Origin of the sequence: Pseudoalteromonas phenolica, from assembly GCF_001444405.1 — a bacterium.
Classification (GTDB): Bacteria; Pseudomonadota; Gammaproteobacteria; order Enterobacterales; family Alteromonadaceae; genus Pseudoalteromonas; species Pseudoalteromonas phenolica.
This window is the reverse complement of the sequence record NZ_CP013187.1, coordinates 749730-807400: the sequence shown is the minus strand read 5'-3', so window position 1 is coordinate 807400 and position 57671 is coordinate 749730. Positions and strand designations below refer to the sequence as shown.

Here is a 57671-nt window from a genome sequence, read left to right as displayed (position 1 = left end):
AGTATCGCAATGAATTTGGTGAAACATACTTTGCTTATGGCAAAGACTTCCACCCGGCTTTGCCAACCGACGGCAACTTTTTAAATAACGGCTTGATGAACCCAAACCGTAACCCCCACCCGCATGCCTTTGAGGTAAAAAAGGTTTACCAACCGGTTAAATTTACTGTGCACAACCTGCTTAAAGGGCAAATCACTGTACAAAATAAATTCTTATTCACGGACTTAAAAAAGTATGACCTACGTTGGAAAATCGAAGCGGACGGAGAAACCGTTAAACAAGGCCACAGCGCCATGCCAAGCGTGCAACCGAGCAAAACCGCCATATTGAATTTTGATATCCAAGGCCTACCTGCTTACAGCGACAAAGAATACTTTGTCACCCTAAGCATGCATGCCAGAGCACAAGAGCCGCTACTGCCACTTGGTCATGAAATTGCTTTTGAACAATTCAAACTGCCTGTATCACAATTACAATCTACGGCTAAAAGAACTAACAAGCCACTAAAACCAAGTTATGCACATCAAACAGATACACTGATTGCTAAAGCAGCTGGGACTCAACTCTCCTTTGATAAGCGCACAGGCTGGTTGCAACAGCTCACTTTTAACAACAAAGCCATGTTAACCCAGCCACTTAAGCCAAACTTCTGGCGTGCACCAACCGACAATGACTTAGGTAATAACCTGCAAGTGCGTGCGGCCATGTGGCAAAGTGCCACTGATAGACTCAAACTCACCGCCTTACAAGCCAAATCATCGGGCGTAACAGCACGCTATCAATCACCGGATTTTGTTGGGAGTTTAGTGCTGAATTATCAGATCACAGCACAAGGCTTTGTAGAGGTTGATTACCTGCTCAACCTTGATGATAACCAAGCCTTGCCCGATATCCCGCGTATCGGCATGCAGTTAAGTACCTTTGGTGAATATAAAAATATGTCTTGGTTCGGTCGTGGTCCACACGAAAGTTACGCCGACAGAAAAACCTCAGCGCGTATTTCAGTGTTCAATACGCCTGTGAGCGAACAACACCATTACTACATTCGCCCGCAAGAGAACTCAAATCGTACCGAGGTGCGCTGGATGGCACTGCAAAACGCGCAAGGAGAAGGGCTGCTTGCGGTAGGCGACAAGGTATTGAATGCCAGCGCGTGGCCTTACCTGCAAGCCGATATCGATTTTAACTCAGGCGATGCCAGTGCATCGGCATCAGGACTCGTACCTGTGACCACCAAGCACGCCATTGATGTGCCTGTGCGCGATCTTGTCACCTTAAATATTGATCATAAGCAAATGGGCGTAGGCGGTGATACCTCATGGGGTCGCCTTGTTCACAAGCAATACCGCATTGCCGCCGAAAGTCAGCAATATCGATTTGCGCTAGCGCCGCTTTCTGGTGATAAAAATGCGGCTGTATTAGCCCGTGAAATTAAAGCAAGTTACGGTGAATAAACCATGAAGAACCCATTTTTGATAATTGCAAATACGCTAGTTTTAGGCCTGTTAAGCGCTCTTTTTTGCACACAAAGCCAAGCGAGTAATGTGCATTTGCAAAACACCCTAACTAGAATTGGCGAACCAAATATGATGAAGCCCGCCGATAAGTTTGGTCACAGCCCGTTTAGCCCATTGTTTGATGCTGGCGCTTGGCACGGGCATTTGTTGCCTAGTTCCGCCGATGAGCTGGGCGGATTTACCGGTCATGCACTCATTCAAGAAGAGTATTTAACGTATCTCGCCAAACGCTTTGACCGCTTACAGGTGTTTAAAAATGGCAAAAAGCTGACACTTACTGGTGAGGTGTTGAGCGAGCCGGGTAAACTGATCCAGCACCTCAAAGCCGAAGACGTAACCGTCACCCTTACTTTAATGTTTGTTGGCCCGCGTACTTCTCTGGTTGAAACGAAAATAGAAAGCGATAGTCCACTAACTTTAAAGTTTGACGGTGAGCTACTCACACAATTTGATAAAAAGCGCACGCTTGAACAAGCCCACCCACAACTGCAACCAGGCCTAAAAGCAACGCCACAGGGGATCACCGTACATTTTAATCAAGTGCGTTCGCCGTATAGCCTACTGACCTCGGGCAGTTCGGCCTATGTGATGAGTAAATCATTAGCAACTACCACACGCATTCAAGGACGAAGCTACACCAGCCAAGTTGATATCAAGGGCACAACGACGTTTTATACCCTATTCAGCCATGTTCTGAACGCACAAGAGCACACCAAGGTTAAAGAGCGTCATCAAGCAATGCTTAAAGCGCCTCAGCAATTTATGCAGGCAAGTAAAGCCCGCTGGCAGCAGTATCTTAAGCCTTTACAACAACTAGAGCGCCCTGCTCAGCAGCGCTTGATGGCCAAGTCTATTGAGACCTTAATTGGCAATTGGCGCAGCCCCGCTGGTGCTATCACTACCGACACAGTTAGCCCGTCGGTCACTGCGCGCTGGTTTTCGGGTAACTTAACTTGGCCTTGGGATACCTGGAAGCAAGCCTATGCGCTCAGTGACTTTCACCCTCAATTAGCCAAAGCCAATATTGATACGGTATTCAACCAACAAATACAAACTGGCGATACAGTCAGACCGCAAGATACCGGCTTTTTGCCCGACCTAATCGGCTACAACCTAAGCCGAGAGCGCGGCGGTGACAGTGGCAACTGGAATGAACGAAATACCAAACCCAGTCTTGCGGCTTGGGCGGTATTAAAAGCCTATGAAAGCGACCAAGATAAAGCATGGTTGGCAGCGCTTTACCCTAAACTAAAAGCATATCGAACATGGTGGCTGCGCAATCGTGACCACAACCAAAATGGCATTCCTGAATATGGGGCCACCCTAGATAAAGCCCACAACAATGAGCAAGGTGAATTGTTATTTATCCATCAGCAGGGCAAGACAAAAACCACCAAATATGGGCTTGCACACTATCGCAAACTCTTAGCGCAGGGTGAGCAAGTTTTTGCTCCAGCACAAACCGCAGCCTCTTGGGAGTCTGGTCGAGATGATGCAGCTACCTTTGGCTTTATCAGTAAAAACCAGCTTGCAGATTATGTAAAACAAGGCGGTGATGCCGCTGATTGGCAAGTGGATTTTGCCCAAAACCGCGATAACACAGGTAAGCTGCTTGGCTATTCTTTACTGCAAGAGTCAGTAGACCAAACCAGTTACTTTTATACCGATACCCTGTATTTGGCGAAAATTGCACACATCCTCAACTTACCTAACGAAGCCAAACAGTTTGAAGTCGATGCAAAACAAGTAAAAAACTACATTAATCGGTGCATGTTCGATGCCAATGCGGGCTTTTATTACGATATTCGCATTAACAACACACCGCTTAAAAATGGCTGTGCTGGCAAGCCTATCGTCGAGCGCGGTATGGGCCCTGAGGGGTGGGCGCCGCTATTCAATCGAGTGGCAACAGCCTCACAAGCGAAACAAGTTCGTGATGTGATGATGAACCCAGAGACTTTTTACAGCAAAGTACCGCTTGGTACAGCAGCCAAAAATAATCCAGCATATGGCCCCAATATCTATTGGCGAGGACGCGTGTGGGTCGACCAATTTTACTTTGGTGTAAAAGGGTTACAACACTATGGCTATGAGCAAGAAGCAAAACAACTGGTGAAGCACTTTTTAACCCATGCCGATGGTTTAATGGAGAACGCCCCCATTCGTGAAAACTACAACCCAGAAACTGGCGAGCAACAAGGCGCGCCTAACTTTTCTTGGAGTGCAGCGCATATATTCATGCTGCTGAATGAGGGGTTTACTGATAAGTAGAATGAAAATGGCGCTTAATAGCGCCATTTTCTTAGTGAAATCGAGCTAGATTTTTAATTAGCTCAGCTTGAAAATTAGTGTTTTGAGCATCAGGATGAGGGGCTCCAAAAGCGCCTACGTCATTATCAAAGTACCGACCACTTTCTCCGTCGAAATCTTTTGATACCGCTAAATCAGCCAATAACTTTACTGACTTTCGAATGTCTTTACCTTCAATGCCGAACCCAGATTTAACCATACTCGTTGCGAGTAGTGACCCTGGGTTTACGGGTATAAATTGCGTCTGCTTTATTTCTTCAGCCATATATAAAGTCCAAGCCGTAATTGCCAACTTGCTTTGTGCATATGCAGTCATAGCATCACTATATTGAAGCTCACCTGATAACCCTCTAATATCAACAGGACTTTGTGCTGCTGAAGACAAGTTAATCACTCTGCCACCGTCCAACAATGGCAACAGTTTTTGGGTAATTAAATAAGGTGTAATGGTGTTAACGACAAACCGGCTATCTACACCTGATGAAGATATCGGTGTATTGGTTTTAAGCACTCCGGCATTATTAATGATCGCATCTAACTGAGTGTGCTTCTCTTTTACTTGCTCGATAAAATTATTCACTTGGGCTAAATCAGACAAGTCAGCAGCATATATTTCTAGCTGATCACTATATTGAGATAATGCTTGAGCAGCAGTTGCTAAACTTTGCTCACTCCTACCATGTAAAAGTACAACATGCCCGAGGGCTAATAAATGCTCAGCAGTCGCAAACCCTAACCCACCCGTTGCGCCAGTCACCAATATCTTTTTCATCATGCCTCCAAGGTTATCTGATTCCATCTTAGAACATTTAATTTAAACTGATAATGAGCTAATAAGTTGAATCAGTTTTAAAATTTTATTGATAATTGGCTCAACTTAAAAAGCGATGACCACATTCATCGCTTTTTAATGTCTAGCTATAATTCGTAACTTATTTAATCGATAGCGATAAGAAACGTTCGATTTCGCCTAGTTTTTGCGGTTTTTCAATGGCTGGGCTAATGTAACTCGGCGCTTTTAAAATCGATTTATTGATTAAACTCGTCACCACATCTAACTGCTCTAACGACACTTTACCGCTGAGTAAATTTACAAAGTCATCACGGGTTTCATATGCGTGTAGAATTTGGTGGAAACCTTTTAGATATAAATAATCTTTGGTAAAACCGCCGCCGCGATAAACACGTGCTGTAATCGTAAACGCCAACTGTTCACTGACATTATATTGCTCAAGTAACATCTGGTAAGTACGTTTGAAGTCGCGCTCATCCAGCATAGATTTCACCGCCAATACTCTCAACGCCAATATTTTTAAACGCGATACCGTTAAGTTGCCCGATAAGAATTCGCATAAAATCGCGATGCCTTCTTGGCTTGTGGTATTCACTGGGCTCCCCAAAGAGAGTACCTTTAAAGGCTGAGTCTGAGCATTCAGGGTTGTCACTAAATGTACACCTAATTCATGATGTGCAAGGGCTGCAACTTCTTTTTCGCCTAAACTGGCCGCCGCATTAATCTTCACCTTAGTGCCAGATACCAAAGCATTGGCGATCATCGAACCATCAACCACTAACTCATAGCGATAACTATGGGTCTGCGCAAACTCATGCATTTGCGCAACAATCGCATCTGCATTGAGCAAGTTCCCTGATGATTTCGAGAGAGAATCAGGCACATGCAGCACAAACTGAGCGTTGCGAATGTCTTTATCTGATGGCTCACCATAATAACGCAGCGAGTCATACATAAACTGTTCGCTGCCTACAGAGCGAAACTGATCAAGCTTATCGGCATAAGACTCTATGACTTCGCTGTAAAGCTGCGTTAAATCATCATCCTCTAATGTTTCCACCGGCAACTGATAGAGTTCACGTTTTTTAGCAAACACATTGAACTGATTTTCTTTATATAAGAAGTTCGGGTTCTCGGTCGCATTACCTGCAAAGAATCTTGCTCTTTCTTCTTGGTAGTTAATTGGTGCAACGGAATCAAGTATATCTATTCCTTGTACCATGGCATGCAACGCCAGATCTAAGCTTTGCAACTTCGCATTTTGTTCAACAGTTAACATACTTAACTCCAAAGGCGCACTAGCGCGCCTCGCTTTCACCATCAACAATGGCATTTTCTTCATTGTCGATATGTTGAGAAATTTCTGCTTCATCAGCGCTAAAATAGCCTATGTGGTACATAGCCTCTCCCTCCTGTACTAAAGGAATATTTTGCTTACCGATGATGATGCCCTTACGAGGCGCTTTTACTTGCGCTAACACTTCACCAAAGGGGTCAACCACATCGGCCAGAACCGTGCCTTTCTCAACCTGCTCACCCAGTTCAAGCTTATGCGATACAAAGCCGCTGGCTGTCGCTCTGATCCAATCAGAACTATGTGCAATAAACGGTAAGGTGCTACTTTTCTTCTTACGCGATTTTGGCAACATGTTTAAAGCCCGCAGCACATTTAGCACCCCGCGGTAGCCAATATGCACAGAAAACTCATCGGTGCGCAGCGCCTCACCCGCTTCATATACCATGATTTTGGTGCCTGACTTTGCCGCAGCTTCTCGCAAAGAGCCTTTCGGATTTGCGGTATTGATCACCACAGGCGCACCAAACGCATTGGCTAACCCACTTAAATCTGCCTCGTCTAAATTTGCTCTGATCTGTGGCAAATTAGAGCGATGAATCGCACCAGTGTGCAAGTCGATGCCATAGTCACAATGCAACACACATTGATTTAAGAAAATATTCGCCAATCTCGATGCTAATGAGCCTTTTGCAGATCCCGGAAAGCTGCGATTTAAATCGCGTCTATCTGGTAAATAGCGGCTTTGGTTTATTACGCCGTACACGTTTACCATGGGTACTGCAATCACAGTACCGCACGATGGCTTAAGCTTTTTGTCGCGAATTAAGCGATGAATAATTTCAATACCGTTCAGTTCATCACCATGTACCGCTGCGCAAATTAATACCGTTGGCCCCGCTTTTTTAGAGCGACTGATAAAAACAGGAAGAGAAACTTCCGCATCGGTATACAACTTGGCCACTGGCAGCATGACTTTTGCACTCTGCCCCGCTTTAATACGGTGCTCACCAATTACAATGTCTTCAGGTAATGCCATTAATTTAGACTCCTCACCCCACCGCTAATTTTCTTGGCGGTGACACGTCATTCTTTTTCTCAATAAACTCATAGAGTTTAGCTGCTACATCTAAACCCGTTGCTTTTTCGATGCCTTCAAGACCTGGCGATGAATTTACCTCCATCACCATAGGGCCATTGTGCGAGCGAAGTAAGTCAACGCCACAGAAATTCAAACCCATCACTTTCGCGGCACGTACTGCGGTTTCACGCTCTTCTTTGCTGAGCTTTACAATTTCTGCGCAGCCACCACGATGTAAGTTTGAACGAAACTCACCTTCAGCTGCCTGACGCTTCATTGCCGCAACGACTTTACCGCCAACCACTAAACAACGAATGTCTGCACCGCCCGCTTCTTTAATATATTCCTGAACTAAAATATTGGCTTTTAGACCCATAAAAGCTTCGATGATGCTTTCTGCTGCCTTTGACGTATCCGCTAACACAACACCAATGCCTTGCGTACCTTCAAGTAATTTAATCACCAGTGGCGCGCCACCCACATTTTTGATTAGGTCTTTAATGTTGTCAGGCTTACTTGCAAAGCCAGTACGCGGCAAGCCAATACCACGACGCGATAACAATTGTAGTGAACGTAGCTTGTCTCTCGAACGGCTAATTGCCACCGACTCGTTCACGTTAAATGTACCCATCATTTCAAACTGGCGCGCAACTGCTGTGCCGTAAAACGTAATTGATGAACCAATACGTGGAATAATCGCATCGTATTTTGGTAATTCTTCACCGTGGTAACGCACTGTTGGGCGGCTACTGGTGATATCCATGTAGCAATGTAATGTGTCGATAACGTCGACCTCATGCCCACGAGCAAGTCCCGACTCTAATAAACGCTTAGTAGAGTAAAGTTCAGGTCCACAAGAAAGAATGGCAATTTTCATGTTCTTTTCCAAAAAAGTTAAATGTCAGTGTGTGAATACGGGAGCAAATGTAGGACAAACAATTTGAAAAGAAAAACTAAATAAAATAACCTTATTAAATAAAAATTTTTATCAATAAAACCGAGAGAAACCATGCGCACTGAACTGCTAATGACATTTTTAGAAGTGAGCCGAACATTGCACTTTAGAGTGGCAGCTGAAAATTTATTTGTGACTCAGGCTGCAGTCAGTGCACGCATTAAACTATTAGAAGAAGATCTTGGTGTGTTGCTTTTTGATAGGGCAAACAAACGCTTAAAGCTCACTGCCGAAGGCCATAAACTGGTGAAGCACGCCAACGAAATTCTTACTATGTGGCAAAAGGTCAAGCAAGATGTCGGGGTTGGCGATGCCAGTTCAACTCAATTGTTTGTGGGTGCCATGATGTCGATTTGGGATATGGTCTTACATGACTGGCTACAAAAAATTCATCGTAATCTAGACGACGTTAACCTATTCACGCAAACCTATTCACCGCTTGAGTTACGCAAACAAGTGCAAAATCGCATGGTTGATATTGCTTTCTTATTTGAGCCGCCTTTTATTGATGACATCGAAGCCAAAAAAGTGGCTACAATTCCCCTTAAACTAGTATCCACTCAGGCTGCAGACAGCATTGAAGAATTAGAAAATTGGGTCATGGTAGACTACGGCGAATCCATTAATAACCAAGTACTAAAAGACTTTGGTGATGCACTGAATACCCGCCATCATATGAACCAACCGCGTATTGCTATGAATTTTATACTTGAAGCCGGTGGTGCAGCCTATTTGCCTAATCAAATGTGCTTTACAGAGCTCAGAAAACAAAAGCTCTATTTAGTGCCTGAAGCACCCACTTATTACCGCGACGTTTATGCCATTTTCTTAGAGAAGAACCATAAGAAGCAGATCATTGAAGATGCCTTGCAGCTTTTTCCTTTTATTCGAGGATAGCGATAACAATAAATTAAATCTATTAATCAATACAAATTAATAGATTTAACTTATCAAGTTACAGTATTTAAAAATAAATTTTTAAAAAATTGTTGAAAATACCATAGACAGCCTTGGTCCCCACATCATCATAGCTGCTGCGATTACACCAATTAAGGTGATCACGGCTGCAATAGAAGTTGTCATCGCAGCTAGCCATTTTACGTTTTCGGTTTTACTGCGCTTAGCCCAAAAGATAAGTTCAGCAAACAACATAGGCAACAAGTAACAAGCAAAAGATATTGTTAGATCCATAGGGCCATCTAGGTTATTGTTATTGCCGTTTTGGCCTTGGTTAACTAAATACCAGCCCATTAAAAACAAGCGGAACGTCCATACGCCATTCACTAAAATGAAGGCATGCACCGCCCAGCGCTGATGCTGAACAAATTGCTTTTTAACTGCGGTTTTCCAAGCAAAGAATATTGCGACTAATATAAGTACGCCATTTAGTGTGACACCTAACGCACCTATGTCACTAAAGCGAATGCCTGCCCCCCAAGTTAAATACAGTCCCGTAACAGCACCAGACAGGCCTAGAGCAAAAAATACTCGACCATTCCAACGGTGAAACTTAGGGTAGGTTTTGCGTATTTTTGGAATAATTTGTAGCAAACCACTGCTTGCCATAATCGCCGCAGGCAAAATATGGCTAAAAAACATGATGGAATCAAAACCCGCACTGGTATCAAACCCTCTTGCAGGAGAGATTTCATCTGCCTGATGCACGGCCCCTATTAATAAAGGGATGGCATACAAACTGAGAATATAAACGGCAAACGCCCATTGCCCGACTAATACAATACTGACCCAACTAGTCACCGCCTTTTTAAGTGCAGAATCGGCTGACATACCCCAGATATTTTTTTGATTAACGGTTAGCTGTTCCATAACAAGCTCCTTACTCTAATGTTGATGTAAACAGCTTGACATTGGTGTGAAATAGGATCGCACCGAATTTTAAAATCGGCCTATGATTTTAGCAGTTTGCGCTTTTTAAATTTTGATAAACAGAATCTAAAAGCTATGTAACAACATGAAATTAAAGCTAACTTTTTTACTCACCTCATTACCTAATAAAATACGACACGCTTTCTTACAAACACACAATTGAGAGAGAACAAACGATTAGATAAACTCTGCGGTGTTACTTTGGAGCGCCCCTGATGACCTTATCAAACATTTATTCCATTCAGCTTTTCGTGGCATTAACCTGCTTACTCGCTCAATTGTGGGTAAAAAACAAGCATACGACGCATATTTTATTTGCGGTATTTTGTGGCTCGGTTGCCATGGGCGTAATACAAAAATTATCTGCTGACAGTCTGGGAGCTTACCAATACCTAGTCGGGCTAGGAGCTTGTGCGACCTGTAACTGCTATTGGTTGTTTGTGCGAAGTTATTTTAGAGGCAATAATGCCATCTCTATACAACATATTGCACTAGCCATTGGCATTGCTGTTTTGGTGATGATGAGCAAAGGATATTTGTTTGTCACAGAACTGTGGCACATAGAATCAAGTAGCTTCAGTTTTGCTAAATATGCACTCACAGAAATCACTATTTTGCTGTCTTCTGCAATTATTGTTTTATCTATATGGGAAGCATTTAGAGGGTTTAATCAATCCTCTAAGACCCAGCAGAAACAGCGTGTGTTCTATTTGTGTGCCATCATCTCTGCAGTATTCATTAGCAAGGTCGCCAAAGGCTACTTTGTAGACACGCCGTATATTAAAGAAGCCATCATCGCCTGTATCACTATTTTTATGCTGCTTGTTACACAAATACTGATGTTTTGGCGCTTTAAATCTAGCTCTAGTCACAATCCAAAAAAATCAATAAACACAACGCAAGTAAGTGCTTTCAAACCCAAGTTAAATGAAACACAAATGGAAACTCGCTCTTTGGTAATGCAAACCGAAGAGTCACAAGATATTGAGTTGAAAGACACCATTCAACAATTATTGATAGACCAAAAACTATATCTACAAGCAAATCTGAAAGTAGGTGATTTAGCTAAGCAACTCGACTTACCTGAATATAAGGTCAGCCGACTATTCAAAGAGGGGCTCGGTGCTCGAAACTTTAACCAGTACATAAATCAACTCAGAGTCGAGCATGCCAAACAGCTACTCTCTGAGTGTGATAAATCGCATTGGCCGGTGTTAGTGATTGGCCTAGAAAGCGGATTTGCGTCTGTCGGGCCATTTACTCGCGCGTTCAAGCAATTTACGGGGTTTACGCCCAACCAATATCGTCAGCAATTTAGCGGTATTAACAAAGCACAGGTCGCTTAGCGACCTGTAGCAAGTTTTTGGTTAACCCAAAGTGCAAGAAGGATAATGCCGCCCCCAACAGTAAGCCTGATTAAATCAGCATCTCGGTTCCAAATAACCAAATTAACCAGTATACCCGCAGGAATCAGTACATTATTCATCACAGCAAGTGCGCCTACATCTACTAAGGTTGCGCCTTTATTCCACGCAAAATAACCAAAACCCGAGGCCACCAAACCAAGATAAATTAATATGCCCCACTGGGTGCTAGTCGTTGGTAGCTTGTCTGTATTGCCAAACATTAAAAAGAACAGCAAAGACACGACTAATGCACCGACAAAAAACCAACCAAACACGGTTTTGTGATCAAGCTCACAGTCTTGCATTAAACGCTTATACGTCACTTGCCCTGTTGCGAAACAAAGGTTAGCGCCTTGCACCAGCAACAAACCAAATAAGAACTCACCATCAAAATTTTCATAACGAATGGCAACCGCACCTATTACAGCTATCACCGCAACCAGTAGATATTTACCGTTAAACCGCCTATCTAACACATCATTGAGTAAGGTGATATACACCGGCGTCATCACAGTAAACAGCAACACCTCCGGCACACTCAAAAACAAAAACGAGTGATAGTAAAACCCGTACATTAACCCGAGTTGCACACCCCCTATCGCCATTAATTTAAGAATGAGATCTTTAGGAATACGTGAGCGAATTAAAAAAGGGATAAACACGCAAGTTGCGAGCGCCACTCGGCTAAAAGCGCTAAACCAAGCATCAACTTGCCCTGCCAAATACACGCCAATTAAACTAAAAGAAAACGCCCATAAACAGGTTACAAAGGCTAAATACCCCATAAAATTATCTCTTACTATGTTTGCTTCATTGTAAATAACTTTTCATAGTTTCAACACAATTGTTTACAAATCAATGTTTATAACTTGCTGTAAAACAGTTACTTTGTGCGCGAAAATAATAACAAAGGAATATTATGCGCCTGTTTAAAACACTCTTTTATACCTCATCATTACTTGTAATTAGCTTGTCTTTGCTTTCGATGCCACTTGTGGCAAGTGCTCACTCAGTTGACCGTTATATGCAAACAGTGATGCAGGAGAAAAAAATTCTAGGTGCACAAGTTGCTGTAATTAAAGGTGACAAAATCGTCTTTAAAAACAGTTATGGTATTACTGATGTTGAAACAAAAAGTGCTGTAACCGATGCAAATTTATTTCAAATTAACTCGATGACAAAAGCATTTACGGGCGTCGCAATCATGCAACTTGTTGAAGCAGGAATGCTACAACTTGACGACTCTGCAGGACAGCACCTATCTGGATTGCCTGAGCATTGGAAACCGATAAAGATTAAGCATCTGCTTGCACATACATCTGGTTTACCTATGGTACTTACAGGCCATTTGCTCGATTTAATTGTGCTGAATGATTTACAAGCATCTTGGCAAAAAGCGAAAACTTTGCCCATGCGATTTAAAGAGAATACACAATTTAACTATAACCAAACAGGTTATATGCTGCTTGGTCAAATTATTGATAAATATAAGCCTCAAGGGTTTCAAAACTTTATTATTACAGGGCAACTTGCCAAAGCTGGGATGACAAAAACAGCCAGTGCTGCATTCGACAGCACAGTAAAAACAAACGCTCAACTTGTCCCGCAATATTTCTATAATAATCAGCATCACGTTTTTCATGCTGAATACGAAGATATGCTTCAAACTGCTGCGGGCATGAGTAGTAATGCAGAGGAACTTGCGAGTTATCTAATCAGCCTAAAATCTAAGAAGTTGATTCAAAACCTAAGCGCGCTTTGGACACCTGTAACCCTCGCTGATGGCAAAACTCGCTCAATAGGCCCTATTGAAACAGGCTATGCTATGGGCTGGCAAATCATTGAAAGAGAAAATCACCCTGCTGTCAGTTCAAGTGGTGGTAATGCTGTAAGTATGGTTATATACCCAGAAGATGATGTTGCTGTTGTTGTTTTAACAAATTTAATTGGAGCAAACCCAATACTATTCGCAGACAAAATCGCTGCTCAGTACATACCTGATTTCAAACTTTAACCCAACAAAAAAGCCACACTCATCTCGACTGTGGCTTTTAAATTTAGCGATAAAAAAAATTAGATAAACCCGAGTGTGTACTGATTAAAGTTCGCTAAGTTTGGAAAAATATCAACCAACTCAGAATCAGGCACGCCAAACCACCTTGCTAAGGTTGCGAAATACTGCTCATTGGCAACTTCGGGAATAAGTCGACCACCACGTGTATCTCTGGGCCCATTAAGGTGCTGAGTCAACAATTTGCCATACAAATTACCACAGTTCACCGCGCCGCCCATGACAATATGATTTCCTGCCCAACCGTGATCGGTACCATTACCATAGGACGTTAAGATTCGACCAAATTCACTCATGGTAAACGTAGTGACATTATTTTGCTGACTCAAATAAGTCATAGCTTGGTTAAACTCAGACAGTGACTGGGATCTTGGTCGCCACGGATATGATTTAGCAACTTGCAATACTGATCCCGATGGCTCCCGAGGCTGATGAATGATTGATAAAGTTCAATACCGACGTGATTGAAGTGGCCCTTAACTAAACATCAAAAGAACATTACCCACAAATAAATTTAATTTGTATGTAGTATTTGGTTACTACCCAATGTCGCGCAGCTTTATTTATTATTCCACGCCTCAATTAAACAAGTAGCTCTTAAGATTGATGCAGTACTTTGCACACTATAATGGTGTTCAATCACCGTTTGATACAAAGTTGAAATAAATTCGGCAGCCGCTCGGTCTTCATCATTCACTATACGCTCGAATCACTGCCAAACCTGATTTTTAGTGACACCTTTTTGAATGCACACTGAGCATTTCGTTGTTTCAAATAAACCTTGCGGCACAGAAGAGTAGAGTTCACACAACAGATAGGTATTTTAAACGTGGCAAAAATGATCCACAGTATGATCCGAGTTTTGGATGTAAAAAAGTCGACGCAATTTTACCAAGATATACTCAACTTAGAGATAAAGCGTACCTTAAAATTTGACGGCTTTGACCTGCATTATTTGGGTAATAATGAAAGCGATTTTGAACTAGAGCTTACCGTTAATCATGACAAAACCAAGCCATACATTCTAGGTGATGGTTATGGTCATCTGGCGTTTAGCGCGCAAAATATAGAAGCGCTGCATGAGAAAGCGGTAAAGTTAGGTTATCAGCCTCGTCCTGTTAAGTCTTTTTATAATGACGATCAGCTTGTTGCTAAATTCTTTTTTATTGCCGATCCTGATGGTTATGAAATTGAAGTGATAGAGCGCTCAGAGGCTTATCATTAGAGCTTATTTATCTTGTTGGCTATGAGTTTGTGAAATAAAAGTCTTCAACACGCCATAAAGAAAAAACCACCTAGTGAGACAACTTGCTAGGTGGTTCTGGGCAGTTATTTCAAGCACAAATATGCTTCAAATTAAAAGTCACACTTAAGTAATTTCATTGGTTTATCCGCAGCCATAACACATCCTCTGGCTTCATCTGATGCAGCCTTACATTGCTTCAACATATCGGATTTACTCGGTGCATTTTCTTTTAAGACCGATTTAGCATGGGCGACAACTTTATCGCATTCACTCTCTGGCACAGAATCAGCCTGAGAGCATGCAACCAAACTACTCAAAATTAGAATTAATAAAACGCTGTTTAATCTCACTTTATTTTCACTTTCTGAAGGTTATCGTAGAAAGTAATTATAGACACAATTTTATAAAACAACCTGAAACTTGCCACCTTGATAAGGTAGAGATTCTAGCCTAATTTAACTATATATTAACAATGAGGATCGCCTTCATGAATAGTTTTATTGAAAAGCTAGATATAAACCAATACTTACCAACCGCTTTAGATTGGGCAACAAATTTGTTACTCGCGCTTGGCATCTTATTGGTCGGTATATGGATAGCTGGCAAAGCCTATAAAGCAGTCACCGCTGTTGCTAATAAATATGATCAACTGGATGACACTTTATTTAAGTTTTTTGGCAGTGTGGTTCGTTACACAATACTTGCTTTTGTTGCTATCGCTGTCTTGAATCGATTTGGCGTGCAGACCGCTTCTATTATTGCATTACTGGGGGCGGCAGGCTTAGCCGTAGGTCTTGCTTTACAAGGGACGCTCTCTAATTTAGCTGCAGGGGTAATGCTGCTTATATTTAGGCCTTACAAAGTCGGAGATTTTATTGATACAACTGGGCAGTTTGGCAAAGTAACTGAAATAGATATGTTCACCACAATCATGCAAACTTTCGATAATCAGCAAATTGTTATACCGAATAGCCATATTTGGGGGAACAAAATTATCAACCACTCACATTATACAATTAGAGGGGTTGATATGCGGTTTGGTATCGCTTACAGCGAAAATATAGATAAAGCCAAAGCTGTCATTCTTAAAGTACTTTCTGAACACCAATTTGTTTTACAAGACCCCGCGCCTTTTGTTGAAGTCGAATCACTCAACAACAGCTCTGTTGATTTCTTAGTGAGACCTTTCTGTCAAGGAGAGCATTATTTTGATCTTCTATACTCTGTACCTGAACAGATCAAAAAAGCACTTGATGAGGCAGATATAGAAATACCTTTCCCACACAGAAAAGTTATTCTCGTTAATGAGAGCAGCTAATTTCTCTTGCTAGCTCCCCCCCTTTTGGGGGAAGAGCTAGGTCAAACCCTTTCACTTAAATTGTTACCAGATTTGTATTTCGCTAGAAAACAACATCACCACCCTTTATGCTCATTTAACCGTCATTATTTCCAGGGTTGGTTATGTCTAAACTATTTTTCGGGCTGCTGACAAGCAGTTTGGTCATCTTGCTTTTTCATACAAGTGTTGCTTATTCACAAGAAAGAGAGCGGCGAGCACCACCGCGTAAGCTCACGACAGAGCAAGCTCGCGTTGCAGCCAATAACTATCAAAAATACTGCGCGCTGTGTCATGGTGAAAACCGTGAAGGTCATAAAAACGATCACGCCCCATCGCTTCGCAGTAAAAGCCTGATGGAGTCAGGCGTAGCCCATCAAATTTTGAGGCCCATGCAATATGGCCGAGAAGGCACCGCGATGGGTGGTTACCTAGATGAGGTAGGTGGCCCTATGACACTTGCTGAAACCTGGGATTTAACTTATTGGCTTTTTGAGCAAGCAGGTTACGACAGACTTAAGTTTTCAACCAATCCGGTACAGGGCGATATAAAACGTGGTGAGACTGTTTACCAAAAAGAGTGTGCAAGTTGTCATGGTAAACAAGGTGAAGGTATTACGGCACCAGCTCTGATGAATCAGTCTGCCCTTGCCCATAATACCGACGAGTTTATTCGCTATGCCATTCAGGAGGGTCGACAAGGCACCCCTATGCAAGCATTCAAAAATAAACTATCACCCGCTGACATTAACAACATCACCGCATTTTTACGCAGTAAATCAATGGGGCTAGTTGAAGAAAAACCAGTCCTTAGAGCACTGCCAGAGCCTAAAGATTATATAATTAACAAAGCCGGAGAAGACCCTAACTTTGATTTAAAAGATGGCATGTATGTACTTTCAAAAGATCTCAATGAAGCACTCAATGCAAAAAAACGTATGGTATTGCTAGATACGCGCGTAACCTCAGTCTGGCAAACAGCACACATAGAAGGCGCTATTCCCTTTCCCTATTATGCTGATTTAGATGAAACCGTTGCAGGTATTCCCAAAGACGTTCAAATAGTCGCCTATTGCTCTTGCCCTCGCGCCGCAGCAGATCACACCATCAATCGCCTTCGCGCTAGGGGTTACACTCGCACAGCAGTACTGTGGGAAGGTATTTTCGGCTGGATGCACTTGGGCTACCCTGTAAGACGTGGAGATATTTCTGGGGTGAACGACTAACAAGCTATTGTTTATATAGGATAAATTTTAATAATAATTTTTTAAACTGGTTTTATAATTGTTTGATAAGAGACTTTTAAACGCTGAAGTGGGATTGTTACATCACTTTACAAAACGCCATTATATTTGAGTGATTAACTTATTCCAAAGGCGTAAACTAAATATTCAAAACTGAAAAATTTCAAAGGACGACACCTATGAAAAAAGCATTTACGATTAGTGCATTGGCATTGGCACTGGCTGCTTGTTCACAAACATCAAATAACAATACACAAGCAAGTGCAACGAACACGCTTGCACCACTTGATAAGCTTGCGGTTAGCCCGAATGACCAGCGCGGCTACAGGACTTTAAAGTTAGAAAATAACATTGAAGTGATTTTGGTGTCTGACCCTACAACTGAGAAATCTGCAGCGGCATTAAACGTCGGTGTCGGTCTTTTACAAGATCCAATGACACAACAAGGTATGGCGCACTATCTTGAGCACTTACTTTTCTTAGGCACAGACAAGTACCCTGAAACAAACCAGTACAAAGAATTCTTAACCGAAAATGGCGGTGTTTCTAACGCATCGACTTGGTTAACTTACACAAACTATATGTTCAAAGTGAACAATGACGCTTATGACGAAGCACTTGATCGCTTCTCGGATTTCTTTAAGTCACCAAAGCTGTACCCTGAATACACAGAAAAAGAAATCAACGCCGTTAACGCTGAATGGTCAATGCGCCGTGAGATGGACTTTTTCGGTCAGTTCAAATTATCACGCGATATGATGGGTGAGCACCCTGCCAACCGCTTCTTAATCGGTAACCTAGAAACATTAGGCGATAAAGAAAACAGCAACCTTCACAAAGAAACCGTTGAGTTTTACAACAAGTACTACTCTGCGAACATCATGAAAGTGGCGCTGATCAGCAATGCCTCGCTAGATGAAATGGAAAAGTTAGCGAAGAAACACTTTTCACCGATTAAAGACAAAGGCATAGAGAAGCCGCAGGTTAAGCAAGAAATTAACTTTGCAGAGTTAGGCGGTAAGAAAATTTACTACAAGCCTAACCAAGACTTAAAGCAGCTAAAACTTGATTTCACCATTAAAAATAACCAAGACCAGTTTAAGTTTAAACCAAATGCATTTGTGTCTTACTTACTTGGCTCTGAAATGCCTGGCACACCAGCGCAGCAGCTAAAAGCATTGGGCTGGATCAGTTCATTGAATGCCGGCGGTACACCAAACCATTATGGTAACTACGGTGAAATGTCTATTACCCTAAACCTGACTGATTTGGGTATGCAAAACCGTGACGAAATCGTTGCCATCATCATGCAGTACATTGATCTAGTAAAAGAAAAAGGGGTTGATGAAAAGTACTACAAAGAGATCAAAACCTCCCTTGATAACGAGTTCCGATTCTTACAAAAGGTCGACGAATTCAGTTATGCTGCTCAGTTAGTTAACAGCATGCAAGATTACCCGCTGAACTACAGCATCAACGCGCCATACTATTTTGGTCAATTCAATGCCAAAGCGGTTGATGACGTGTTATCACAATTAACCCCTGACACACTGCGTATTTGGTATACCAGCAAAAACGAGAAAGTCGATCAGAAACAACATTTCTATGCGGGTGAATACCGTATCGAAGACATTGCTGAGAGTGAAATTGCAACTTGGAAAAAACCAACTCAGGTGGCATTAACACTACCAAAAGTGAATCGTCTATTACCTGAAAACTTCGACCTAAAAACTGCGGGGATGAAGCAATCGACCGCAGAGCTTAAAGTTGAAAAAGACGGCGTAAAAGTGTGGCACTACCCAAGTCAATTATTTGCAGAACAACCAAAAGGTATTTTGAAAATTGACCTTAATGCCGGCGAAGCAAATGCGGATATCGAAACCCAAGTGTCTCTTGCACTTTGGTCTGATCTATACAACCTACAGCAAAGCTTATTACAAGCTGAAGCAAGTGTTGCGGGTATCAGTACGCGTGCAACAACGAGTAACGGTATGAGTCTGTTATTAAACGGCTTCACTGATAAGCAAAACTTGCTGCTTTCTGAAATGCTATCTGATCTCATTCCTGAGGTGACAGAGACGAACTTTGCCCAAGCCAAAGACCGTCTTATTCGTGGTATCAATAACGCACAAAAACAATTTACCGTTCGTCAGTTATTCCCTGCTCTTCAGAATTTAACTGAAGCGAATAATTTTGAAGATGACGCGTTAATCGCTGCGGCACAAAAGTTAGATGTAGCGACTTTCAAAGCACGCTTAGAAAAGCTGGTAAAGGCAAACCAACCTCGTGTATTTGCATTTGGTAACTACAATCAAGGTGATTTAGAAAACGTTGCTGAGGTTATCAGCAAAACGCTTGGTAGCAACCATACGCAAACAAGCTTTGCAAAAACCAAAACCATTGCACCATTACCGCAACAGGTTTTGAGCTATCAAAAAGATACCGCAGCTGCCGACAATGGCTTATTAGATATTCATGTTCATCGTAAAGCTGGCTTCAAACAAAAAGCCATTGCTAACGTATTGGCTAAGCACTTCAGCCATGAAGCATTTAACCAATTAAGAACTGAAGAACAACTGGCTTACGCCGTAGGTGCGTTCTACTACCCGGTTGATGACTATGCAAGTATTGGTCTATATATCCAATCACCCGTCATGGACCTAGTACAAGCGCAAAAGCGTTTTGATGACTTCAAGGTAGAGTACAAAGCCAAGCTAGATGCACTGACACCTGAGCAATTTGCTGCAATTAAGCAAGGTGTACTTGTAGGCCTGACGCAAGCGCCTAAGAATATGTATGAAGAAGTCTCTCCTATCTTCTCTGATTGGTATAAAGAGAACTGGAATTACGATTCTAAGCAACAAATGATCACAGAAGTTCAGAATGTGAAGCTATCTGATATCAAGCAGTTCTACAATGAAACGTTAGCGAATCCAAAAGCATCTCGTATCAACGTACAACTGCGTGGTGCGAACTACCAAGACAAGCCATTTGCTGAAATTAAAGGTCAAACGAAGATCACTGACATCGCCGAGCTTTCAGGCAAAGTCAGCTACCAACTTTAAAAGTAAAACCGATCCTCTTAATTAAGTGATCTATTTTGAGGCAAGGAAAACTGGTCGATAGTAAGGCGAGAATTTTGCTATTTAGTTGTTCTAAATAAGAAATTTTTAACGAAGCTAGCGTCCGTTTTAGTCCCTCAAAATGATTGAGTATTTTAGAGGATTGGTATAAATGTAAGCCCATCAGGGCTTATTCCTACTCATATGCCCTCAAGGGTTAACCTATCGGTTAACCCTTTTTTATTTCTTGGTAGAAGCACTTCTATTTTTGTGAAAGATTGTAAATATTAACAATAGGTTAAAGGTGAGCTTACAAGCATGGTCTAGGCTGAATATTGAAACAACATGGAGAAACTAAAATGATAAAAACAGCCAAAGCACACTTGCAAGAAAACCTCAGCGTAGACATGAATCCGATGCTAGACATTGTTTTCATCTTATTAATCTTTTTTATTGTAACCGCCAGCTTTAACAAAGAAGCTGTATTAGACATCGAACGAAATAACTCACCGACATTGTCTGTCACACCTAAAGTGACCCCACAGTTCACCATAGATGCCAACAACAAGGTGTATTTAAATAACCGCCAAGTTGAAATTGATGCAATTAATGTAAATATCGCCAAACTTGCTGCCAATGCAGACATTACCGCAATCAGTGTTAGAGCCCATGAAAACAGCCAACACAACACTCTGGTCGCGGTTTTAAATGCGATTAAAGAGCAAACTTCAGCGCCAGTGGCACTGGGTGACGTGTTATCAAACTAGTAAAAAGCTCATAATCAAAACATAGGGGGCTATACTGCCTCCTAACTCAATGCTTTTCTAAAACGCGACTTCGCGCTCTCCCGCTTTTACCGCATCTAAAATTCGAATTACTTGCTTAAGCTTCATCGCTTTGGGCACAGAGTAAGAGTCATTCGCCTCTCGCAGTGCCTGTTTTGCAATCTTGAAAAAGTCTTTTTCTAAAAGACTATCTAGAGACTTGTCTATTTGAAGCTCATCAGACAATTGATCGATACGTTTAATAAAGTTGTTGGCTAATTGCTGCTCTGGAAGCACAGAGTCCTTCCCTAAAATAGCACTTTCTATTTCGGCCAACTGCTTTAAACAATGCGGTTTATTGAATCTTAATACTCTCGGTAACACCACGGCATTGGCTAAACCATGGGGCGTATTGTAGTGGGCACTGAGCTGATGAGAGATGGCATGCACATAGCCTAAGCCTTGTTTACTAAACGCATAGCCCGCCATAAACGAGGCAAGCGCGACCATTTCGCGCGCTTCTAAATCCGTACCGTTTTTAAAAGCACGAGGTAAATACTCGAGCAATAAACGAATTGCAGTTAAGGCATCGCTCTGTGCATCATTAAAATGCACCCGCGCAATATAAGCTTCTATGGCATGAGTCAGCGCATCCATACCGGTATAAGCGGTTATCGCAGGCGGTAATGAAGCGAGTAAATCAGTATCGAGTCCTGCCGCAAGTGGCACAAAATCAGGGTCTAAGAAAAACGCTTTTTGATGTGATTCTGGATCAGAGATCACCGCCGCAACCGTTACTTCAGAGCCAGTACCAGATGTAGTTGGCACCGCAAACAAAGGGAGGGGCTTGTTCCTTACTCGCATCATGCCAATGAGTTTTTTAGGTTTACTGCCATTGGTCAGCGTCGCAGCAACCACTTTGGCAATATCAATCGCAGACCCCCCGCCTACGACAAAGATACCATCAGCCTGAATACTCTGAGCCAGTATCACACTGTTTTCGACTTCGAGCATGGTCGGATTCGGCACAACTTCATCAAAGACGGTAAATTGACAATTGGCATCTTTTAAAAGCTGCGTTAATGCAGACAGTTTACCGCTTTGTGTCATAAAGCCATCGGCAATGATCAAAGGTCGCTGTACACCACTGTTCATCATTAGCTTAGCCAGTTTAAGCATCGCGCCACTGCCCGTTATCAAGGTGGGTTTGTTAGCAGGAAAAGCACCCGCTAAAAACTTAATCCCCCATTTATTAATTGCAGCACGCATAACAAAACTCCCTTGTAAAAAATTTGATATCAAATAGGTTAATTACTCAACAATAAACTAGCTAAGCCTGAGTCTCAAGCCATGCTATACTCTCGCCAATCAATTTTCGTAACTCAAAGAGCCTGACCTTGACGCAACAGCTATTTTCTCAAACATCCCTTTCTCGCGATTTGTTAGACAACCTAGAATCATTGGGTTATCAGCATATGACTGACATTCAAGCGCAAACACTGCCGTTAATTTTAGCAGGCAAAGATGTGATTGGTCAGGGCAAAACAGGCTCAGGTAAAACAGCCGCGTTTTCTTTAGGTTTATTGCATAACTTAAATGTAAAACGTTTTCGTGTGCAGTCACTGGTCGTGTGTCCAACGCGCGAATTAGCCGACCAAGTTGCGGTTGAAATACGCAAACTTGCCCGTGCAATTCACAATATCAAAGTACTTACTTTGTGTGGCGGTGCGCCGATGGGCCCACAAATTGGTTCACTTGAGCATGGCGCGCATATTGTTGTTGGCACACCGGGTCGTATTGAAGAGCATTTACGTAAAGGCCGTTTAGACTTAAACGAAGTAAACACCTTTGTGCTAGATGAAGCCGACCGCATGCTAGAAATGGGCTTTGAAGAGGCCATTGAATGCATTATTGAGCACTGCCCGGCACAACGCCAGAACTTACTGTTCAGTGCCACATTCCCACCTAAAATTGAGCAACTGGCTAAGCACGTTATGACTGCGCCAGAAAAAGTGACGGTCGAAGCAAGTCACGATCACAGCAACATCACCCAATATTTCTATGAAGTAGACAACAATGATGTCCGCTTAGATGCCGTACAAAAGCTTTTACTTGAGTTTCAACCAAACTCAGCGGTGATATTCGCTAACACCAAAGCTGAGTGCCAAGCGGTATGTGATGAATTACAACAACTCGGGTTTGATAGTGCCGCCCTTCATGGCGACCTAGAACAAAAAGACCGTGACCGTACTTTGGTGCGCTTTGCTAATAAGAGCTTAACCATTTTAGTGGCCACCGATGTTGCAGCTCGTGGTATTGACGTTGACCATGTTGAAATGGTGATCAACTACCATATTGCCCACGACCCTGAAGTACACGTGCACCGAGTTGGCCGTACTGGTCGTGCTGGTAATACGGGTATTGCATGTTCACTGATGAGCTATAAAGAGTCTCACAAAGTAAATGCCTTAGAAGATTATTTAGATATCACCATTGAGCCGAGTGACCTACCAAGTGATGCCGTGTTTAACAATCCGATTACCCGTGCACCTATGGTCACACTACAAATTGATGGCGGTAAAAAAGCCAAGCTACGCCCGGGTGATATTTTAGGTGCCTTAACGGCGAATAATGCGCTTAAGGGCAGCCAAATCGGTAAAATTAAAGTGACAGCCATGGCCTCTTTTGTTGCTGTTGAACGAAAAGTTGCAGGCAAGGCCTTAAACGTCATTGGTGAAGGTAAAATGAAAGGTCGTAACTTCAGAGTGCGTAAGATCAACCGATAGTTTAAGCGTATAAAACAATCAAACTGCTACGATATGCACAAAAATCGTAGCAGTTCTTTTTAATCTTCATTTATCACCTTCCCCCTTCACCTAGCAAAATACATATAACCAAAAAGAATTAATTAGACCCAAAAGAAATATGGTATATTATCACTCTTTTTTGAATAAGATTATAAACAGAGTGTTATGAATCAACTCACATTAGAAAACATCATTGCCAAACGTCATTGGCTAGGATTATTTGCCATTGCGGTCAGCATCATTGCTTGGACGGTAGAATTAATGGGCGCCGTGTATGTATGCCCATATTGTCGAACACAACGCACGGTTATCGGTTTGCTTGGCATTATTATGATTTTGCCATTTATACATCACTTTCTGACGAAATATTTAGCGTTAGTATTGGGGTTCTTTGGTGCAGTAGTGGCGGCAAATCAACATTTTATGGGCTGGAAGAAAATTTCAGCAGGTAAATTCTCTTTCAATGAAAATGTTTTTATCGACCCTTTCTTACTCTCAGGTGGCGCGCTATTTTTCATCATTGGTTTAACAGCGCTTATTTTGCATACTCAAAAGCCAAGCAGCTAACTGTTTGCATTACACCATCTCAGCCTAAGGCTTCTCACCCTCTGAGAAGCCTTTTAAAAGTTAGCTTGCCAACTTAATAAGCACCGGCACTGTAGATTAGTTCATAACTATGGCTATAAATTTCTAATATGTTGCCAAACGGGTCTTCCATATAAATCATACGATAAGGCTTTTCACCCGGATAATAAAAGCGCGGTTTTTCCATACGTTTTTTACCACCCGCAGCCACGATTTTTTCAGCTAGCTCTTCAACGTTAGGGTCTTGCACACAGAAGTGGAAAATCCCTGTCTTCCAATATTCAAAATTATCTTCAGGATTTTGTTGGTTTTTAAACTCAAAAAGTTCCACACCAATGCGGTCACCTGTAGACAAATGCGCGATGCGAAAACGCTCCCACCCTGCACCAAATACGTCAGTACACATTTCGCCAATGGCACTGTCATCTTCTGTGATTTCGGTTGGTTCCATAATCAAATACCAACCTAACACTTCAGTGTAAAACTTAACGGCTTGCTCCAGATCTGGAACAGAAATACCAATATGTGAAAAGGTTCTTGGATAAACTGAGTTCATAATGTTCTCCTGTAAAGTACAGGAAATAGTCTACGCAATCGGCTATCATTATTTGAAATTATAAATTCTTATTTTTTTAAGTATCTTTACTAATGATAAACCCAGTCTTCTTGCGTACCTTTTGCACTCTCGTCGAAACCAAGCATTTCACTAAAACCGCTGAACAGCTTTTTATTACTCAGTCGGCAGTCAGCCAGCATCTCAGAAAACTCGAAAACCTTTTGGATGAACCACTTATTCAAAAAACAGAGAAAGGGTTTGTGCTTACGCCAACCGGTGAGCAAACCTATCAAGAAGCAAAAAAAGTCGTTGCCTCCCTACAAGCCTTCAAAGAAAAAGTAACCACAGACTCAGAGCATGTTGGCGTGGTTAAGGTTATGTCACCAGGCAGCATAGGTTTACGCCTCTACCCACAACTATTAGCGTTGCAAACACAGTTTCCTGAGCTCATTATTCACTATCAGTTTGCGCCAAACAATAGTATTGTTAAGGCATTGCAGCAAGGTGACATCGATATTGGTTTAGTCACAGAACACGCAAACTCAAGCCTAATGAACTTCGAAGAAGTTGCTCAGGAACCATTGCAGCTTGTGCTACCATCTCCGATTGAAAATCTCTCTCTCGAATCCTTAAGACAACTTGGTTTTATTAATCACCCTGACGGGCATCACCATGCCAATCAACTGCTCAAGGCTAACTTTGCTGAATTCACGCATATTAAGGACATAAAAGAGAATGGCTTTTCAAACCAAATTGGCTTGATTTTAACCCCTGTGAGCATAGGGCTTGGCTTTACAGTACTGCCTCAAAGTGCAGTGGCAAGCTTTGCAGAACCTGAAAAAATTCATATTCATGAACTCACTAAGCCAAGCATGGAACCCATTTACCTCGTCATGCAAAACAAAAAGCACACTGCTAAACGGCTATTGTTCGTGCACAACAAAATTAAAACGTTACTGAAAAATTGACGTGCTTTGTAACAAATATGGACTTTTAATTTTAGGTTGCTTCTCTTAATCTGGGTACAGACATACTCAAACTACATCAACCTTAGGGGTAGTTTTGGTAACAGTGAAGGAGACAAAGTATGAAAGACTTGCAAAAACTCGTTGGTAGCCTCAACAAATCAGGTGCACTAAGTGGCTTTTTAGGAGGCGTCGCCGGCGGTGGCTTAACCAGCTTAATCAGCGGTAAGAAAAGTAAAAAGACCGGAAAAAAAGCCGTTAAATATGGTGCACTTGCTGCTGTAGGCGGTCTTGCTTGGAAAGCCTATAAAGAATATTCAGAGCAAAATAAAGCTGCGCAGCAGCAAGCCGATAGCCGCGCTTACGATAACGCCATGAATAAACGCAGTCACAACCAAGCACGCCAAGAGCATACTCCGCAAGGTCGTACTTTTGACTTCACGCCAGCTTATATGCCGGAGCAAAGCTTTGAACAAGTGGTTGAGGACGAGTCAGGCTCAGGCCAACTAATTATTATGCGTGCCATGATAGCCGCGGCTTATGCTGATGGTCATATTGATGAAACCGAGCGCCAGAAAATCTTTGCACAAGTTGAAACCATGGAGTTGACTGTTAACGAAAAAGCCATGTTGTTTGACGAGTTAAGAAAACCTATGACACTTTCAGAGTTGGTGCAATCAGTACCGGATGCACAAACAGGCATTGAGGTTTATGCCGCGAGTGTCAGCGCCATTGATTTAAACCAGCCTATCTCAGGGCAATATCTTGAGGCATTAGCTAATCAACTTTGTCTACCTAGAGAGCTGGTGCAGTCGATTCACCATCAGCTTACTATACAAGCCTAACTTAAAGCTTGGTGATGCACTTATCACCAAGCAAACGGACCTATTTTATAGGTTTGCCTTTAATAGCCTAGCTTCAAGCTCAGCTATATGATCATTGATCTGGACCCGATTGCCTATGGCCAATTTGGGTTGACTTAAGGCTCTTTCGTATACACCTATGGCTTTCTTATAATTTTGTTGTTTTGCATAAATAGAGGCCAAGCCTATATACGCTGATAAGGTGTTAGGTTCACGCTTAAGAATTAATTCGAACAATGACATTGAAAGCTGCTGTTCATCTTCAAATAAAGCGTCATAGGCTAACGCTTCGAGCTGAATTTCAAGGTGCTGTTTAACCCCATACTTACTCTCTATTAGTTGTTGATGTGCCAAAATCTTCTTCTCACCCTGTGCAGTGTTTGCGAGCGTAAGTGCAAAATCAAAGAATATTGATTTCAAACCAATATACATGCCCTGGTTAACCACACTATTATGGTTTTCTCCTAAAAAGCGCTTAGCTGAAAACTTAAACCCATCGATAGACTGATTATTTAAATATAACTTCGCTTGCTCATAAGGGTCTTCCATCAGTGGCCCCTCTTCCCCCACAGCTAAGAAAATCGATTTATCAGTTAATTTATTTACGGGTATCGACTTTAAATGCCCCAGCCAAGCTTGATGATCCCACCAAAGGCTTGGACTAATCGCAATAAAAGCGTCAAATAGATCTGGTTGTTTAACCAAGCTATAAACCGCAAATAAGCCACCGAAAGAGTGACCTGCAAAGACGTCATAACCTGACACCCGATAATGCTTCTGAACATAAGGTTTAACTTCATCAGCAATAAAGTCTAAAAACGCCTCAGCGCCGCCGGGATCTTGATTTAGCAGCATTGCACCATCGATCGGGAGCACCTCAAAACTATCTTCACGATAAGTGGGAGTAAGGTTATGAGTACGGTTTTGATTGCTTTCAATACCGACGATAATTAACTCAGGTATAAGGCCCTGCGATGATAAAAACTCAACAGAAGCGATTGTATGTTGGAGATTTTCCCGGCCATCAGTCATAAATAAAGTGGGATACTTTTGTTGAGACTCTGCATATTGTTTGGGTAGATGAAGATGCAGCTGCCTCTTTTCTCCTAAAACCGAAGACTGCAGTTCAATAATATGCGTACTAGTTTGATTACTTTCACTAAAACCATCACATCCGAACAAACAAAAAACCAGCAAAACCAAACAAATATGTCTCACTTTTAATTCCCTTAAATTACAACAATATTTTTAACGAATTTAATCAGTTATAACGCTATGCTTCAAGTTAAGAACGTTTAATTCGAACAAAAATAAAACAGTTTTTGAAATAAATATTTGCAGTTCAAGGTCTAGTAAAAAACATGACATGAACCTATGTGTAACTATGAACAAACTCATTCAACTTTCGACTGTTTTAAGCTTTACCCTTTTAACTGCGTGTGGTGGTAGTTCAAGTTCTAATTCTACACCTGAAACAACAACGCCAACGACAACACCACCATCAAGTACAGCTCCAGCTGATACAGTGACTTACGAGCTCACTTTTACGCAAGAGTGGACAGCAGCTAACTTTACCACCAACTACCCAAGTGGCACTCACTTCTCTCCCCTTGTAGGGCTTACCCATAATACAGAAGGGGGAATCTTCAAGCGTGATGAGGTAGCGTCGCCAGGTATTGTTTTAATGGCTGAAACGGGCGGCAAAAGTACGTTAAAAAATGAAATCAGTGACATACAAAATGCAGGTCATTCTAATTATTTAATTGACGAATCAGGGATCTCAAATGGCGGAAAAAGTGTGACGTTTACCTTTGAAGCCAGCCAAGACTTCCCGCTTTTAAGTGTGGTTTCGATGATAGCACCGAGCCCTGATTGGTTTGTTGCCATTAACAGCTTATCTTTATTTAATGACAATACATGGGTTGAGAACCAAACCATTGAATTAAAAGTCTATGATGCGGGCAGTGATAGCGGTCTGCGCTTTAGCTCTGGCAACCTAGCTACAAATCCTGCTGAGCCAATTACTTTACTTTCAAGCGAGCGTGACGATACAGATTTTGCTGAAGGTATACATTATCAAACCGGTAAGCATATTGGTTACATCGAAATTAAGTTGATGCAGTAATTGTACAAGAGTAGATTTTTTCACTTGTTGGCGGCTTAAATTTAAACTTTCTTTTTAAGTTTAAGCCGTTTTTATATCTATACGCTTACTAAAGTGACAAATCGCTAAATTACTTACTATTACGTCAATACTTTACTTAAAACACTGCGTAACCAATGGTTTTTGTCATCTTGGGTTTTCACCTCTGGCCAGTTCATCGCAATATCAAAATCAGCAACAGCAATCGGCGGCTCAAACATAGACAAACCCGCTTGCTCTGTGGCCAAAACTGCCATTTTCTTAGGCACAATCGCTACCAAGGCGCGCCCTTTAAGCAAGGTTTGAATAGTTAAAAAGTTGCGACTTGCCACAGTGACTTGTCGTGATAAACCATGCTCAACCAAAGTTTTATCAATTTGAGTTGCCAGCTTGCCATCTGGGCTCACTAAAGCATGCTCAAGCTTTGCAAATGACTGCAAACTTAATTGACCATCGGCTGAGAAAATCGATGAATCTAAAGCCGATAAATCAGCCAAACACACATGCTGTTCCGTGTATAAATGCTGACTACTAAACCCATCAGCCAAAAGCGGTATACTACCGATAATAATATCAAGCTTTTCTTGTTCTGAGATTTGCTCATAGTTACTGCGATTCACATTTATCAAGCTGATCTGAGCATGGGGTGCTTGTGCTCGAATAGCATCATAAATCGCTGGCGCAAATATCAGTTCGGCGTAATCGGTTAACCCTATTCGACACACACCTTGATAATGGCTTGGAGAAAAAGGCTCACTTTGCAAAATCTGCCCAGAAACGGTATCGAGCAACACGCTGATTTTAGGGGCTATCTGATGTGCACGTTCGGTTGGGCACATTTGATGCCCTTTTCTTTCGAATAATACATCACCTAAAAGCTGCCTTAATCGAGCAAGGCTATGACTCATTGCCGATTGGCTCACACAGGCATGCTCTGCAGCAATACTGACGCTACGATGGCGATACAGATACGAAAATGCCACCAGCAGATTTAGATCAATATGTCGCCACTGCAATTCTTCTTTACCCATTTATTTCTCTAGCTCACTCTAGCTCCGCAAATCTTGATTTATACCAATCTGCTTAACTAAGTGATCTATTTTGAGGCAAGAAAACCTTGTTGCTAGCACCGCTCACGCGTCCTGCTATCGCTGAGGTACCTACATCCATGTAGGCAAGGCAAAAATTTCGTTATTTAGTTGTTCTAAATGAGAAATATTTAACGCAGCTATCATCAGGTTTAATCCCTCAAAATGATTAAGTGTTATTGCGGATTGGTATCATTCATAGTTAGCATAAATACTATTAATTTGAATCATGCTAAGTGAATTTTTACACTATGGGCATACTTATAACAACCTCATATTTTGCGTCTTGCGTATGCTTTCTATTTTTAAAACTTTTTTCTGGCTTGGCTGGATAAGCTTTGGCGGGCCAGCCGCTCACATCGGCTACTTTAGAAAAACCTTTGTCGAGAAGATGAAGTGGATTGATGATAATGAATATGCACAAATCGTCGCGCTCAGCCAGTTTTTACCGGGTCCGGGCTCTAGCCAAGTCGGCTTTGCATTGGGTTATAAACGCGGCGGCCTGTTAGGTGCGTGTGCGGCATTTTTAGGTTTTACCCTGCCATCTATTCTGATCATGATAGGTTTAGCCCTACTTTCAAGCCAAGTCATGGATACCAGTGCTTTTCAAAATGTGGTGCATGGCTTGAAGTTACTGGCCGTGGTGGTGGTTGCCGATGCTGCTTGGGGTATGTATAAAAACTTCTGTAAAAACACGCTATCGGTAAGCTTGTGCCTGCTCACGGCAATCGCGCTATTGATTATGCCAAGCATTATGATGCAAATCGCCGTATTAGTTTTTGCTGCTATTGTCGGCACACTGTTTTTACAATCAGAAAAAAGCCTCTCAAATGGCGCTAATTCAAGCCCTTTCAAGCCGAATCTCGTCCCGCTGATTTTATTTATCGGCTTATTGCTAGGGTTACCATTTGCAGCACACCTTGCGCCAGAATTAGGCTTATTTAATGACTTTTATCAAGCGGGCAGCTTGGTTTTTGGCGGCGGCCATGTGGTACTACCGCTACTGCAAAATATCGTGGGAGATCAACTCAGCCAAGATGCATTTTTAACAGGCTACGCGGCTGCACAAGCTGTGCCAGGGCCTATGTTCACCTTCGCGACTTACATTGGCTATGAGCTACTACCAAACAACCCTATTACAGGCGCACTCATTGCCACTGCGGCGGTGTTCCTTCCGGGCTTTTTATTATTATTAGCGGTATTAAAGAACTGGCAACAGCTGGCGCAAAAGCCAAAGGTTGCGGGCGCTTTAACAGGCGTTAACGCTGCTGTCGTTGGTCTACTTGCCGCTGCGCTATATCAACCTGTATTTATTAGTGCAGTTCTACAACCGCTTGATATTGCCTTAGTATTAGTGGGTTTTTACTTAATGAAACAGCTAAAACTGCCCATTATATGGATGGTTGCTTTCTTCATGTTGGCAGGCTTTGCAACTGGCCTTGTTTGAGAAAAAGCTGAGAAATAACGAGTTTTAACTTAAAAAACGCGCTGATCACTTCAGCGCGTTTTTCTCATTCTGGCTCCGACTTTATTCGAATGCCACGCCGCTAGCACAATCACAAGTACCGCAATGAGTCCAAGCAGCCAAGCAGCCAAGCAGCCAAGCAGCCAAGCAGCCAAGCAGCCAAGCAGCCAAGCATAATGTTGGTTGATAAAAGATAAGTTCGTCAATTACACCTTTTCTGTCATTACAGTTTCTCAATATTTGTACTTCAACATTCGTTTTATCACAATTAATCATTGAAAGTATTAAGTTTCTCAAAGATTTGTTTTTAAAAAGTTTCAATATTGAACCAAGAAGAGGTATACGCCATCAATAAAAAATGATTTTAAGCTTTCATTTTAAACAACAAACCAATATTATTGAATGATAATTATTTGCAATTAATAAGTTATGATATGTTCAGAGAACTGTTCTCAAGGAAATGCCCTTGCTGTAATAAACCATTGGGTATGTCGCAAAGGCTTCCTTTATTAAACCGAGAACCTTTAACCTGTATTTATTGTGCTAAACCACTGAAACCAAAGTTAAGCGTAATGCTATTTAACATATTTTGGTTATGCATGAGTGTATCTTGGATTATAAAAACACATACTGAATTGAACTATTTTTGGGCGTGCTCTGTCTCTTTATTATTCGCAAGTACAGTATTACCAGCTTTAGATCTGCTCTTCCCGTTAGAAGAAGAGCAGTATTGAGTTTATTTAACTGAACACAGGATAAATAAACAACGCGGGGCGAATTAACCCCAGAGTGTTGCGAGAATAATGACAACGGAGGCTGCACTTGCAGTCATACATATCATATTAAACAGTTTATTGAGCGATTTTTGTTTTACATAATCTCCTGCAATTTGCCAACCCGCTAGTGCACTGTTAAAAGCGAAAAATACAACACATAAAGAGGTAATCACTCTAAACCATGTACTTTGAAACAAGTTAGAAACTGCGGTAAAACTACTCAAATCTACAGTCAATAATAAACAAACTAACAATAAGCTATACGCAACAATACATGCGTTGCTTAATCGCTGAAACATCCACTGTTTTGAACCTGACTTAAATGTATTCATCATAACCAGATCCACCATATGGCCAATAAGCTAAACAAAATACCAACTGTAATTGCTGCCAATGAAATCACCTTGCCGCTTTTTAGTTCTTCGCAGTATCCAAAATCTTGAATAATATGCTTTACAGTTCCCGCACAGTAATAGCCTAATGCTGTCAAAAATCCCCAAACCACAAATTTTGCAATAAAATAACTCTCTAACACTGAGCTTACTTCATCAAAGTTAGTTTCAGACTTTAATGCGAAGTAACTAATAACAATAGCTACTAGCATCGCAACCCAGACAATCACCCCGCTTACTCTATGTAAAATAGATGCATACGCTGTAGCAGGTAAAGCAATCGTATTTATGGCCAGATTCACTGGCCTTTCTTTTTTCATATTTATGTACCAATAGATAAACGAACAAAACAAATGCTAACGCAAACCATTTTCATTTACAATTTATAGATTGTACATTTAATTTTTAATAAAAAGTAAACTCTTGGGCTGTTTAATTCGTACTCAATTATGTGAAACAGTTAAGGTAGGTTAGTTATGCAAGCAAATGAATTAAAGCGCGGTGAATGGGTTGAGTACAATAGTCATCCTGTTGAAGTGGTTGCTATTGATGCTCATAAACAACAAGCAACTGTGTGGGATGAGCAAACCTCAACACACCAAACACTCAGTATTTCAGAGTTAAATGCTGACCCACAATGTCACTGCGACTCACACCAATATTACTAATTTCCCATAAGTCAGCATAGACATAGGACATGCTTTGCTGACTGCTTTTTATTTAACTTAGTTATCTAAATATTATTAAGATTGACTAAACTAAGTAATGTTCAAAGGAATTCTGAAAGGGTATTTTATGAAATTAATTCTCACTGCGGCATCATTGTTTTTATTATCTATCTCAACTATTACGCACGCTTCTTCTCCAACTAAGCAATTATTAACTGACGCACAATCTGATCCAAATAAATTGCAATTAATGGTTGGCTTTCCCCCTCCTGTAAACAAACGCATCACTTTGCCTGACTCTAACTTTTTCAGTTTTCCGAAACTACGCTGGTCAGTTTGTCATATGCGTGAATTGCTTCCAACCACCAGTATAGCGCGTAACCCTTACTCCTACACGCCGCTAAAATACGCCTTATTACCAGACATTGATGAACTTACATTTAAGCCTAGCAATAGCAATAATTTAATGACTTGGCAGCAAAGTTTGGCGGCTAATTACACTGATGGCATGCTCATTTTGCACAAAGGGAAAGTCGTTTATGAGCGTTACAGAGGCTGCTTAGATGAGCACAGCAAACACGCTGCAATGTCGATGACCAAGTCTTTAACCGGCCTAGTCGCTGAAATTCTTATCGCTCAAGGCAAACTAAACGATAAAGCTCTCGTCAAAAACATTATCCCTGAGCTAACAAATTCTGCTTTTGGTGATGCCACCGTAAGACAAGTCATGGATATGACCACTGCCCTCAAATATAGCGAGCATTATGCAGATCCTAACGCCGATATTTGGCAGTACAGTTATGCGGCAAACCCACTACCCAAACCCAAAGAATATACTGGTCCTGTCGGTTACTTTGAGTATTTACAAACCGTTCAGAAGCAAGGTCAGCATGGTGCTGCTTTTGGCTATAAAACTGTCAACTCAGACGTGCTAGGTTGGATTGTCTCTAAAGTGACGAACAAGAAGTTCGACGAGTTGGCCAGTGAACTCGTGTGGTCAAAAATTGGCACAGAACACAGTGCGGATATCACTGTTGATGGCTTAGGCACACCTTTCGCTGGTGGAGGTTTGAGTGCTACCTTAAGAGATTTAGCTCGCCTCGGGCTTGCCGTTGCAAACCAAGGTGAGATTAACGGTGTACAAGTGATACCTGTAAAAGCGATAGCAAGTATTCAAACGGGTGGAGATAAAAGCGCCTTTTCTAAAGGCGGGTTTAGTTCAATGCCAAACGGTAGCTATCGAAGTATGTGGTGGCATTTTCACAATGCAAATGGTGCATTCGCTGCACGTGGTGTGCACGGACAAACAATTTATATAGACCCCACAGCTGAGATGATATTAGTGCGATTAGCCTCACACCCTGTTGCAGCAAATGGCGTGATTGACCCAACTTCGTTGCCTGCCTATCAAGCAGTGGCTGATTTTTTAATGGCGCAGTCTAAAGAAAATTGAAGTTTAAAATTGAGAGGGAATCTGACTGTTTCTAGTAAAGCAATTTTTAACGGTTACTTTATAAATAAAAGGAGTAAGCAGACGCTTACTCCTCACAAAGATTAGCGGAAGAATACTTCAACTTCACCTTTTGATTTAATCAGCATTGGCTGACCGAAACGGTCTAACGCTTTAGGTGCCGCTGTTTTGATCCAACCTTCGCTAATGCAATATTCTTCTACGTCGTTACGCTCTTTACCTTTAAAACGCACACCGATATCGTGCTGTAAAATCTCTTCGTTGTAGAACTTGCTACGAGGGTTTATTGAAAGGTGATCTGGAATTGCTGGTAAATCTGTTTTATCAGTCATAATCTTTTCTTTAATGCAGTGTAAAAACTGGGCGTATTGTAGGTAATTGCAAACAAGCTCTCAACAAACTTTGCGATTTAATGCTTCTTAGTCTTCTACTAAAGTATCTAGTTTATAGAAAAAATCACTAAAAACAGCCGACATATCTTCCGTATGCTCGTTAACTTCAAGTAATCGTTCTCTCGATTTACTCAGTAAAGCCTGCAAATCAGACTCTTGTTGCTGGCTTAAACCGAAACCTGCACTCGCTTCTTCAATCTCAAAAAGTAAATCTTCAATAAAATCTTGAATAGATTGGGTATACGCCTTGTGGGTGTGTTCAATATTGGTCAAATCTTTTTGCGCTATTTCACTGAGCTCTTTGATCCCTCTATTTCTATTCTGCATCACTTTTATGTTCGTTTCTAAGGACGATAACCTCGCATCAGCTCCCCTTACAATAAGTGCTAGTATGTCATTGAATCGACCATACTTTTCAAGGTCTTCACAAGGCATGTTTTTTACCAACAATGAACACCTTTCACTATTAAAAAAACTTCGTTTATCTATATTAATTACTGTTTTAGAATTTCTTGCACGAGTTAGTAACTCTGCTTCAAGCGGATTAACTATTTCTGAACTACTGTAATTTTTGAAGTTATCTAAAATACCTATCTGAGTAGATACATCTAGACCCAACTGCTTAGAGGATACTATGAGCTCATTCGCTAAACTTGCCATCGTTTTACATTGATAGCTTTTTTCAATGAATTCCAGTGCAACGCCCAATTCATTACAGCTTGTAATTGCCGTTAGAGTTACCTCCTCCGCATTTAGGCAACTCTCTTTAAGCGAAGCAATTTCATCTTTCAGCGTCATTAATCGATCAATACGAAACTTTAACTCATCTGCATCAAAAGGCTTGGTGATATAATCATCTCCTCCTGCTCTAAAACCCTGTAATATATCTTCTGTTGAGTTTTTGGCTGACACGAATAATACGGGGGTATGGGAGTTTTGTTGTGCCCGAAGTTGTTCGCATACTTCATAACCGTTTAACTCAGGCATCACGACATCAAGTAAAACAGCATCAAACTTTTCTTTTTCAAGCAACTCTAACCCTTGCTGCCCACTATGCACTGAAATGATACGATAATGCTGCCCAAGCATAGAGACGATAATATCGTGGTTTACATCATCATCGTCTATTACAAGTACGCTGCTTTGCATACATATCTCCTCGTTGAGATAATTTAATCATGGTATTTTTCAGAAATTGCAAAGAATTCATGCTCAATTTCAACGAACAAATCTATAAGCTGGGGATCAAAATGTGTGCCTTTGCCTTCAAGGATTATTTCTATTGCCTGTTGATGTGTCATTGCTTGCTTATATACCCGCTTTGAGATCAAGGCATCATAAACATCTGCTACAGCCATCAATCTCGCACATATCGGGATCTGCTCACCTCGAATACCTTTGGGGTAACCACTTCCATCCCACTTCTCATGATGATAAAGCGCAATTTCTTTGGCGACTTCTAAAAAATCGTGTGCAGTGCCGGTGCTTTGTTCAGCTTGATTTATGGCGCTATAACCCATTACAGCATGCGTTTTCATCACCTCAAATTCATTTTCGGTTAACCTTCCTGGTTTCAGTAAAATACTGTCGGGAATACCAACCTTGCCAATATCATGTAGGGGGGCAGACTTATAAAAGATATTAATTTTTTCAGGGGTCAGTTCTTTTTGATATTTTGGTAACTTAGCTAACTCCTCAGCAAGCCGTTTTACATATAGTTGGGTTCGCTTGATATGAAAGCCTGTTTCTTCGTCTCGGGTTTCGGCAAGGCTCGCCATTGCCATGATCGTGACATCTTGCAACTCAGACATTTGAGCTGCTCGCTTTTGCACCTCTTCTTCAAGGTATAAGTTTTTACTTTTGAGAAAATCTTTTGAACGCTTATTCAATAGATGGGTTTTTAATCGGGCCATTAAAATCGGAGGACTTATAGGCTTTGAAATATAATCTGATGCGCCAAGTAAGAAACCTTTTTTCTCATCTTCTACGGAAGATTTAGCAGTAAGAAAAATCACAGGTATATCTTTACTTTTAGGGTTTCGCTTTAACTCAGTGATGACTTCGTAACCATCCATGTTAGGCATCACAACATCCAACAAAATAATATCTATCTCGTGACGATCTAAAATTGCCAGTGCGACCGAGCCACTCTTTGCGGCCAGTACTCTGTATTCATCACCAATCACTTCACTGATAAAAGATAAATTCTCGCTGACATCATCAACAACTAAAACTGTTGCATTCTCCATAGATGAAACTGTTTATTTTTTAAACATAAAACTAAATATAGGTCTATCCTCTAAACTACAGCAAATAAATTTATCTAAAAAATGCATAACTTACGAACTACCTTTTTCATTACGTTTACTGTCATGCTGTTATCTGGTCTAGGTATGGGGCTAACAACCTACTCTTCCCAAAGCAAGTTATCTAAAGTCACAGCTTTGAAAGAGCAGCTATTTAAGTTGAATACCTTAGCCAATGAGCTAAAAACCAGCTCGGATAAGCTCTCACAATTTGCTCGTAGCTACGCAAATACAAGAAATGAAAGATGGTTGGGACTATTTAATTACGTTTTATTGGTTAGGCAAGGCAAGGTGCCCTTACCTTCAGAATATACATTAGATTATTGGGATAAACTTTCGGCACCGAATGTCCCCCTCCCTCAAATAGATACTAACTCAACTGGCACAAGCATTATCGACAGATTAGAGCAAACGGGAATACAACCAATCGAATTAGCAAAGTTGCGCAATGCTCTGGCCAAATCAGATGCATTAGTCAACTTAGAAAGCCGGGCTTTCAATGCAATGAAAGGGTTAACACAAGATCAGTTTGGCAACTGGAATGTTCAAGGAGAACCCAATTTCGAACTTGCCCGAAAAATTTTATTTAGTGATGAATATTTTGCAGCCAAAGCAAACATCATGACAGAAATAGAGCAGGCATATCACAGTGTAGAAAGTCGTTTAAATAACCAAGTGAAACGTTTGAAAGAAGAATACGAAGTCGTACATTTTGCTAACTCTATTCTGATCATACTACTTGTCAGTAACATCATCATTTCTTTCTATTTGCTATGGAGTTTATACATTAAGCCTGTTGCAACTATTCAAAGGCAAGTTGTGCAAAATGTAAAAGACAAAAACCTTAACTTTAAACTTAACGAGTCTGTTAGGGGCGAGCTATCTGTATTCACTAAGTCAATGAACTTTCTTCTTGAAAACATTTCAGAACAGCTTAATTTTAATACCATAATGAAAGACTTCGGTATGGCTTTAAGAGGAAAAAAAGACCCCCGAGCCCTAGGAGAAGAACTGTTACAATTCCTTGAGAAACGCTTGCCTATTCCTCTAATGGGACTGTATGTCATAGAAAACGACAATATACTCAATCGAGTCGCAGGTACAGGCTACTGCGCCTCAGCCCCCAAAAAATATACTAATAAAGACTGTATTCACTTTCATGTAGTAGAAACAAAGAAACCTTATAAACTGCGCTTTGGTGAACATCAATATTCTATTGATTTAAATGGTGAGCGCCTAGAAATAGAAGAGATGCATTATTTTCCTCTTACTGTAGGGCAACAAAGCATAGGCTTACTTGAGTTAGGTTGCTTAGAAAGTATTAATGACTCCGACTACAAATGGGTTAAATCAGTCATTCATGATTTGGCAATTAGTTTACAATTAACGCAAAATATTGAGCTCCAAGCAAAAGCAGAAAAACGCGTAAGTGAACAATTGGAGTTAAATAAGAAGATTCTAGACGCCATACCCAACCCCATGTATTACAAAGATAAAAAAGGGCTATTCTTAGGGGTAAACAGCTCATTCCATCGCTATTTTGGCACTTTTGATGCTGATGTATTGTCTGCAATGCCCTCTGATATTTTCTCTCCTCATGTTGCCCATATTTTTGAAGAATCGCATCAACGTTTAATCGCGAATGGTAGCAATCATAACTTTGAAATTATGATTGATGATGAGCAAGGAAATACAAGAAGCTTTGTAGTCTATGAAGCAAACTTCACAAATGAGGAAAATGTCACGGATGGCGGTGTTGGCCTGCTCCTTGATGTCACTGAGCGCAAACAAATGGAAAAAGAGCTCATTGAAGCGAAAATTAAAGCCGATGAAATGAGCTCAGCAAAAGGCGAGTTCTTAGCCAACATGAGTCACGAAATTCGTACCCCAATGAATGCAATTATCGGTATGAGCCACCTTGCCTTAAAAACTGATCTTACCAAACAACAATATAATTATGTGAATAAAATTGATCTTGCAGCCAAAAATTTACTCGGGATCATTAACGATGTTCTGGATTTTTCAAAAATTGAATCGGGTAAATTGGCACTAGAAGAAGCTCCTTTTTCACTTCAAGAGGTTTTAGATAATGTTGTGAATATCAACATTATTAAAGTGCAAGAAAAAGACCTTGAACTGTTACTTGATGTTGCTCCTGATATTCCATTGAACTTGATTGGTGATCCACTTCGTTTAGGACAAATCTTAATTAACCTTGTTGGTAATGCCATTAAATTTACGCAGCAAGGAGAAATTAAAATTATTGTCACAGCAGCGCCGCACAAGCAGGGAGTTACTCTCTCATTCACAGTTCAAGATAGTGGTATCGGCATGACGCCAAACCAGCAAAAAAGGCTTTTTCAGGCATTCTCTCAGGCAGATGGCTCAATTACACGAAAATACGGAGGCACAGGTTTAGGGTTAAGTATATCGAAACGCCTAGTTGAACTCATGCAAGGTGAAATAAGTGTGACAAGCACGCCAAATAAGGGCTCTGCATTTAGTTTTAATATTCTATGTAAATTACAAGATAATACTGAAACAACGATAACCTGTCCTGCAAGTGTATTGAAAGGAAAGCGTGTCTTAGTTGTTGATGATAACGAAAGTGCCAGAGAAATATTAACAAGTATTTTATCTGCGATGCAGTTTGAAGTTCAAAATGTAGCGAGTGGCCTAGAGGCCATTGACCTACTCGAAAAGAAATCAATCGACATCTTATTTATTGATTGGAAAATGCCAAAATTGGATGGCATTGAAACGATCGAAAAAATACGGTCAAAATTTACTGACAATCCGCCCAAATGCATTTTGGTCACTGCACACGGCAGTGAAGTTCACTTAGCACAATCATTACATCAAAAAGTGGATGCTTTAATGCTAAAACCTGTTGATGCTTCTCAAGTTAATAACGTCTTATCAGAATGCTTCAACCTGCAACAACCAAACCTCAAGAAAAATTCAATAACGCGAGATGAGGTCATTCAGTTAAACCAAGAGCACATCCTGTTAGTCGAAGACAATGAAACTAATCAAGAAGTTGCATCCGAGATGCTTCAACAAGCTAATCTTCAGGTTACCATAGCTGAACATGGTCAGGCTGCTTTAGATTTATTATCAAATTGTGCTTTCGATTTAATCTTAATGGACATGCAAATGCCTGTTATGGACGGATTGACCGCTGCCAGAGAGATTCGTAAGCAATCGAAATATGATGCTCTACCTATCATTGCAATGACTGCCAACGCGATGCAAGAAGATGTGGAAAAATGCACTGAGGCTGGGATGAATGCGCATATTGCAAAACCGATTAACTTCCAAAAAATGATCACAACTATTCAAGAGCAACTTAATCATTCCCCTATTCTTGTTGAATCGACGGCTCAGCCTCATCCTGAAGACTTGGCAGCCAATCAGAATGATACTTTTCACTTTGAAGGGCTTGATCATCAGCAAGGTATTGAACGACTCGGAGGAAATGAAGAAGCTTATTGGCGAATCTTAAAGAAGTTTGTTCATAAACAGATAGAAGAAACGATTAATCTAAGCCAAGCCTTGGTCTTAGGTGATTATGAATGCGCTCATCGGCTGGCGCATTCTTTAAAAGGTTCAGCCTCTAACCTTGGCGCTTATTTTTTAGAGCATAGTGCCCTTGATATTGAACAAGCACTCGCAAATCAAAAAACCGTAGAAAGCGAGCAAATAGACGATTTAACATCGTATCTCAGAAAACTCAACGAAGCATTATCTGTTCAAATGAGTGACGACCACAAGGAAACGGGCACACAAAATATTGAATTGGTCGATTTAGACAAAACACTGCTAGCCGAGCAATTTAATACATTAAATGTAACTTTGGCGGCTTATGATGCCAGTTCAAAAAGTCATTTGATGTCTATCTACGCACTAAATATGATTGAAGCTCAGAAACTAAGACCTATTGAAGAACACATAGAAAACTTTGATTTTGAACAAGCGCAACTTTCACTTAATGGGTTAAGGGACGAGCTCGGTTGCTAACTCAATTATTGGGCGAAAATAATAATAAAATATGGAGTAACTATGCCTACATTTTTAACCAGTATTGGCTTACCCGTCGCGCTGATCTTAATCATGATTGGTGTAGGAATGAGTTTGACCCGTGATGACTTTACTCGGGTTTTAAAGCAGCCTAAGAGTTTTTTAATTGGCGCAGGCTGCCAAATGCTATTACTACCATTGGTCGCGATTGCCATTATTGCTTTAACCGGCTTATCGGGCGAATTAGCGATTGGCTTGTTTATTTTATCTCTATGCCCTGGCGGGACAACATCAAACTTATACAGTTACCTAGCTAAAGGCGATGTTGGTTTATCCGTTTCACTCACCGCGGTCATTGGTTTTATCGCCCCATTTACTATCCCGTTTTTGGCTACTTGGGCAATTGCATTTTATGGTGAGCAAGTTCAAAACTTTCAATTACCCATTGTAAGCACTTGGTTTAAACTTCTGGCTGTGACCGTATTCCCAGTCTTAATAGGTATGGGTTTACGCGCTCAATACCCTACTTTTGCCAATCGTGTGCAAAATTACGTAAGTTGGTTTTCTGTGGCCATACTGACTCTGGTGATTTTAAGCATTTGCATTAAGTTAGAAGATCAACTTATTGAGTTTATTCTTCTTGCAGGACCTGCGGCTGTTTTACTCAATATCGTGACTATGTCGTTAGGTTACTTAGTTGGCAAAAAACTGTTACATAACGATGCCCAGTCTCGCACCATTACCCTTGAAGTGGGGCTGCAAAACGGCACCCTCACATTGCTGATCACAAGTACCATTTTAGAAAGCACGACAATGTCGATTGCACCCAGTATTTATAGCTTATTTATGTTTATCTCTGCAGGTTTGTTTACGTACCTTGTTGCCAAAGAGACTGCCTAATTTATTGAAAACGCACAATGAGCAACTGCACATTGTGCGTATAAAGGTTAAGAATGCACTTCGCTTTTCGTAGGCTCAGTAAAGTCTGGTCGAGGAAGTTTTTCTAATACATAGTACAAGCCCATCACCAAAACACACATAGCTGAACACGCTACAAATAGCCAAAATCCGCCAAACAAGTCTAAGATAATACCACCGCCAAGGGGCGCAAACGCAAAGCCAAAATCGTAAAACGCCGATGCGCCAAAATAAGCACCTCTTAGATTATCAGGCGCAATACGGTCTATATGTACGTTCATGGTCGGGAATAAAATCGCTTCAGCTAAACTCAGCACCACAACAGCACCAATCCAGCCCCAGAAGAAACTCGGTGCATTGACTGCCATAAAGGCCTGCGAGCACATCAACAGAACCAAGCCAATTTGAATACGATGCACTAATTCAACCTTAGCCATAATGCGCAATAACAAAAACTGGCAGGTAATGATCACCATGGCATTGGTAAATATCAATGATGACACCAGCTCAAGTAATTTAGGTACATTCTCGCGAGTCAAGTATTGCACCAATGAGCTATCCATTTGCCCGTAAATAAACAAACAGATGACATTGGCTAAGATCAAACACTGTAATAAGCGATCTTTGGCTAAAATAGCCAAGGTTTGCTTCATACCAATACTTTCTTTTACTGACTCATTGTTCTCTAACTCTGCCGAGGTCGTACTTTGGCTCTCTGTATTGTGCTGTGACTTTTTATGATCAGAAAAACCCCACACTAGCAGCCCTAGTAAAAATGCAAAGGCCACAGTTGTGATATAAAAGCTCGACTGCTGACCAGTTAAACCCAACCAAACACCGGCAATTGGACCAACCGCACAGCCCACGTTCACGATAAAATACATGCTCTGCATCGCCAGTTCGCGAGTTTTACTATCATCAATAATGTCACCAATGAGCGCAGAAGCCAGCGGTCGCCAAAGCGCCGTAGCAATAGAGCAAAGCGTGATCACAATGGCAAACATAGTGACGGTATCAGCCTCAGCCAATAAAGAAAAAGACACGATATAAAGTACACCCGTAGCATACATTACCGTTTGTCGACCCAGCTTGTCAGAAAGCGTACTCCCAATAAAGCTGACAAATACCGCCACTACGGCTGCAGTCGATAGGATCAGCCCGACCTCAGTCGCACTTAAGGCAAATTTATCGTACAGAATAACCGCCAAAAACGGCCATACCATAAAGAAGCTCCCCCGAGTAATAAAGGAGCCAAAAAGTAATATCCACATCAGCAAAGGGAAATCCTTCACCCGTGAGAATGATAGTTCACTACTCATAACTGATTGTTCGCAAATAATAGTTAGCTTGACGCTGAAATTAATAAAAATGGAAGTGGGTGTTGGGGTGCCCTGAATTTTCATCATGACGTTTATTTATTCAGCTGTCACGATGAAAATTGGCTTTGAATTATGTTGTTACAAATTAAGAGAGTTTGATTGTGATCAGCGCTGCTTGTTCTTCCAATTATTAAATCTACTGTGTACGCCTCGTGTCAACGATGCCGAGTAATCTTCAAGCACATCAACACCATATAAAATACCAACGACCAATATCGAAAGCTTAATTGCAGCGAGTTCTCCCGCCACACTTATTGCAACACCAATTCCTGCAAGTACCCAAATCGTTGCAGCCGATGTCACACCGACCACAATGCCATCTTTGGCAAGCATTACACCGGCACCTAAAAAGCCCACGCCCGTTACTACTTGCCCTATTATCCGCGATGTATCGGTTACATCATTATTCAATGAATTCGACGCAGCAATAAACAAGTAGGTGCCGAGCACGATTAAAGATGAGGTACGAATACCAACGGGCTTACCTCGCAATTGCCGCTCTAAACCGACAATAAAACCACATAAAATGGCGGTACCTAATTCAGTCCAAGTAAATGGATCAATCGAGAGTAACTCGGCAAATGCTATATTCAACAGTGTAAAGTTCCTAAAAATATGAGTGTAGATTATCGTCGCTATGCTATCCCACTTTTTATTTACTAACTACAAAATAGTACGGGCTAGAAAAAGTTTTAAAAGTGTCTAAGAAACCAGTAAAAACAAACACAAAACACTGATTTATATACCTTTTAAATAATTTAAAATAATTATTGCACAGACCATATTTATCCATAATAATTGCTCACTTTTTGTTTAAACCCGCTGAGATAAATTAAACACGGGTAATTACTTTTTAGGAACTCAATGAGCGACCTACTCGCTATCAGCATCTTAATTTTCTTTGGTGCTTTATTTGCTATGTCTGAGATATCAATTGCTGCTGCGCGTAAAATAAAATTACGCGTCATGGTCGACGAAGGAAGCAAAAACGCCGAAACCGTATTGGCTTTGCAAGAACAGCCAGGGCGATTTTTTGCGATGATCCAAATCGCGCTGAATGCCATTGCTATTTTGGGCGGTATTATTGGTGAGCAAGCACTGGCTCCCTACACGTCAGAGTTAGTGACAGTGTTTTATTCTGGGCCTTCGCTTGAGCAGATAAGCTTTTTGCTGTCGTTTTTTATCATTACGTCACTGTTCATCCTATTCGCCGATTTATTACCAAAACGCATTGCCATGACCATGCCCGAAGCGGTTGCCATTCGTGTGGTGAATTTAATGAATATGGTGACACTCGGCCTGACGCCATTTGTACTCATGTTCAATGGTTTAAGTAACCTAGTTTTGCGTATTTTTAAGTTCCCCACGGAGCGAGAAGAAATCGTTACCACCGAGGACATCGTTGCGGTCATGGAAGCAGGCGCACAAGATGGTACTTTGCAACAGCAGGAATACCATCTAATTGGCAGCGTGTTTGAGCTAGACAGCCTCACTCTGCCAAGTGTGATGACAACCCGAGAAACAATCATTAGCTTTGATTTAAGTGACGATAGCACAGTGATCAGTGCCGCTATTCAGGCTCAACCACATAACCAGTTTTTAATTTGCGATGGTAGCTTAGATAAGCTCAAAGGCTATGTTGAATCAAAAGATATTTTGCGTCAGCTACTCAATGGTGAGAATGTACAATTAAGCGAAGAAATCATAAAAAAAGACATACTTTATTTGCCTGATACACTCACGTTGTCAGAGGCTTTGAATGCATTTAAATCTGCAAATCAAACGTTTGCTGTGGTGGTCAATGAGTATGCGTTAGTGGTTGGACTCGTCACTATAAAAGACTTAATCAGCAGCTTTATGGGCGACTTAGTCAGTTATAACTATGAAGAGCAAATTATTCAAAGAGACGCTGATTCTTGGTTGGTTGCAGGTAATACGCCTGTAATTGATGTGATCAAACAACTAAATATCAATTATTTTCCAGATATGGATCAGTACGAAACCATCGCTGGATTTTTGATTTATGTAATGAAACGCATTCCAAAACGCACCGATAGTTTTATTCACGATGGTTTTAAGTTTGAAGCTATAGATGTTGAAGGGGTTCGAGTTGAACAATTACTCATTACGCGTATTTTAGATAAAACTGCTCAAAATACGGTTGATGAAATTAGCAGCTAAACAGTAAAAAAATCAGCGACTAGCCCCTTGTTATAATAAGGGGCTAAATCTTTAAATGAATTTAATACACTGAAAGTCCTTTATACCTGTGCTACTTTTTGTGGCCAAGGATCTTCGAAGGTGCCGCCGTTTCGCCAAAAATTCAACTCTTCATCGGTTAAAAAACAATTTTTGAGTGCCTTAATAAAATCCGCCGCTTCTTCTTTTTGTCCAATCACAGTTAAACGACAGCGCCTATCTCCAAACCGACTCTCAATCTTATCTACCTTATTTTTTAGAATATCATAGTGTTCTTGCGTAAAGTTTTGAGTATCGTCATTGAGTATGGGCGCACGCCAAAAGCCAACGATTTCTAACCCTACACTGCCATTGCTTTGGCTCCACAGTAATGACACATCATCGCGAGTCGGCAACCAAAAGAACCCCTTACTTCTAAATACCCCATGAGTCATATGATTATGGCAAGTTTCCCACAAGCGCATAGGATGAAAAGGCCTATCATCACGTAAGACTTTTGCAATCAGCTTTTGATTCTTTTTGCCTGAGAGTGTGAGTGGCGTATTCACCGTAGCACGTAATTCATTTGTAAGTTGAGACACTAAATGGAAATTATAATCTTCAAAACCTTGGATATAATTTAAATCGACTTTGCCCCACTGAGCACTAGAAATGGCAGCATAAGGATTGATGGGGTGAATTGCTTGAGCGACGGCCGCAACCGCTTTATCGGTTAATTTATCTGTTTTGGTTAAAAATACATTATTAGAAAATAGAATTTGTTCAGCCAGAATGTTTTCGATCCCTCGCCTCTGCGCATTCATATTGTCTTGCCATCTCGGCATTAAGTCTTTACCAAAATTGTAGTCCTCCTTTAACCAAGTCGCATCAACCAAAGTAATCACGCCTTTAAGCGCAAAATCTTTATTATCTTTGAAAAAGTCGACCAAAGGTAAAGGATGGCTACTCCCCGATGTTTCAATAATTATCCATGGTGGCCTAGCCTCATTCTTAAGTGTTTTTAAAGCCACTTTTAGCTCTTTAAGCCCTTTGCTACTACTGACACTATGGCCACTAATGGTTACAAAGTTGCCACTCTCATTACTGACGATTTCAGTGTTCATGATAAGTACACCATCAACGTCTAGCTCACTCATATCATTAACAATCACACCCGGTACTTGCTGTGATTTATATGACTGGGATAACAAACTGCGTAAAAGTGTGGTTTTTCCTGAACCAAGAAAACCATGCAAAATTGTGACTGGAATAGACATGACAACTCACCTTGAAACTAAAGATATAATATAACATACCAACAATAATTTAAGGTGAGAAAATGAGTGCAAAGTAAGCCTTGATTAAATCAAGGCTTTTTAATTTTCTTCGGGTGCTTACGATTCGGATAACAAGTGGTGCAAATTGGGCAAACTAAACCATGACAACTCCTTGCTTGGCAATGCTCGCGGGCATAATAGATGATTTGCAAATGTAAGTCGTTCCAAGTCTCTTTAGGAAATAAACGCTTTAAGTCTTTTTCGGTTTGCTCAACGCTGCGACCATTCGTTAAACCCCAGCGCTGCGCTAAACGATGAATATGAGTGTCGACTGGAAACGATGGTACACCAAAAGCCTGTGCCATCACGACCCCTGCTGTTTTATGACCCACGCCCGGCAGCGTTTCTAGAATAGCCATATCTTCTGGTACCACGCCGCCATATTGCTCAACTAATATTTCAGAGAGACGTTTAATCGCTTTCGATTTTTGCGGTGATAAACCACAAGGACGAATAATGGCTTGAATGTCTTCGACACTTTGTAGCGCCATATCGAACGGATTATCTGCTAGCTCCCACAATGCGGGCGTCACTTGGTTTACCCGTTCATCAGTACATTGTGCCGACAACAATACCGCCACCAGCAAGGTATAAGGGTCTTTATGATCTAAAGGAATTGGCGGATTAGGATAGCGCTGTTGTAGCTCAGCCAAAATATAATCAACACGTTCTTGTTTTAATAGGTTTTTTACTTCCACCATTTGCTCTTTTTTGTTGGCACAACGAGAGCACAGTATAAACCTTCAAATTACATCGTAAAACAAAAGAACAGGACCACGCGCGACAATCATTCATAAGAAATTAATATAAAGACAAAAGGCTGGCACATAGCCAGCCTTTTTCGATTAACTAATATTAGAAAGAATAAGCAATTGTCGCTTTAATGTTTCTGCCTGGCTCATAGTCTTGCAAGTAAAGCTCTTTGAACCTTGGGTGGAAAGATAAACCTGTTCGAGATGATTGCGACGCGTAATATTCATCAAATAAGTTATCTACACCAAAAATGACAGTAAGGCCTTCAAACTGCTCAGGAGTCCACTTTGCAGAAATATTGTGGACCGTATACCCATCTTTACTGTTATCCACACTCGCACCGTCTAAGTCGATGCCAGCGTCAACATCTGAAACTGTTAATACTTCCCAGTTTAAAGCTAGGTTAAGTGCAGATAACTCGTAATTAGCGTGTGCACTGATTGTGCTACCTTGCTGCCTATCAAGACGTGCATTATCAAGATCTTTATATTGAGTAAATGCTGATAATTCACTTTCAGCGTCAGATAAAGTAATACCAAAACTAAGATCTTTTAGCTCGTAATTAATATAAGCTTCATAACCATCTACAGATAAGTCACCAATATTATCTTTCCAACTGCGAACTCCAGAACCCTCAGGTGGTGTTGCATAATCGTAGATGTAATCATTAATTTGCGTATCAAATACAGTGGCACCCGTTGATAATTCTCCCTCACCAACCTCAACTCTATATGCAAAAGAAAGCTCAACGTTTAACCCTGTCTCAGCGTCTATATCAGGATTCGCTAAATCGTTATTTCCAGCTCCCGCAAATACCTCTGCTATTTCTGGGCCCTTAAATATTTCTGTACCACTTAATTTAAATAGCAAATCATTAGATGCCTGAAACTCAAAAGCTAAAGCGAGTGATGTTTCTGTAAAGTCATCATCAATTAAGTTTGAATCTATACTGTAGTCGTCAAAACGCACACCCGGAATAACTGTAAACTGGTCGTTCAGCGCAATTCTATCTTGCACAAATAAAGACAACGTCGTTGACTCTTCTTCTGAACTATTTGAACCAGCTTCGCCTTTCGCAGTGTAATCTGTATCGTGTTTTACATAATCAATGCCATAAGTCAGTTCTTGACTTATGGAACCGTCCACAAAAGTCTCAGCTAGAATATTAAAACCAGAGTTCGTCGCCTCACCAGTTATAACACCAGCCCACATTGCAAATGCTGGGTTTTCAGCCCACCCCATTTCATCTCGCCATAATTCACTTGTACTAGTGTAAATTGCAGCCTCAACTTGCGTAGTATTGGTACTTAATTGATAGTTGATTGTCGCCGTATCACGAGTGAGTTTAGTAGGCCATAATAGTGGTACTTTTAATGCGTTCGTAATCGCTAAATCAGTTGCTAGTCCCATATCTGGGCGGTAACTATAATTCCCTTCGTCAGTATATTTTTCATAACTAAATTGAACTCGCTGAGCTTCGGTTAAATCTAAACCAAACTTGATTAGCGCATCATCAATTTCACCGGCAAGACCCTTTACCATTCCATCTGTACCAGGAAATACCTCGCCATTCTCATTTAAGATCTTCCCACCACCTACTTCGTAGTTATCGCGATCTACAAAGTTATAATAAGCTAGAAAGTCTACATCATCCGTTAATAATCCATATCCAGTGACTGAATAGTTACTACCTGAATTGTCACCCGCGCTTATTTGTACACGACCACCAAAGCGCTGTTTTTGTTCAAGAAGATCCCTCGCTTGTTTTGTTTTAAAACGAACGGCACCACCTAGACCACCATTAAGAACAGAATTACTACCTACCTGAATTTCGACTGATTGAAGTATATCTGCATGAATTTGTAGGTTACCCAAATGATGATACATATAGGTATTTTGACGCGCCCCATCAATTGAAATATCTAAATCTTTATCATCCATACTGCGAATTGTAATGCGCTGGTTTAATGAGTGAGCGCCACCTACATCTACACCAGGAATTGTGCGTAATAAATCGCTTAAATGATCAGCTTGTTTTGTTGCGATATTTTCTTTATTAAGGTACATAGATGACGCTTTTACGCCAGTACTCCAAACTGCAATTTTTTCAATATCTTTATCTTGATTTGTTTCCGCCATAGACGGCATTGAAGAAAAAGCAACAGCAATAGCTGCCGCTAACGAACACTGTGAAAAGCGTTGGAGTGACATTTATAGATCCTTAATAAAAGCTTAATGAGAATAATTCACATTACAATACCTGTTTACATGATAAAGTTCCCCAATATATGCTATGCAGAACTGTCATTTCGTTATTGCTAACAGTCAAGGAATAAAAACTTCACTATGGTTTTAAAAGAAAAAAGCTACTCAAAACAGAAGCTTAAAAATAAAATATTACAAGCTGGTTATGACGGTTCGACAATACAAGAAAGTGGACAAAGTTCGAATACTCTTCTAACGGGCGCATTAAATTTTACAAAGCTTCAGAATGGAGTATCTCTCCACTTTGCAAATACATATGAGTCGAGTGAAACAGTAAGTAGCTGTGAAATAGCAGATCTCATTAGCTTCAATATACTTTTTGCTGGTAGGTTATCATTCGCCATCAATGAACAAAGATATCAATTTGATGCAACTACTTCAGAAAAAATATTTATTAATATAATCAATGGAAAACAAACATTTTCTCGCTTCTTATCTCTTAATAACAATCTAAAAAAATTAAATTTATGTGTCAGTAAGGCATGGCTAATTCAACGCTGCCCGCACGAACAAGAAAAAAGTCTCATTCTTTCATTATTTAGAGACAAACATGCCGTCTATGAACTAAGTTGTTCAGAAATACTGAAAGAACAAGCATTACAGCTGTGCAGTATTAATGTTAATGATTCACTCAAGTCACAGCTTTTCTTAGAAGCACAAGCGACCCTATTCATTTCAGAACTTATCTCATTGCTAAAAACTAGGGTTGCTCGTCCTGTCAGCAGCACTAAATCCTATACAGCAAAACCAAAAAGACAGTTCGACAAAGAAGTACTTCCTCTTCTTTACTGTGATTTCACTGTAAAACAAATTTCAAATAAACTCGGGACAAGTGAAAGCACGATGCAGCGTTACTTCAAACAACATTTTCAGATGAGTGTTTTAGAATTTATCAGAGAAAAAAAGCTAGAAAAGGCTCGACGCATGCTGGTTATAGAGCGTAAAAGTATCGGGGAAGCCGCTTATTATAGTGGCTACAAACATGTCTCTAATTTTGTCACCGCATTCAAAAAGCAATTTGCAGTTACACCAAGGGAGCTGCTTAAACAGCATGAATTGTAGAGAATTTATAGTACCTTAAGTAATCGGCTGTTTAGATTTACCTTCAAGTATGTCACTTTTATCTATAAAACACTTATGGCAGACTAGAGGTCTGATCTCTTAGAAACGATAGACAACGTCATGCAATTTACCGGTACTGAAAACTACATCGCATCAGACTCTCTTAAGCTTGCTGTGAATGCGGCAATCACACTAGAAAAACCATTATTAATCAAGGGTGAGCCGGGTACGGGTAAAACCATGCTTGCCGAAGAGTTGGCAAAAGCACTCGACACCGAGTTGATTCAGTGGCACATCAAATCAACCACCAAAGCACAGCAAGGCCTTTATGAATACGATGCTGTATCACGTTTACGTGATAGCCAACTTGGCGATGATCGCGTTCACGACATCAGCAATTACATTGTGAAAGGCAAACTTTGGCAGGCGTTTACCGCTGAAAAACGCCCAATTCTACTCATCGATGAAATAGACAAAGCAGACATTGAATTTCCCAATGACTTGCTGTTAGAACTCGATAAAATGGAGTTCTATGTCTATGAAACACAAGAAGTTATAAAAGCTAAGCAACGCCCAATCGTGATCATCACGTCAAACAACGAAAAAGAATTGCCGGATGCATTCCTTCGCCGCTGTTTCTTCCACTATATCAACTTCCCAACACCAGAAGAAATGGCCAGCATCATTGATGTTCACCATCCAAATATCAAACAAGAGTTGGTACAAACTGCACTCAGTGTGTTCTTCAACTTACGCGAAGTACATGGCTTACGTAAAAAGCCATCGACCAGTGAATTAATCGATTGGCTTAAATTATTATTAGCCGAAGACATCGATGCTAAGACACTTCACGATAAAACGCACAAAGGCGGGTTAATGCCACTATTTGGCGCGCTGCTTAAAAACGAGCAAGATGTCAGCCTGTTAGAAAAGTTAGCATTTATGGCCAAGCGCGGTTAACCCTATGCTTATCGATTTTTTCTTCACCCTAAAAAAGTATCGCGTAAAGGCCAGCTTGCGAGAACTACTCGATTTAATTAACGTCTTAAGGCAACAAGTGGTATTTGCCGACATCGACGGCTTTTATGAACTTGCCAAATTGTGCTTAGTCAAAGACGAAACCCAATTCGATAAATTTGACCGTGCCTTTGCCGAGTATTTTGAAGGCGTTGAAAGCATCGATATTTTTAGTCAGTTACAACAACATAACTTGCCCAGTGATTGGCTAAGAAAAGAGTTTGAAAAACAGCTCAGTGAAGAAGAAAAAGCGCAGCTTAAATCACTCGGTGGTTTAGACAAACTTATGGAAACCCTTGCCGAGCGTTTAAAAGAGCAGCAAAAGCGTCATGCTGGCGGCAATAAATGGGTTGGCACGGGCGGCACTTCGCCATTTGGTGCCTACGGCTATAACCCAGAAGGTATTCGCATAGGTCAAGACGGCAACCGAAATCGACGCGCCGTGAAAGTTTGGGACAAACGTCAATTTAAAAACCTCGACCAAGATGCCGATATCAGCTCTCGTACCATGAAGCTGGCGCTCAAAAAGCTGCGAAAATTTGCCCGCAGTGGCGAAAGTGATGAACTCGATTTAAACCACACCATCGAAGCCACCGCTAAGCAAGGCGGTATGCTGGACGTAAGAATGCAGCCACACCGTCATAATGCTGTTAAAGTACTGATGTTTTTTGACATCGGCGGCTCGATGGACGATTACATTCACACCTGTGAAGAGTTATTCAGCGCAGCACACAGTGAATTTAAGCATTTAGAGTTTTTCTACTTTCATAACTGCCTTTATGAACACGTTTGGCAAGACAATGAACGCCGCTTTCAAAATGTGCTCGACACCATGACAGTGATCAACCGCTTCGGCTCAGATTACAAAGTGATTTTTGTCGGTGATGCCACCATGGGCCCTTACGAAATCAATTACCCGGGCGGCAGCGTTGAGCATTGGAATGAAGAGCCCGGCAGCGCCTGGTTAAATCGCATCACCAATCATTTTGACAATGTCGTTTGGCTAAACCCACAGCCTGTGGATTATTGGCGTTACTATCACTCAATCGACATCATTTATGAGTTGATGGATAAACGTATGTACCCGCTGACGTTAGATGGTATTGGACAGGCAATTAAAGCACTAGGGTAGCCTAGTGCTTTTTGCAACAACTAAGCGCTTACTTCTTCCGCTAATTTCGTTACATCAGAAATTTCAGTGTAATCGGCCAACGTCACTGGTACTTGATTTTCCTCTACCCACTCATTGGTTCTTGGGTCTAAGTATTTGAAGTTAGCAACACCCGATTTAAAATCGTCATTTAATAAAATATGTGCATCAACATTTTCCACTGAAATTGGTGGTAAAATTCGTGCTCGGATCGCATCAACCCCCTGCAAATTCACCATCACAAAACAGCTATTATTTGTGCACTGATAGTGATACTCACCCACTAACTCAGTTTTAACGTCAAGAGGTGGGTTAGTTGCTTGAGTCACCGCACCACGACCTACCACTTTTTTGTCTTGAGTCGAGAAAAGCAATGAAACATCAAGCGAAACACCACCTGCTAATTGGTGACTGATACGATAGTTAGCAACAAATACACCTGCGTTATTAAATTCTGAAGTACTCATTATTACATTCCTTATATAGCTAAATTTAGATTTGAGAATAAATACAATTCTCATTACACCTTGGTTAGGCAAAATTAAATCTAGCAATGAAATATCAGAACGCCATTACATTAGATTACAGACAGAGTTTCTCAATCAAACTTCACTTATGTTTCATCTGCTTTTCAAGTAATTGCTTGTGCAATCAGCGTCAAAACCGCTTTTTTAACCAAACAACCTTTCGCAACCTTTATTAATATAAAGGTTATCCGATGTGAAACCATTGGCCTACAAAGCCGGAACATTAATATCAAATTTGAACTTTAGATATTAATAAACCTCGTTCGATGAACACCTTCGTTGGAAAAACTGAATTAAAGGAAAGGAAAGCAAACAACAATGATGCTGAAAAAGTTGTATTCAGCTAGCTTATCGCCTGCCTATTTAACGTATAAACATGAAAGGCACGAGTATAATTGCTCGTGCCTCCATATTATTTCAGTGCTAAAAATTATAAAGATAACATAACCTTATAACTTAGATTTGCATGCCTTTCAGTGACCTTTTTTAACCCCATAACGCACCATGTCTTTGCCATTTTCGTATACGTCTTGCGATACCCAACGACCAAGAAGTAATTGGTGCTTATCATCTAACACAGCAATAAATGGGCGACCATTGCTGTTATGCGTTGCTAAAGCAACGCCTTCAACATTTGTAAACCCTAATCCACCTTTTTCAACTAACAACAAAAAAGCTTCAAGCTCTTCAAGGGTTTCAATGATGTCGTTATCTTTAATCATGTTTTAATACTCAAAATACTGAATATGCATAGGATAACAGGTGTTTTCAGAAGTATAAATTAGCAGATGTTTTGACTTTGAATAAGAGCCTGTTTGCTACAGGCTCTGTTTGAATGAAATCCGTTTTCTAGTAACTATCTTAATGAAATACTGTTTACATCACTGTACAGTCTTTTTGGTCAGTCACGTAGCAAGTCTCTGTTACAAGGCACTTTTTATCACGACTACACCACTCAGTGATCTTCACACCACCGGCAACCTGAGGAGTTGCTTGTAAGTGTAAAGCGGAATCTTGTGATAATGATTTAAGTGGTTTCTTTTGTAATTTTAATTTCATGTTTTTTCCTTAAAAAGTAATTACCCGTGTTGGGTAGGAAACACGTTATGGGAATGATTTGAGGGAGTCAATCAAATGAAATATCTGCTTACTTAATTTACAAAATACAAACAATTTACCATCAATCACTATCTGAAAATCGTTTTAGCTCAATATATAGATTTGAATTATTCATTTCAAAGACTGATTATCAGCTACGAACCTAAAAAAGGTTCGGTTAATTTTTTAATAAAAGGAAATTAAAATGAAATTTAAAATATTGATGATCGCATCAGCTACATTCTTTATTTCAGCAATATCAGCAGGAGAAAGCGTTGAGTTTGACTCTCCCAAATTAGCCAAAGAAACGTTTTATGAGGTACTTTGCCATGACGCAAATACTCATAGGCTGATATTTAGAAGTATTTACAACAACGCCTTTGATGCAGAGATTGACTACAGTACATGTGAATTTATGGGTGGCGTAGCAAGTTTAGCTACAGATCAAAGATAGTTCTCACACTTTTAGAGTAAGCGATGGGTGTGCGCTTACTCTAAATAAGACCTAAGGGCCTTTTTCGTTTTCCTTTGTATCTAAACAATACTTATCAACTGATTTTTGATGCGTTTTAATTGCACTTTCATCCTGCTCTTCTATTGCTAATTTGTGGTCAAATTGCGCTTTTAAACAACGTTGTTTGAGCGCTTTATTCTCTTTATTCAACGCTTTGTGACTTTGAGCACAATGCTGTGAACCTGTAATTAAAAAGCAATTTACTTCAGGATCTGCACTGCATCCGCAGAGGGTTAACATAAGTAAAATAACAAAGGTCGTCAAACGGCTCATTTTTCATTCTTTCCTTAAAATTGATAATTGAGTTAAACTAAAAATTAGTCCATATGAAGTATGTCAGATGACTCACAGGTAAACTGTTAAATTATGTACAGACATGCTTTTACATTTACTCACGTTATTATTAAAGGCCAAAGAAAATGCACTTAGTGAAAGCATGTTTGATACTTTTACTAATAACCACACATTTTACCCAAGCACAGACACAGCCAATAAAAGCGTGTATTGACGACCACCCTCCCTATCAAATACTCGAACCAACTCCTTCTGGTATCCATATTCATGCTCTAAGAGTGCTTGCTAATATACTGGATAAAGAAATAATCTTTGTTAAATCGCCTAACTTTGCCCGCTGTGTCGCCTTTTTAAAAAGTGGAGAAGTAGATGTCATTGCAGGTTTAAGCCCAACAACACCCAGAAAACAGTTTGCATTTTTCACGCCTTTTAAACGAGCAGATCAATTACGTGTGATCTCAAAAAAACAAATCAAAGTTACAAAATATGAGGATCTTTACGGAAAAATTATCGGCGTCGCGAGAGGTGAAAGCTACTTCCCCCGTTTCGATAAAGACACTTCTCTAGACAAGATCTCAATCCAAAACGCCAGAGTGGGCTTTTCTTTATTGCTCAAAGACCGCATCGATATTCTTATGGTAAGCCCTGAAAAATTTGCTTCTCTGTCAAAAGAGCAAGATCTTTCAGCCTTATGGATTTCACCTATCACATTAGACAAAACAAGAGCCAAAGAAACCTCCTTTGGCTTTAGTAAAAAACATAACCTTAATATGTCTAATGCAGAATTAATCAGAATCGTTGATAAAGCTTATAAAGCAGGTGTATTTAAGCCAGTTTATTAACCTCTTTAACGCTGTAACTCTTACCATTTAAAAAGCTACCTACAAACGTACTTCTTACAAAAAAGTGATAACTTAAAATAGATAAAGTGAAAGTCACTAATATCGATAAGGTGAATTTGATAAACACATTGAATGCAGTATTGATTAAACCATATTGGACCACCATCAAGATAGGAAGGTGAATAAGGTAAACCCAGTAAGAAGCATCTGAAAGGTAACGACTTAAATTGTCTGGCATATTCAACCACTTGTAACCTGATAGATAGCAAACCGCTGTCCAACTAAGAATGGCGAAAGTTTGCATCACAACTAAAAACACATCGACTTCAACATGCACTACCCCGCCATTGTTTAGAGCCGTCACCACATCCACCATCTCCAACGGAGCTGGCAAATGGGCAAAATAAAAGTAGCTACTCACAACGGCAATGAGTAACAGCCAAACGAGTTGTTTTTCATACCTTTGGATCACACTATGATGATGAAATAAGCTTGCGCCAACCAAAAACAATACCCCATAAAAGCCATATGACCATAACTGAGGAAAAAGCTTATCTGGTGGAGGAAATGGGATCATCTGCTGCGACATAGAAACCCCAACAACAAAAGGTAAAACCACAATAAGAAAGATAGGCCGACTTATAAACCCCATGATAGCTTGGTAACCCCTCTGCCATTTAGACAGTAGCCAAAACACTACACAGAACTGAAACAAATTAAATAAGAACCATAAATGCATGGTGCTGATAGTCGGCGATTCAACTAACTCGAACAATTCAAAAATGGGCGGACGGTATTGCACAAAAGATGCAGCCCAAAATGAGATTGCGAGGGTTGAACCTAAAATTATGGGCAGAAATACCAGAAAAGGTAA

At 40.7% G+C, this 57671-nt stretch carries 53 protein-coding genes and 1 pseudogene (2 of these 54 cut by a window edge); 26 read left to right on the top strand and 28 right to left on the bottom strand.

The window, feature by feature from the left end; genetic code table 11:
• Both lacZ and ygjK read left to right on the top strand, forming a co-directional pair.
• A protein-coding gene (lacZ, locus tag PP2015_RS03580; RefSeq protein ID WP_058031530.1) for a beta-galactosidase, LacZ type crosses the window boundary here: on the top strand, positions 1-1454 show its end. It extends 1741 nt beyond the left edge of the window; only the last 1454 of its 3195 coding nucleotides appear in the window; its start codon lies beyond the left edge, outside the window; the stop codon is at positions 1452-1454.
• 3 nt (positions 1455-1457) lie between these two features.
• Complete coding sequence (gene ygjK / locus PP2015_RS03575) at positions 1458-3788, top strand: alpha-glucosidase (RefSeq protein ID WP_058028980.1); 2331 nt, start codon at positions 1458-1460, stop codon at positions 3786-3788.
• 31 nt (positions 3789-3819) lie between these two features.
• Here the strand turns inward: ygjK and PP2015_RS03570 are convergent, their stop codons facing one another.
• The 4 genes from PP2015_RS03570 to rimK all read right to left on the bottom strand — a co-directional run bounded on the left by PP2015_RS03570 (position 3820) and on the right by rimK (position 7872).
• Positions 3820-4626 (bottom strand): SDR family NAD(P)-dependent oxidoreductase, encoded by an 807-nt coding sequence (locus PP2015_RS03570; RefSeq protein ID WP_206646105.1) that lies wholly within the window; start codon positions 4624-4626, stop codon positions 3820-3822.
• A gap of 133 nt (positions 4627-4759) precedes the next feature.
• Positions 4760-5899 carry a flavohemoglobin expression-modulating QEGLA motif protein gene (locus tag PP2015_RS03565; protein ID WP_058028978.1) on the bottom strand — a complete coding sequence of 380 codons (1140 nt, stop codon included), beginning with the start codon at positions 5897-5899 and terminating at the stop codon, positions 4760-4762.
• Between the two features lie 19 nt (positions 5900-5918).
• The gene (locus tag PP2015_RS03560) at positions 5919-6953 is read right to left on the bottom strand and encodes a succinylglutamate desuccinylase/aspartoacylase family protein (protein WP_058028977.1); all 1035 of its coding nucleotides are present in this window, start codon (positions 6951-6953) and stop codon (positions 5919-5921) included.
• A gap of 13 nt (positions 6954-6966) precedes the next feature.
• Positions 6967-7872 carry a 30S ribosomal protein S6--L-glutamate ligase gene (gene rimK, locus PP2015_RS03555; protein ID WP_058028976.1) on the bottom strand — a complete coding sequence of 302 codons (906 nt, stop codon included), beginning with the start codon at positions 7870-7872 and terminating at the stop codon, positions 6967-6969.
• A gap of 132 nt (positions 7873-8004) precedes the next feature.
• Between rimK and PP2015_RS03550 the strand changes: the two genes are divergently transcribed.
• The gene (locus PP2015_RS03550) at positions 8005-8847 is read left to right on the top strand and encodes a LysR family transcriptional regulator (protein WP_058028975.1); all 843 of its coding nucleotides are present in this window, start codon (positions 8005-8007) and stop codon (positions 8845-8847) included.
• An 81-nt stretch (positions 8848-8928) separates the two neighbouring features.
• On the opposite strand, the gene PP2015_RS03545 is transcribed toward PP2015_RS03550, so the two are convergent.
• On the bottom strand, positions 8929-9777 hold the full coding sequence (locus PP2015_RS03545; protein ID WP_058028974.1) for a DUF2306 domain-containing protein: 849 nt from the start codon (positions 9775-9777) through the stop codon (positions 8929-8931).
• 275 nt (positions 9778-10052) lie between these two features.
• Between PP2015_RS03545 and PP2015_RS03540 the strand changes: the two genes are divergently transcribed.
• Positions 10053-11183, top strand: coding sequence for a helix-turn-helix domain-containing protein (locus tag PP2015_RS03540; RefSeq protein WP_058028973.1), 1131 nt, complete (start codon positions 10053-10055; stop codon positions 11181-11183).
• Here PP2015_RS03540 and PP2015_RS03535 read toward each other — a convergent pair.
• Positions 11180-12028 (bottom strand): carboxylate/amino acid/amine transporter, encoded by an 849-nt coding sequence (locus PP2015_RS03535; RefSeq protein ID WP_058028972.1) that lies wholly within the window; start codon positions 12026-12028, stop codon positions 11180-11182. The two genes, PP2015_RS03540 and PP2015_RS03535, sit on opposite strands and share 4 nt — an antisense overlap.
• Positions 12029-12162: 134 nt before the next feature.
• Between PP2015_RS03535 and PP2015_RS03530 the strand changes: the two genes are divergently transcribed.
• Positions 12163-13257 carry a serine hydrolase domain-containing protein gene (locus tag PP2015_RS03530; protein ID WP_058028971.1) on the top strand — a complete coding sequence of 365 codons (1095 nt, stop codon included), beginning with the start codon at positions 12163-12165 and terminating at the stop codon, positions 13255-13257.
• A gap of 59 nt (positions 13258-13316) precedes the next feature.
• Here PP2015_RS03530 and PP2015_RS03525 read toward each other — a convergent pair.
• Positions 13317-13682 (bottom strand): annotated as a pseudogene (locus PP2015_RS03525) (DUF1501 domain-containing protein); the annotation flags it as partial.
• Positions 13683-14152: 470 nt separating this feature from the next.
• On the opposite strand from PP2015_RS03525, the gene PP2015_RS03520 reads away from it, so the two are divergent.
• Positions 14153-14539: a VOC family protein gene (locus PP2015_RS03520; RefSeq protein WP_319593339.1), complete on the top strand. Its 387-nt coding sequence runs from the start codon at positions 14153-14155 to the stop codon at positions 14537-14539.
• Between the two features lie 131 nt (positions 14540-14670).
• Here PP2015_RS03520 and PP2015_RS03515 read toward each other — a convergent pair whose 3' ends face one another.
• Positions 14671-14910: a hypothetical protein gene (locus PP2015_RS03515; RefSeq protein ID WP_058028968.1), complete on the bottom strand. Its 240-nt coding sequence runs from the start codon at positions 14908-14910 to the stop codon at positions 14671-14673.
• Positions 14911-15047: 137 nt separating this feature from the next.
• On the opposite strand from PP2015_RS03515, the gene PP2015_RS03510 reads away from it, so the two are divergent.
• From PP2015_RS03510 to PP2015_RS03495, 4 genes are all read left to right on the top strand, one after another.
• Positions 15048-15878, top strand: coding sequence for a mechanosensitive ion channel family protein (locus tag PP2015_RS03510; RefSeq protein ID WP_058028967.1), 831 nt, complete (start codon positions 15048-15050; stop codon positions 15876-15878).
• A gap of 143 nt (positions 15879-16021) precedes the next feature.
• The gene (locus tag PP2015_RS03505) at positions 16022-17122 is read left to right on the top strand and encodes a c-type cytochrome (protein WP_058028966.1); all 1101 of its coding nucleotides are present in this window, start codon (positions 16022-16024) and stop codon (positions 17120-17122) included.
• A 197-nt stretch (positions 17123-17319) separates the two neighbouring features.
• Positions 17320-20205: an insulinase family protein gene (locus PP2015_RS03500; RefSeq protein ID WP_058028965.1), complete on the top strand. Its 2886-nt coding sequence runs from the start codon at positions 17320-17322 to the stop codon at positions 20203-20205.
• A 356-nt stretch (positions 20206-20561) separates the two neighbouring features.
• A complete protein-coding gene (locus tag PP2015_RS03495) occupies positions 20562-20969 on the top strand; it encodes an ExbD/TolR family protein (RefSeq protein ID WP_058028964.1) in 408 nt (135 codons plus the stop codon).
• Between the two features lie 57 nt (positions 20970-21026).
• On the opposite strand, the gene PP2015_RS03490 is transcribed toward PP2015_RS03495, so the two are convergent.
• Positions 21027-22235, bottom strand: coding sequence for an iron-containing alcohol dehydrogenase (locus PP2015_RS03490; RefSeq protein WP_058028963.1), 1209 nt, complete (start codon positions 22233-22235; stop codon positions 21027-21029).
• A 128-nt stretch (positions 22236-22363) separates the two neighbouring features.
• Between PP2015_RS03490 and dbpA the strand changes: the two genes are divergently transcribed.
• Both dbpA and PP2015_RS03480 read left to right on the top strand, forming a co-directional pair.
• Complete coding sequence (gene dbpA / locus PP2015_RS03485; protein ID WP_058028962.1) at positions 22364-23752, top strand: ATP-dependent RNA helicase DbpA; 1389 nt, start codon at positions 22364-22366, stop codon at positions 23750-23752.
• 186 nt (positions 23753-23938) lie between these two features.
• Positions 23939-24340 carry a disulfide bond formation protein B gene (locus PP2015_RS03480; protein WP_058028961.1) on the top strand — a complete coding sequence of 134 codons (402 nt, stop codon included), beginning with the start codon at positions 23939-23941 and terminating at the stop codon, positions 24338-24340.
• Between the two features lie 73 nt (positions 24341-24413).
• Here PP2015_RS03480 and PP2015_RS03475 read toward each other — a convergent pair whose 3' ends face one another.
• Positions 24414-24914 carry a lactoylglutathione lyase family protein gene (locus PP2015_RS03475; RefSeq protein WP_058028960.1) on the bottom strand — a complete coding sequence of 167 codons (501 nt, stop codon included), beginning with the start codon at positions 24912-24914 and terminating at the stop codon, positions 24414-24416.
• A gap of 92 nt (positions 24915-25006) precedes the next feature.
• On the opposite strand from PP2015_RS03475, the gene PP2015_RS03470 reads away from it, so the two are divergent.
• Both PP2015_RS03470 and PP2015_RS03465 read left to right on the top strand, forming a co-directional pair.
• Positions 25007-25882, top strand: a complete 876-nt coding sequence (locus PP2015_RS03470; protein ID WP_058028959.1) for a LysR family transcriptional regulator — start codon at positions 25007-25009, stop codon at positions 25880-25882.
• A 119-nt stretch (positions 25883-26001) separates the two neighbouring features.
• Positions 26002-26724 (top strand): tellurite resistance TerB family protein, encoded by a 723-nt coding sequence (locus PP2015_RS03465; RefSeq protein ID WP_058028958.1) that lies wholly within the window; start codon positions 26002-26004, stop codon positions 26722-26724.
• Positions 26725-26769: 45 nt separating this feature from the next.
• Here PP2015_RS03465 and PP2015_RS03460 read toward each other — a convergent pair whose 3' ends face one another.
• Positions 26770-27960 (bottom strand): alpha/beta hydrolase-fold protein, encoded by a 1191-nt coding sequence (locus PP2015_RS03460; RefSeq protein ID WP_058028957.1) that lies wholly within the window; start codon positions 27958-27960, stop codon positions 26770-26772.
• A gap of 166 nt (positions 27961-28126) precedes the next feature.
• On the opposite strand from PP2015_RS03460, the gene PP2015_RS03455 reads away from it, so the two are divergent.
• A complete protein-coding gene (locus tag PP2015_RS03455; protein WP_058028956.1) occupies positions 28127-28867 on the top strand; it encodes a spondin domain-containing protein in 741 nt (246 codons plus the stop codon).
• A 119-nt stretch (positions 28868-28986) separates the two neighbouring features.
• On the opposite strand, the gene PP2015_RS03450 is transcribed toward PP2015_RS03455, so the two are convergent.
• On the bottom strand, positions 28987-29916 hold the full coding sequence (locus PP2015_RS03450; protein WP_058028955.1) for a LysR family transcriptional regulator: 930 nt from the start codon (positions 29914-29916) through the stop codon (positions 28987-28989).
• Positions 29917-30265: 349 nt separating this feature from the next.
• Between PP2015_RS03450 and chrA the strand changes: the two genes are divergently transcribed.
• Positions 30266-31420 carry a chromate efflux transporter gene (chrA, locus tag PP2015_RS03445; RefSeq protein WP_058028954.1) on the top strand — a complete coding sequence of 385 codons (1155 nt, stop codon included), beginning with the start codon at positions 30266-30268 and terminating at the stop codon, positions 31418-31420.
• 81 nt (positions 31421-31501) lie between these two features.
• Here the strand turns inward: chrA and PP2015_RS03440 are convergent, their stop codons facing one another.
• The 3 genes from PP2015_RS03440 to sdhC form a co-directional block, all read right to left on the bottom strand.
• The gene (locus tag PP2015_RS03440) at positions 31502-31714 is read right to left on the bottom strand and encodes a hypothetical protein (protein WP_128724182.1); all 213 of its coding nucleotides are present in this window, start codon (positions 31712-31714) and stop codon (positions 31502-31504) included.
• Positions 31715-32216: 502 nt separating this feature from the next.
• Positions 32217-32549, bottom strand: a complete 333-nt coding sequence (sdhD, locus tag PP2015_RS03430; protein WP_058028951.1) for a succinate dehydrogenase, hydrophobic membrane anchor protein — start codon at positions 32547-32549, stop codon at positions 32217-32219.
• Positions 32546-32926, bottom strand: coding sequence for a succinate dehydrogenase, cytochrome b556 subunit (gene sdhC, locus PP2015_RS03425; RefSeq protein ID WP_058028950.1), 381 nt, complete (start codon positions 32924-32926; stop codon positions 32546-32548). Before sdhC ends, sdhD begins: the two co-directional genes overlap by 4 nt.
• 156 nt (positions 32927-33082) lie before the next feature.
• Here sdhC and PP2015_RS03420 point away from each other — a divergent pair, with 156 nt between their 5' ends.
• Complete coding sequence (locus tag PP2015_RS03420) at positions 33083-33274, top strand: hypothetical protein (protein ID WP_058028949.1); 192 nt, start codon at positions 33083-33085, stop codon at positions 33272-33274.
• 127 nt (positions 33275-33401) lie between these two features.
• Positions 33402-34727: a serine hydrolase domain-containing protein gene (locus PP2015_RS03415; protein ID WP_083496503.1), complete on the top strand. Its 1326-nt coding sequence runs from the start codon at positions 33402-33404 to the stop codon at positions 34725-34727.
• Positions 34728-34828: 101 nt separating this feature from the next.
• On the opposite strand, the gene PP2015_RS03410 is transcribed toward PP2015_RS03415, so the two are convergent.
• From PP2015_RS03410 to PP2015_RS03400, 3 genes are all read right to left on the bottom strand, one after another.
• Positions 34829-35077 carry a DUF3297 family protein gene (locus tag PP2015_RS03410; RefSeq protein ID WP_058028947.1) on the bottom strand — a complete coding sequence of 83 codons (249 nt, stop codon included), beginning with the start codon at positions 35075-35077 and terminating at the stop codon, positions 34829-34831.
• A gap of 87 nt (positions 35078-35164) precedes the next feature.
• The gene (locus tag PP2015_RS03405) at positions 35165-36286 is read right to left on the bottom strand and encodes a response regulator (protein ID WP_058028946.1); all 1122 of its coding nucleotides are present in this window, start codon (positions 36284-36286) and stop codon (positions 35165-35167) included.
• 23 nt (positions 36287-36309) lie between these two features.
• A complete protein-coding gene (locus tag PP2015_RS03400) occupies positions 36310-37386 on the bottom strand; it encodes an HD-GYP domain-containing protein (protein ID WP_058028945.1) in 1077 nt (358 codons plus the stop codon).
• 144 nt (positions 37387-37530) lie between these two features.
• Here PP2015_RS03400 and PP2015_RS03395 point away from each other — a divergent pair, with 144 nt between their 5' ends.
• Positions 37531-41463, top strand: a complete 3933-nt coding sequence (locus PP2015_RS03395) for a response regulator (RefSeq protein WP_227009193.1) — start codon at positions 37531-37533, stop codon at positions 41461-41463.
• Positions 41464-41505: 42 nt separating this feature from the next.
• Positions 41506-42363, top strand: a complete 858-nt coding sequence (locus PP2015_RS03390; RefSeq protein ID WP_058028943.1) for a bile acid:sodium symporter family protein — start codon at positions 41506-41508, stop codon at positions 42361-42363.
• A gap of 47 nt (positions 42364-42410) precedes the next feature.
• On the opposite strand, the gene PP2015_RS03385 is transcribed toward PP2015_RS03390, so the two are convergent.
• Positions 42411-43700: an MDR family MFS transporter gene (locus tag PP2015_RS03385; RefSeq protein ID WP_058031529.1), complete on the bottom strand. Its 1290-nt coding sequence runs from the start codon at positions 43698-43700 to the stop codon at positions 42411-42413.
• 165 nt (positions 43701-43865) lie between these two features.
• Positions 43866-44348, bottom strand: coding sequence for an MgtC/SapB family protein (locus PP2015_RS03380; RefSeq protein ID WP_058031528.1), 483 nt, complete (start codon positions 44346-44348; stop codon positions 43866-43868).
• 276 nt (positions 44349-44624) lie between these two features.
• Here PP2015_RS03380 and paeA point away from each other — a divergent pair, with 276 nt between their 5' ends.
• On the top strand, positions 44625-45941 hold the full coding sequence (gene paeA, locus PP2015_RS03375; protein WP_058028942.1) for a polyamine export protein PaeA: 1317 nt from the start codon (positions 44625-44627) through the stop codon (positions 45939-45941).
• Positions 45942-46021: 80 nt separating this feature from the next.
• Here paeA and PP2015_RS03370 read toward each other — a convergent pair whose 3' ends face one another.
• The 3 genes from PP2015_RS03370 to PP2015_RS03360 form a co-directional block, all read right to left on the bottom strand.
• Positions 46022-47215, bottom strand: a complete 1194-nt coding sequence (locus PP2015_RS03370; RefSeq protein ID WP_058028941.1) for a CobW family GTP-binding protein — start codon at positions 47213-47215, stop codon at positions 46022-46024.
• Between the two features lie 89 nt (positions 47216-47304).
• Positions 47305-47976, bottom strand: coding sequence for an endonuclease III (nth, locus tag PP2015_RS03365; protein ID WP_058028940.1), 672 nt, complete (start codon positions 47974-47976; stop codon positions 47305-47307).
• A gap of 154 nt (positions 47977-48130) precedes the next feature.
• Positions 48131-50239 (bottom strand): TonB-dependent receptor domain-containing protein, encoded by a 2109-nt coding sequence (locus tag PP2015_RS03360; protein ID WP_058028939.1) that lies wholly within the window; start codon positions 50237-50239, stop codon positions 48131-48133.
• Between the two features lie 135 nt (positions 50240-50374).
• Between PP2015_RS03360 and PP2015_RS03355 the strand changes: the two genes are divergently transcribed.
• The 3 genes from PP2015_RS03355 to PP2015_RS03345 all read left to right on the top strand — a co-directional run bounded on the left by PP2015_RS03355 (position 50375) and on the right by PP2015_RS03345 (position 53504).
• On the top strand, positions 50375-51355 hold the full coding sequence (locus PP2015_RS03355) for a helix-turn-helix domain-containing protein (RefSeq protein ID WP_058028938.1): 981 nt from the start codon (positions 50375-50377) through the stop codon (positions 51353-51355).
• Positions 51356-51475: 120 nt separating this feature from the next.
• Positions 51476-52315, top strand: a complete 840-nt coding sequence (locus tag PP2015_RS03350; RefSeq protein ID WP_058028937.1) for an AAA family ATPase — start codon at positions 51476-51478, stop codon at positions 52313-52315.
• Between the two features lie 4 nt (positions 52316-52319).
• The gene (locus PP2015_RS03345; RefSeq protein ID WP_058028936.1) at positions 52320-53504 is read left to right on the top strand and encodes a vWA domain-containing protein; all 1185 of its coding nucleotides are present in this window, start codon (positions 52320-52322) and stop codon (positions 53502-53504) included.
• A 20-nt stretch (positions 53505-53524) separates the two neighbouring features.
• On the opposite strand, the gene PP2015_RS03340 is transcribed toward PP2015_RS03345, so the two are convergent.
• The 3 genes from PP2015_RS03340 to PP2015_RS03330 all read right to left on the bottom strand — a co-directional run bounded on the left by PP2015_RS03340 (position 53525) and on the right by PP2015_RS03330 (position 55108).
• Entirely contained in the window at positions 53525-53989 is a 465-nt protein-coding gene (locus tag PP2015_RS03340) for a DUF1842 domain-containing protein (RefSeq protein WP_058028935.1), read from the bottom strand.
• A gap of 533 nt (positions 53990-54522) precedes the next feature.
• On the bottom strand, positions 54523-54771 hold the full coding sequence (locus PP2015_RS03335) for a hypothetical protein (RefSeq protein WP_058028934.1): 249 nt from the start codon (positions 54769-54771) through the stop codon (positions 54523-54525).
• A gap of 154 nt (positions 54772-54925) precedes the next feature.
• Positions 54926-55108, bottom strand: a complete 183-nt coding sequence (locus PP2015_RS03330; protein WP_058028933.1) for a hypothetical protein — start codon at positions 55106-55108, stop codon at positions 54926-54928.
• A gap of 244 nt (positions 55109-55352) precedes the next feature.
• On the opposite strand from PP2015_RS03330, the gene PP2015_RS03325 reads away from it, so the two are divergent.
• Positions 55353-55601: a hypothetical protein gene (locus PP2015_RS03325; protein WP_058028932.1), complete on the top strand. Its 249-nt coding sequence runs from the start codon at positions 55353-55355 to the stop codon at positions 55599-55601.
• 51 nt (positions 55602-55652) lie between these two features.
• Here PP2015_RS03325 and PP2015_RS03320 read toward each other — a convergent pair whose 3' ends face one another.
• The gene (locus PP2015_RS03320; RefSeq protein WP_058028931.1) at positions 55653-55934 is read right to left on the bottom strand and encodes a hypothetical protein; all 282 of its coding nucleotides are present in this window, start codon (positions 55932-55934) and stop codon (positions 55653-55655) included.
• 146 nt (positions 55935-56080) lie between these two features.
• Between PP2015_RS03320 and PP2015_RS03315 the strand changes: the two genes are divergently transcribed.
• A complete protein-coding gene (locus tag PP2015_RS03315; protein ID WP_058028930.1) occupies positions 56081-56797 on the top strand; it encodes a substrate-binding periplasmic protein in 717 nt (238 codons plus the stop codon).
• On the opposite strand, the gene PP2015_RS03310 is transcribed toward PP2015_RS03315, so the two are convergent.
• Positions 56781-57671 carry the 3' portion of an acyltransferase family protein gene (locus PP2015_RS03310; protein ID WP_227009194.1) on the bottom strand. Its footprint extends 303 nt past the window's final position, so 891 of the gene's 1194 nt are visible here — the last part of the coding sequence; the start codon falls outside the window, past its right edge; its stop codon occupies positions 56781-56783. The two genes, PP2015_RS03315 and PP2015_RS03310, sit on opposite strands and share 17 nt — an antisense overlap.

What these genes read in the sequence shown, in the direction of transcription:
- PP2015_RS03570 (WP_206646105.1), bottom strand. Translation starts at nt 4,626, where the DNA reads ATGGAATCAGATAACCTTGGAGGCATGATGAAAAAGATATTGGTGACT.
- sdhD (WP_058028951.1), bottom strand. Translation starts at nt 32,549, where the DNA reads ATGATGAATACATTTAAGTCAGGTTCAAAACAGTGGATGTTTCAGCGA.
- rimK (WP_058028976.1), bottom strand. Translation starts at nt 7,872, where the DNA reads ATGAAAATTGCCATTCTTTCTTGTGGACCTGAACTTTACTCTACTAAG.
- PP2015_RS03475 (WP_058028960.1), bottom strand. Translation starts at nt 24,914, where the DNA reads ATGAACTCAGTTTATCCAAGAACCTTTTCACATATTGGTATTTCTGTT.
- PP2015_RS03495 (WP_058028964.1), top strand. Translation starts at nt 20,562, where the DNA reads ATGATAAAAACAGCCAAAGCACACTTGCAAGAAAACCTCAGCGTAGAC.
- PP2015_RS03520 (WP_319593339.1), top strand. Translation starts at nt 14,153, where the DNA reads ATGATCCACAGTATGATCCGAGTTTTGGATGTAAAAAAGTCGACGCAA.
- PP2015_RS03450 (WP_058028955.1), bottom strand. Translation starts at nt 29,916, where the DNA reads ATGGGTAAAGAAGAATTGCAGTGGCGACATATTGATCTAAATCTGCTG.
- PP2015_RS03390 (WP_058028943.1), top strand. Translation starts at nt 41,506, where the DNA reads ATGCCTACATTTTTAACCAGTATTGGCTTACCCGTCGCGCTGATCTTA.
- PP2015_RS03470 (WP_058028959.1), top strand. Translation starts at nt 25,007, where the DNA reads ATGATAAACCCAGTCTTCTTGCGTACCTTTTGCACTCTCGTCGAAACC.
- PP2015_RS03530 (WP_058028971.1), top strand. Translation starts at nt 12,163, where the DNA reads ATGCGCCTGTTTAAAACACTCTTTTATACCTCATCATTACTTGTAATT.
- PP2015_RS03400 (WP_058028945.1), bottom strand. Translation starts at nt 37,386, where the DNA reads ATGGAGAATGCAACAGTTTTAGTTGTTGATGATGTCAGCGAGAATTTA.
- PP2015_RS03415 (WP_083496503.1), top strand. Translation starts at nt 33,402, where the DNA reads ATGAAATTAATTCTCACTGCGGCATCATTGTTTTTATTATCTATCTCA.
- PP2015_RS03355 (WP_058028938.1), top strand. Translation starts at nt 50,375, where the DNA reads ATGGTTTTAAAAGAAAAAAGCTACTCAAAACAGAAGCTTAAAAATAAA.
- PP2015_RS03395 (WP_227009193.1), top strand. Translation starts at nt 37,531, where the DNA reads ATGGGGCTAACAACCTACTCTTCCCAAAGCAAGTTATCTAAAGTCACA.
- PP2015_RS03560 (WP_058028977.1), bottom strand. Translation starts at nt 6,953, where the DNA reads ATGGCATTACCTGAAGACATTGTAATTGGTGAGCACCGTATTAAAGCG.
- paeA (WP_058028942.1), top strand. Translation starts at nt 44,625, where the DNA reads ATGAGCGACCTACTCGCTATCAGCATCTTAATTTTCTTTGGTGCTTTA.
- PP2015_RS03360 (WP_058028939.1), bottom strand. Translation starts at nt 50,239, where the DNA reads ATGTCACTCCAACGCTTTTCACAGTGTTCGTTAGCGGCAGCTATTGCT.
- PP2015_RS03320 (WP_058028931.1), bottom strand. Translation starts at nt 55,934, where the DNA reads ATGAGCCGTTTGACGACCTTTGTTATTTTACTTATGTTAACCCTCTGC.
- PP2015_RS03505 (WP_058028966.1), top strand. Translation starts at nt 16,022, where the DNA reads ATGTCTAAACTATTTTTCGGGCTGCTGACAAGCAGTTTGGTCATCTTG.
- PP2015_RS03490 (WP_058028963.1), bottom strand. Translation starts at nt 22,235, where the DNA reads ATGCGTGCTGCAATTAATAAATGGGGGATTAAGTTTTTAGCGGGTGCT.
- PP2015_RS03565 (WP_058028978.1), bottom strand. Translation starts at nt 5,899, where the DNA reads ATGTTAACTGTTGAACAAAATGCGAAGTTGCAAAGCTTAGATCTGGCG.
- PP2015_RS03325 (WP_058028932.1), top strand. Translation starts at nt 55,353, where the DNA reads ATGAAATTTAAAATATTGATGATCGCATCAGCTACATTCTTTATTTCA.
- chrA (WP_058028954.1), top strand. Translation starts at nt 30,266, where the DNA reads ATGCTTTCTATTTTTAAAACTTTTTTCTGGCTTGGCTGGATAAGCTTT.
- PP2015_RS03480 (WP_058028961.1), top strand. Translation starts at nt 23,939, where the DNA reads ATGAATCAACTCACATTAGAAAACATCATTGCCAAACGTCATTGGCTA.
- PP2015_RS03330 (WP_058028933.1), bottom strand. Translation starts at nt 55,108, where the DNA reads ATGAAATTAAAATTACAAAAGAAACCACTTAAATCATTATCACAAGAT.
- PP2015_RS03405 (WP_058028946.1), bottom strand. Translation starts at nt 36,286, where the DNA reads ATGCAAAGCAGCGTACTTGTAATAGACGATGATGATGTAAACCACGAT.
- sdhC (WP_058028950.1), bottom strand. Translation starts at nt 32,926, where the DNA reads ATGAAAAAAGAAAGGCCAGTGAATCTGGCCATAAATACGATTGCTTTA.
- PP2015_RS03440 (WP_128724182.1), bottom strand. Translation starts at nt 31,714, where the DNA reads ATGATTAATTGTGATAAAACGAATGTTGAAGTACAAATATTGAGAAAC.
- PP2015_RS03550 (WP_058028975.1), top strand. Translation starts at nt 8,005, where the DNA reads ATGCGCACTGAACTGCTAATGACATTTTTAGAAGTGAGCCGAACATTG.
- PP2015_RS03535 (WP_058028972.1), bottom strand. Translation starts at nt 12,028, where the DNA reads ATGGGGTATTTAGCCTTTGTAACCTGTTTATGGGCGTTTTCTTTTAGT.
- PP2015_RS03350 (WP_058028937.1), top strand. Translation starts at nt 51,476, where the DNA reads ATGCAATTTACCGGTACTGAAAACTACATCGCATCAGACTCTCTTAAG.
- PP2015_RS03370 (WP_058028941.1), bottom strand. Translation starts at nt 47,215, where the DNA reads ATGTCTATTCCAGTCACAATTTTGCATGGTTTTCTTGGTTCAGGAAAA.
- ygjK (WP_058028980.1), top strand. Translation starts at nt 1,458, where the DNA reads ATGAAGAACCCATTTTTGATAATTGCAAATACGCTAGTTTTAGGCCTG.
- nth (WP_058028940.1), bottom strand. Translation starts at nt 47,976, where the DNA reads ATGGTGGAAGTAAAAAACCTATTAAAACAAGAACGTGTTGATTATATT.
- PP2015_RS03420 (WP_058028949.1), top strand. Translation starts at nt 33,083, where the DNA reads ATGCAAGCAAATGAATTAAAGCGCGGTGAATGGGTTGAGTACAATAGT.
- PP2015_RS03540 (WP_058028973.1), top strand. Translation starts at nt 10,053, where the DNA reads ATGACCTTATCAAACATTTATTCCATTCAGCTTTTCGTGGCATTAACC.
- PP2015_RS03455 (WP_058028956.1), top strand. Translation starts at nt 28,127, where the DNA reads ATGAACAAACTCATTCAACTTTCGACTGTTTTAAGCTTTACCCTTTTA.
- PP2015_RS03410 (WP_058028947.1), bottom strand. Translation starts at nt 35,077, where the DNA reads ATGACTGATAAAACAGATTTACCAGCAATTCCAGATCACCTTTCAATA.
- PP2015_RS03500 (WP_058028965.1), top strand. Translation starts at nt 17,320, where the DNA reads ATGAAAAAAGCATTTACGATTAGTGCATTGGCATTGGCACTGGCTGCT.
- PP2015_RS03385 (WP_058031529.1), bottom strand. Translation starts at nt 43,700, where the DNA reads ATGAGTAGTGAACTATCATTCTCACGGGTGAAGGATTTCCCTTTGCTG.
- PP2015_RS03340 (WP_058028935.1), bottom strand. Translation starts at nt 53,989, where the DNA reads ATGAGTACTTCAGAATTTAATAACGCAGGTGTATTTGTTGCTAACTAT.
- PP2015_RS03545 (WP_058028974.1), bottom strand. Translation starts at nt 9,777, where the DNA reads ATGGAACAGCTAACCGTTAATCAAAAAAATATCTGGGGTATGTCAGCC.
- PP2015_RS03335 (WP_058028934.1), bottom strand. Translation starts at nt 54,771, where the DNA reads ATGATTAAAGATAACGACATCATTGAAACCCTTGAAGAGCTTGAAGCT.
- PP2015_RS03465 (WP_058028958.1), top strand. Translation starts at nt 26,002, where the DNA reads ATGAAAGACTTGCAAAAACTCGTTGGTAGCCTCAACAAATCAGGTGCA.
- PP2015_RS03315 (WP_058028930.1), top strand. Translation starts at nt 56,081, where the DNA reads ATGCACTTAGTGAAAGCATGTTTGATACTTTTACTAATAACCACACAT.
- PP2015_RS03510 (WP_058028967.1), top strand. Translation starts at nt 15,048, where the DNA reads ATGAATAGTTTTATTGAAAAGCTAGATATAAACCAATACTTACCAACC.
- PP2015_RS03345 (WP_058028936.1), top strand. Translation starts at nt 52,320, where the DNA reads ATGCTTATCGATTTTTTCTTCACCCTAAAAAAGTATCGCGTAAAGGCC.